Genomic DNA, 54,725 nt, shown 5'->3' with positions numbered 1-54,725 from the left:
AGTGTGGCAGAGGCCGCCGGAGTATTTAACACGGCAACTAATACAATTACATATGCCCAGAATATATATGAGCGGATGTATCCGGCCAGTACAACAAAGATACTGACCGCTTATCTTGCTATCAAATATGGAAATCTCAGTGATGTGGTAACAATCAGTGACAATGCCGTAAATCTGGCGTCTGATTCTTCCAAATGCGGATTGCAGGCGGGAGACCAGATGACTTTACAGGATTTACTTTATGGTCTGATGCTGCGAAGCGGAAATGATGCAGCCATTGCAATTGCAGAACATATTTCCGGTTCCGTAGAAGCTTTTGTGGATTTGATGAATCAGGAAGCACAGCAACTTGGTGCAACCGGTTCTCATTTTATGAATCCAAATGGACTGCCGGATGAGAATCATTATACAACCGTTTATGATTTGTATCTGATTTTCCAAAAGGCATTACAGGACGAGACCTTTTACCAGCTGATTTCTACCAGTTCCTATACCACCAATTATACAGCGGCAGATGGCAGTGCTAAGACCCAGGACTGGAGCAGTACCAATCAGTATAAAACCGGTGAATCCAAATTACCGGATGGATTTACACTGGTGGGCGGTAAGACAGGAACCACCGGGGACGCAGGATTCTGTCTTGTGTTACTTACGGATAATGCCGGTGGACAACCGGTGATATCCATTGTATTAAAGGCAGACTGTAAATCCAATCTGTATCTTATGATGAATGAAATACTTGCCGGATGTGGTAACTAGGCATTGTATAAAGCAGCAACATATTATATAATGAATTTATATAGTTCTTCATTGAAGAAAATAATGTCTGGGAGGAAATGCGATGATTGAAATAATTGCAGGAGAAAAGGGTAAAGGAAAGACAAAAGTATTACTGGATAAGGTAAACGAAGCTGTAAAAACAGTCGGTGGCAGCATTGTATATCTGGATAAGAGCCAGAAACATATGTATGAGCTGGACAATAAAGTCAGACTTGTCAATGTTGCAGATTTTCCAATATCCAATTGTGATGAGTTTTTAGGTTTTATATGTGGTATCGTTTCATCTGATCATGATTTACATGAGATGTATCTGGATAGTTTTCTTACGATTTCCGGTATGAAGGACGAAGAATTTACCCATGCTATTGAAAAACTTGATGTCATCAGTGAGAAGTATAAAGTTAAATTTATTTTAAGTATTTCTATGGATGCTTCAAAACTTCCAGAATGTGCAAAAGCAAAAGTAGTTGTAGCACTTTAAAAATGCCTGAATTGGCAGTAAAAGCGGTGTCTTAAGTCCTTAAAATGCTTAAGACACCTTTTTTACTAAGCCTGTTCGATAGAGCGGATTCGTCCGTAGGCAGAAAGCAGATAAAGACCGCTGATTCCGACAAGTGCATAGATAATGCGGGAAAGCCAGCTCATATTACCAAACAGAAATGCCACCAGGTCAAATCGGAAGAATCCGATGAGTCCCCAGTTGATGGCTCCAATGATTACAAGTGTTAGTAATGTATAATCTAATCCTTTTGAACTCATAGCCAAAGTCCTCCTTTACTATGTAGTATGGTGCAAAGTGGATGACATTATACATCAATTTCTATTTATTCTTTATAAAGGCGGAACGATTGTGGCTGAAACAAAAAAGATTGTAAAATATCGAAAACCATTTCATTTAAATATAGAGATTGTCATTTTTGTTATTATTCTTGTATATATTCTTTTTTATGTATTTTCTTATTTCACTGAAAAACACATTGGAATATATGAAGTGACCCAGGGTACAATTGCCGAGAATAATACTTATACCGGATTGATTGTAAGGTCAGAAAGTGTTTATACTTCCGACTATAGTGGTACCTTTAATTATTACATTGCAGACAATGCCCAGGCTGGCTGGAACAATATTATCTGTTCTGTGGATGAGACAGGCTCTGTCAGTGATCAGTTGGCGGCTGCAGCTGCTTCAGATACCACGGGGCTTGACAGTGATTATTTTAAAAATCTGAAGTCCAATGTATCACAGTTTACCCAGTCCTATGATTCATTGTCTTTTTATCATGTATATGATTTTAAAGAAAATGTAAGCTCTCAGGTCATGGAATCGGTAAATATGAGTGCATTATCCGATTTGACAGCATCCGGGGCAACGGCAAGTGATACTTTCCATATCAGTTATGCCCAGACTCCGGGGCTGATTGCTTATTATACCGATGGCTATGAAAATATCACGACAGATAATTTTACGGCAGATGATATTCAGCCGCTGGATTATAAGAAGACAACCATTAAAAATAACAGTACGATTGCTGCAGGTGACCCGATTTATAAGCAGATTACCAGTGAAAACTGGAATATCATTCTTCCGGTCAAGAAAGCAACCTATGACCGGTTAACAGACAGCAATGTTATTGAAATCAAATTTAAAAAAGACAATACGAGCTGCTGGGTGAATTATGAATTAAAAACCCAGGGGAATGATTATTATGTGATATTATCTCTGCATAATAACATGGTTCGCTTTGCAGGAGACCGTTTTACCGATGTGGAATTACTGCTGACAGAGCGGAGTGGACTTAAGATTCCAAATTCTTCCATTACGGAAAAGGCGTTCTATACTGTTCCGAAGGAATATTTTACCCGTGGAGGCGATTCTAACTCCTTAGGCTTATATGTAAGGGACAATAAGACCAATGCTGTTAATTTCGTTGCAACAGCTATTTTCCAGGAATCCGAAACGGATTATTATATTGACGAAGAAGAAATTACTGCCGGCAGTATCATTCAAAAGCCGGATTCCAACGATACTTTTGAGGTGCAGGCGCAGTCCACACTTCAGGGTGTATACAATGTCAACAAGGGATATGCGGTATTCAAGCAGATTGATATTTTGTATCAGAATGAAGAATATACCATTGTAAAGGCTGGAACAGATTTTGGAATCTCCATTTATGATCACATTGCATTAGAGGGCGATGCTGTTTCCGAGGATGATCTGATTAATTAATATTGTTAAAAAAGTAACATTATCATAAAATGATATCATGAGATTAAGAGGTGTATAAAATGCTGAAAGAAAACTTAAAAGAAGTGCAGGAAAATATTTTAAAGGCATGTGAAAAGTCCGGAAGGAATCCGGAAGATGTAACATTGATTGCTGTCAGCAAGACCAAGCCGGTACCAATGCTGCAGGAAATTTACGATGAAAACATCCGTGACTTTGGGGAAAATAAAGTGCAGGAGCTGGTAGAAAAATATGATGAGCTTCCACAGGATATCAAATGGCATATGATTGGTCATTTACAGAGAAATAAAGTGAAATATATCGTTGATAAGGTCTGCCTGATTCATTCTGTAGATTCTTATCGTCTCGCTGAAGAAATTAATATTCAGGCAAAGAAGAAAAATATCACAGTTCCGATTCTTGTGGAAGTCAATATTGCTGAAGAAAGCAGCAAATTTGGTATTCATGCAGAGGATGCCATTGCACTGGTAGAACAGATTGCACAGCTTGAAAATGTACGGATAAAAGGACTTATGACTATTGCTCCGTTTGTAGAAAATCCAGAAGATAACCGTCAATATTTTCGGAATATCCGTCAATTATCTGTTGACATAGCCGCAAAAAACATTGATAATGTATCTATGAATGTCCTGTCCATGGGTATGACAGGAGATTATATGGTTGCCATTGAGGAAGGTGCTACAATGGTTCGTGTTGGTACCGGAATTTTTGGTGAAAGAAATTATAATAAATAAGTAGTTAGGAGAATGAACAATGGGTCTTTTTGATAAATTTATGGATGTTATGCGTTTGAACTCAGATGATGACGATGATGATTTCTATGATGACGATTATTATGATGATGAGGAAGAAGAAAAGCCAAAGAAAAAGCTTTTCCATAAGCATGAGGAAGAGGATGACGATTTCGATGAGCCTGTTGTAAAGGAGAAACCAAAGGCAGTCAGCAAGATTACTCCAATGCGCAGCAGCCGGAAGCAGAATGGTAATATGGCAGTCTGTGTGATTAAGCCAACCTCTTTTGAGGATGCAAGAGAGATTACTGAGACTCTTCTTATGAACCGTACCGTTGTATTGAATGTAGAGGGTCTGGATGTTGAGATTGCCCAGAGAATTATTGACTTTACCTCTGGTTCCTGTTATGCAATCAATGGAAATTTGCAAAAGATATCCAATTATATCTTTATTATTACACCGGAATCTGTTGATATTTCAGGTGACTTCCAGGAGATTTTAGACAGCTTCTCCGGTTCATCCATTCAGACAGATTTTCGTTAATAGTATTACAATCAAAATATATGATGTGATATAGCTATGATGCAGGATGAACAATTAATAAAAAAACGCTTCCTGGACTTGTTCCAGCAGGCACAACGCAAGGGGATTGTCTGTTTCAGCGATTTTCTTACCCTGAATGAACAGAATATCTTAAATAGCTGCGCCGGATCATTGGGAATTACCTATGAATTATCGGGCGGCTGTTTTTATGCAGAGCGTCAGATAGCAGCTTTTCTTCCTGATGCTCTTTATTATGAATGGAGTTATCCGATTAAATGTATTGAAATTGCACCGGCTTATCCGAAATTTGCAGATACAATTTCCCACCGTGATGTATTGGGAGCATTGATGAATCTTGGCATTGCAAGAGAGAAGCTTGGAGACATTCTGATAAAGGATAATAAGGCTTATCTTTTTGTAAAAAGGGAAATTGCCGATTACATAGCCGAGGAACTTCAACAGGTATGTCATACTATAGTACATTGTGTTTTAGAAGAACCATCAGCTATGGCAGTGGAGCCAGAATTAAAAGAATTCGAAAAAATTGTGGCATCGAATCGCTTAGATAGTGTGATAGCTACCATGAGCGGAAAATCAAGAAGCCAGTCGGTTGTACTGATACAATCCGGTAAAATTTTTATCAATGGTGCAGAATGTTTACATAACACATACTTATGTAAACAAAATGATGTGATTTCCATCCGCGGAACCGGAAAATTTATTTTTGATGGGGAAATTGGCACCACAAAGAAAAGTAAGATGAAAATCCGTTTCCGGCAGTATGTTTGATTAATGATGAAAATCCACTTCCGGCAGTATGTTTCATAAAAAAGACGAAAGGCGATAGATTTATGAATAAGAAAATTATGTATATAATTACTATATTGAGTACAGCAGTATTGCTTTTTCTCGACCAGATAGCAAAATATTTAGCCGTGCTTCATCTCAAAGGACAGGCTACAATTCCAATTATTAAGAACGTTTTTGAATTGCAGTATCTTGAAAATCAGGGGGCAGCCTTTGGTATTATGCAGGGAAAGAAAACTTTTTTTGTGATTGGGACATTGATTTTCCTTGTAATAGTTGTAATTCTTTATCATAATATTCCACTGACGAAAAGATTTACACCAATCCGCATTGTTGCTGTACTGATTGTTGCCGGTGCTATTGGAAATATGATTGACCGTGTTGTACACCAGTATGTCATTGATTTCTTTTATTTTAAGCTAATTAATTTTCCAATTTTTAATGTGGCAGATATTTATGTGGTAGTAGCATGTATTCTCTTTATTCTGCTGATGCTGTTTTATTATAAGGAAGAGGAATTAGGTCAGATTTTCCCATTTATGAAGAGCAAAAAAGCGGAAGAGTAGGGGGAAATTTCTTTTATGCATAATGAAACTTTTGAAGTTACGGATGAATATGAAGAGGAACGTCTGGATAAGTTTCTGGCTGCTATCTACCCGGAACAGTCCAGAAGTTTCTTTCAGAAATTGATAAAGGATGGTTTGGTATCAGTTAATGATGTGCCGCAATCAAAAGCAAATTATCGGATGCATATAGAAGATATGGTTTCTGTGACCATACCAGATGCGGTAAAGACAACCATTTTACCAGAAGCTATTCCATTAGACATCTTGTATGAAGATGATGATGTAATTATCGTTAATAAACCCAAAGATATGGTTGTACATCCATGTCCCGGACATTACAGCGGAACGCTTGTAAATGCAATCATGTACCATTGCAGGGAAAATCTTTCCGGAATCAATGGTGAAATCCGGCCAGGCATCGTTCATCGAATTGATAAGGATACCACCGGTTCACTGATTATATGCAAAAATGACCAGAGCCATCGTCTGATTGCAGAACAGATTAAAGTGCATTCCGTTAACCGGCTGTATCGTGGCATTGTAAAAGGAATTGTAAAAGAAGATTCCGGCACCATTGAAGGCGCAATCGGACGTCATCCAAAAGACCGTAAGAAAATGGCAATTAATGAACGAAATGGGAAAACCGCAATTACCCATTACCGTGTTATAGAGCGTCTAAAAGATGCAACTTATATGGAATTCAAACTGGAAACGGGACGTACCCATCAGATTCGTGTTCACATGGCAAGTATTGGTCATCCCTTACTGGGCGATACCGTATATGGCAGTCTGAAGAATCCATATCATCTGCAAGGACAGACCCTTCATGCTTATATCATTGGATTTGTGCATCCGACAACCGGAGAATATGTTGAGTTTAAAGCACCGATTCCGGAATATTTTGAAGATCTTTTAAATAAATTGAGGAAGAATTAATTCAGGATTCTTCTTCAATTTTTTATGCTTTCTACGGTATTATTTTCAGTAATATTTAGTGATTGACTGTTTTTAATTTTAAAAAATTTTATTTATTTTCAGAAAATACTAGGAATAATGCACTAAATATGTTATAATTCATCTATCAAGTTATATATTTTGCATAAAGAGGTGATTGCTATGGGAAATAATGTTGTTATAACCATCGGACGTGAATTTGGAAGTGGCGGAAGAGAAATTGGCAAGAAAGTTGCAGATCGTCTCGGCATAAAGTTTTATGATAAAGAGCTTTTACAGGAGGCTGCAAAAGAAAGCGGTTTCTGCCGTGAAATTTTTGAAAATCAGGACGAAAAGCCAACGAACAGTTTCTTATATTCTTTAGTTATGGATACATATTCCATAAATGGCTATTCATCCGCACCGTTTTTAGATATGCCGTTAAATCACAAAGTATTTTTAGCACAGTTTGAAACCATTAAGAAAATTGCTGAAAAAGAATCCTGTGTCATTGTTGGTCGCTGCGCCGACTATGCACTGGCAGAAAATCCAAACTGCATCAATGTATTTATTCATGCTGACAAGGAATTCCGGACAAAACGTGTAGCTGCGGAATTACAGGTAAATGAATCCAAAGCAAAGGATGCAATTCAGAAAAAAGACAAACAGCGTGCCAGCTACTACAATTACTATACCAGCAAGAAATGGGGCGACTCAAGAAGCTATCATCTGACCTTAGACAGCAGCGCTCTTGGCATTGATAAATGTGTAGAAATGATTTTACAGTATCGTGCATTATATCTTATGAAATAAGAACCAAAAAGCGCATGAACTTTTAAAGTATTTCAAAAGAAACTTTAGGGTTCATGCACTTTTTATTTTTCATTCATAGTTTTCACTCATTTGCTATAAAGCAGAACTGCCAAAGGGGGGATAAAAAGCTCTGAAACAGCCATAAGGGAATGCCTGTGTAAGTCAAAGGTATTTATGCGTGCGTCGGTGCTAACCGGCTTAAAATGGCAGCATTTATTCGTAAAAGTGAACGGTGTTTTGCGAAAATGCAGGCGTAGCCGGAATGGTAGTTTGTGCCATGCGATATTTTATCTCCCCCCTCTGAGCATGGCGGTTGCAAACTATTTGCAAAATGGAGCTTTTACGATATAAATTATCGTGTGAGATAAAAAATAGATAACTCATAATCAAAAGAAAGGTTATGGGCTATCTATTTTTTTTATCCAATTTGAATAGTTAGTTCCGGGTGGCAGGGTGTTGCCCCTACTTGACTATGGCAACACTTCTTCCCCATTAGGGAAAAAAATGGCTTACAATGTGAAAATCACAGAATATGCTAATGGTCAATTAGAAGTTACAACGTATAAACAAGGTGTTTATACAATGTTGGACGGAGAAAGTTCTTACCGTGCTGATATGATTGATAAAAAAGCTGATGCTTTAGCGTGGCGGTTTGCGTCTTATGTGGTTGATGAAAAGACTGGTAAAGGTCGTTTTATTCCTCGTATTGAAGATAGGGAATATTGCTATAATCCGTTTACTGAAAAGATTCAACGTGTTTATACGGACGCTGACGAATGGGCTATTGAGCGTAAAAAAGAGCATTCTTTGTATAGTTCGCTTAACCGTACACGTTCTGCCTTGTATATGTACGCTCGGCAATGCAACTGGGAATTTTTTATTACATTGACCTATTCACCGGATAAAATAGAAAATCGTTATGATTATTCGTTATGTATGAAAAAGGTCCGTAAATGGATTGACCATTGTAAACAACGTAAGTCAAAAGAATTATTGTATTTGCTTGTGCCGGAACAGCATAATGACGGAGCGTGGCATATTCACGGATTGTTATGTAATACTACTGGACTTACGTTTACTGATTCCGGTAAAAGATATGACGGAAAAATTGTCTATAACTTGGATGATTGGAAATTAGGTTATTCAACAGCTACAAAAGTTACTGATACTTACAAAGTATCAAATTATATTACTAAATATATCACAAAAGACTTGTGCGCTATAACTCCGGGAAAACAACGGTATTTTGTTTCTCAGTCGATACCAAAACCAAAAACATTTACTGCATTAATAGACCTGGATGAAGTAGATAGTTTTATTCAAGAAGTAGCTGATTCCTGCGGTGCTGAATTAGAGTATCAAAAGGATGTTAGCGGTTACTTGGATGTTAACTATAAATATTTTAAAAAATGTCAAGAAGAAAGAGAGGACAAAGAAAATGGCAAACAGTAACAAAAAAACGGAAACACCTACACATTTATTTACTATGGAGATTAAGCCGGTAACATTGCCTCAGGCAATTTATATTGATGCTATCGTCATCCCGGAAATTAATGTAGTATTACAGCGTCATGCTGACAACCTTAAAGAGTTAGGAAAGGAGATTTAAAAAATGATTAAATTAGTAGGATATATTCCAATGAAGAAAAAGAAAGGTAAAGTATTATTTATTGAGCAGGACGGCAGTGATTCTGTTGTCGGAAAGGTGACAGACAAGATATTCTTGTTTGATGATTTATCCGATAAGATTAAGCCGGAACATATCGGGCATGAACTTACTGTATCGTACGGTATGGGGTATAGCGGAAAAGCCTATGTTTCTGACGTATCGATAAAATAGCGGTCAACCTTGGTAGTGTACAATGCCAATTGACATATAACATTTTTAAGGAAAGGAGTAAGCACTATGGGTGGAGTATTAGCGGCAAGTGCAAGTGTAAGTATGACAGATGCAGTGACTAGCCTTATGGGCGTTGTATCTACTGTAATGAAGACTATTACTGGTGATGCAGTATTAATGACATTCTTCTGTGCCGGTATTATTGGTATTGCCATTGCAGTAGTTAAAAAGTTACGCTAATAGGCGTATTTGTAACATGCAAAATAGTGCCGGGGCGGTTTATTTGCTCCGGCATTTATCAATTCAAAGAGGAGGGTTATATGATGCCTACAATATTAAATTCGAAAAAAATACAAAGTAAATTGTTTTATATATTAACGTTCTGCATAGCGGTTGTGTTGGTCAGTCTGATTATGATTCATCCAACCGAAGTAAAAGCGGAAGATTTGTCGGTTGGCTATCCGGTAAATGGTACGCAAAAAACGGATATGCTCGGTTCTACTACAAAAAACACTAGCGACGTTAGTGTATTTAAAGTAACACATTTTAGCATTCATTATAAGACCATTAAGGGTGCCGGCGGATTGGATAGCATGGTACACAATCATACTTTGACATATAAGTTTAGGTCTTTAGGTGGAAATTATGATACTGCTCCTATATACGCTTTTAAGACTGCTTATCCGTCTGGCTATTATGGTGTCTATAAAAAAGTCTATGTTTATTCTGAACAACCTTTCGAGATTATTTGTACTGATGCTGATAGTGACGGTCATATTATTTATAATCGTACTTCTACATATAGTTCAAAGGGTAGCTTGGGTTATGGCTGTGCTGTGTTGGATTTTCCGGGCAACGCACCCAATGAATATTTTCTAAATAGTGGCAGTTGGTGGGATGTACTTGGTTTTGTATATGACCATCTCGGTGGTACTGCATTAGAAACTAAAGACCATAATATTAGGGGTAATGAAATTGAGGGGGTTGTTGAGAGTGGTACTAAAACGGATTTAGGATTTTCTTCGGATAATGCTACACATACTGATAAACTTGGTAGCCTTATGGGTATGACTTCTGACGTGCTTACGGTTACTGGCGGCAATAATCAAACTATTGATTGTGCCTATGTGCTTAAGTGGAAAGGTAAAACGTCTACTGGGTTTGATTTAACTGATACTTCTGTTTATAAAAAAATAGAGGTACAAACTAGAGTACAGTGCAAAGGTTATTATTATTCCGGCATGGGTTCGACTGGTGACTTGGTGGAAATGGTGCATAATATCGGCGGTTGGTTCGATTATAAAAATGTTACTGCATCTGATAAAAAAGTTCGTGTGGCTCAATCTGAAATCAATACCGGATTACCGTCATTTTTTGATGAGTACAAAGATATTAGCAATTTGCATATGAAATATTTTGATGTGTATTTTTATTTGCGTCCAGTCGCATTGTCTGATGACGGTTGGTTATATGGTGACTGGGTTCAGTTTAAATATGATAAAGTTAGCGGTCTTGGCTATATAACTGGTGATGCTGATGGAGAAGTTACCGGCGGTGATTTTGACCCGGATAGTGGGGAGTGGAAACCCAATCCGGATAGTCCGTCTAATGGTAATGAACCTATAGGAACTGGTAACGGTTCGTCATTGGATGATGCGGAGGATGATGCTATTTCTAACGGTGGCGGTGGCGGTTCTTCCGGCGGTCTTACTGACTTGAAAAGTTTCTTTGAAATGGTGGGGCAGATTCCTGCACTTATAAGTGATGTATTGTCATTTCTCCCGGCTTGGTGCCTTGGTTTTATAGCGTTTGGCTTTGCTGTCTTTGTTGCGCTGATGATAGTAAAAGCTGTAAGGGGGTAGTGCATGGATATATTGGCTTTATTTAAAATGGTAGCGGATTTATTTGTCAAGTTTTGGTCGATTAATATGCATATTGGCAAGTATACGATTTCTGTCGGTGCGGTTGTCGTGTTCTGCCTTGCAATAGGTTTGATTATAAAGTTTATGAGAGGTATTAGTGAATGAGTAGTGAGGTTGTTGTATATGATACGGAAACTATGCAGATTTCTACGGAAAACATGGAAGAAAATACGGAGAACGTGGAAACGTCTACGGAAATTACTGATTCCGGCGGTACGCTGGATAACAATACACTTGTTTCCATAGATGATAAATTGTCGGTTATAATGTTTCTCCTGCTTTTTATGTTCTGTTGGTCGTGCATGCGGCATTGGAGAAATAATGTACTTAAGGGGGTGAAATAGTTTTATGGATGCAATCGTAAATTTAATTATTGGAGAGAGCACAACGTTAGACGTTTATGTATTTGTCCGGCTTGTAGTGGTTATGATGTCTCTTGAACTGTTTACTATGGCTTGCGGACTGATTGGGGGAATGAAAAAATGATATTTATTGTAATAATCGGAATAGCTATATTGCTGTGGCTGTCTGTCATTGCTAGGATAGTAGCGTTTCATCCAATAAAAACAATCTGTTATGCTGCAAAAGATACTATCATGTATTTCAGACATAAGCAGTATAACTATTATAACGCCGGGATATTAAATTGTTACTGTGCTCATTTTGGCGGTGGAAAGACTCTGTCTATTGTTCATTATGTAGATGCTATATTCAAACGGTATAATAATAAAATGGTGTGGGATAGAGGACGAAAGAAATTTGTCCGACAAAAGGTACATATCATTAGCAACGTAGAATTGTTATCTGTACCGTTCGAACCGTTGCAATCACTTTCCCAAGTGGTATGTTGCGCTTACCGTAACAAGGCTATTGATGATGAACAGAATACACGAACTGTTGTTATTGTTGTACTGGATGAGGCAAGCGCACAACTAAATAGCCGGAGTTTTAAAACAAATATTGACCCGGCATTTTTGAATACGTTAATTACTTCAAGGCATTATCACATTTCTTTTATGTATTCGTCACAAAAGTTCAAGCTAACGGATGCGCTTATGAGGTCTGTTACTCAAAAGTGTATTAATTGCAATAAAATTTGGCGGTTTATGATACAGAATGAATATGATGCTGATGAAATGGAATATGCTTCTGACCCTACTATGGTAAAACCTCGTAAACGTACTGGATTTTTAATACTTGATTCAGATTACAATTCATATGATACGTTAGCCTGCGTTGATAAATTGAAAAAGTCAGTAGATGAGGGTGATATGATGAGTGAGGAGGAAATACTTACCATGCGTGGAGAAATAAATCCTGATAATGATGCTATAACCAACCGTTCTAAACGGTTAAAAAGAAGAATGAAAAAAAAGTAAACTTAGTGCCTTTGTCCGGACAGCTTGCGCGGACAAAGGCACTTGTGATATAATTGATATATTATATAAGGGGGTGTGATTTGTCTTGAAAAAAAAGGTGTTTAAATTTATTGTTGTTAGCTTTTTGGTGTTGTTTTTTGTGTTCGCTGTTTGTACACTAGCTGATACGTTTCTTAATCATAAAATGGGTGTACCGTCTGTTAGCACTGGTCATTTTGATTCATCCGGTGAATTTGTGGAAGATTCTTATTGAATTGATGCTATTTTGTAGTGGTATGCAATGCCGCCAGTCTATCAAAGTGTTTAGGCATCCGGGCGGAGGATTTGCTCCGGTTTGACCAGTGTTAGCTTGTGCGAAGCACAGCTTGCCTAAGCTGTGCTTGTTCGCCCGTGTATATAAAAGTCTAATTTTGTCAACGGCTATGTTTTTTTAGCCACTGTTTTTGTGGCCTAAAAAAATTAACTGATCGTTCCACGGTTTTTGTGGAACATTCAGTTAACCGTTTACAGAATTTGACTTTTATGTCGGTAGTAGCTTGCATTTAAAAAGGACAATCAATTATCTTTCGTGGTGGTTAATTACTGGTAGTGAGTGGTTTGATAATTATATAATGAGTTTCAACCGTGTGCATCTGCACACGGTTTTATTATGGGAAAATCTCCGGATTTTCCCTACCTTTGCGTATATAAATCAATATGTCAACGCCTTGCTTTTGCTTGCAAAAGTTGCATCCATAGACGTTTTATCTATGGATGTAAGGGTTTACATGTTGTATTTTATACGCTAGAACAGAAAAAAAATGTTGACTTCTGTGCATTAGTATGCTATATATTGATTGTGAGTTATTTATTCGTAAAAGCTGTGTTTTGCGAATAGATAACTCACACCCTATATATACCATACTAACGCACGATAGTCAACTTTTTTTATTAATTGTATAATCTTTTCAAATACAAGCTACTACCAAATATAAAAGCCAATTTTAGTAAACGGTTAACTGGATGTTCCACAAAACCAGTGAAACGATCAGTTAATTTTTTTTAAGCCACAAAAACAGTGGCTAAAAAAAACGTAGCCGTTGACAAAAAATAATCTTTTATATATATAGGTGAACAAGCACAGCTTAGACAAGCTGCGCTTGCGCCAATTCCTACTTGCTACTTCGGGATTACTGGACGCCCCACTATAAGATATGTTACAATACAATTATTCATTCTAATGATATAGGGGGTACATCATGAGCAGAAAAAACAGATTCAAAGAAATAAAAATCAAACCAAAAACATATCGTATATCTGGCAAGGGGAACAAATCCATATTTACCGATATTTGCGGAATTATTGCTACTTTTGTAATTATATTGTTTGTAATGTGGCTACGCAAAAATGGTTATATGATTTTTTAACATATCGCAACGCCTGGCATCATGGTGGGGACCCCAAGCCCCACCCATTCAACCAGGCGTTGTAAATATGTTATAAGTATCATATAAACTATAGTATTTTTTATGAGCTTTAAAGAACTGGCTACCAACCTTTTCTTTCATTGGATACCATATTTTAACCGATACAAATAAATTGCCTATACTAATCATGGATAATATTTTTCCAATCAATCCATAATTAGATACTTTTCTATGCACAAGTTCATATTCTATTAATGAGCGAATCTGTCTATCAATCATCCGGTCAAACTGACTTACTAATACAATGTCATATCCGTATTTCCTATGTTGCGTAAAAAAGGACAACCACTCGTTGCGACCAGTACGCCCCCAATCCCTTGAATTAAATAATATCTGACATTCATCAATAACTAATAATATACTACCCTCTTTTGGCCTTTTGTTTTTAAATAGATTTTGTGAATAATCTATAAGTCTTTGCGGCGTCAATTCCAAGTTATCAATATAGCAAAACGAATCATAGAATCTTTTAGCTTTTATCTTTTTATAGTTTACATGAACATCAAAATTGCATATTGTTGGACGCCCGGAACGGATTCTATAGTATAACTTTTCCGCTAGATGTAATGATTTACCACTACCCGGCGTACCTGAATACAATGTTATCAATATATATTCACCTCTATTCTATTGCCCTAATCCATCTTAAAATAATTTGATACGCATAAAACAAACCAATTGCCACAAGCCACGCCTCACCAATTGCAATAATCTGACTTATAGGCAAGAAGTAATTGAGATAGCCTAAGTATGGCAAATCCTGCATCTTATTTATAAATGTTATAAATGGACTTGTAGGCAAGAACTTTAATATTTTATCGAATATGCCCGATACTGCTGAAAAATCCATAAAAATCCCCCCTATCCTTTTATAATGTTTCGTGTTACTAAAATCAGACCAACAATGAATGTTAGTAATATTCCAGTTCTAAATATTGTTACCAGTGGTCTTACCTTGTCAAAATTCAGATGGAACGTATATTCAAAGTTTAACGAATCAACTTTCAAAGTGTATTCCCATTCCGGAGCTACTGGCTTCGCTTTTAATACTTCGAAGCACCGGACTAAATCAAATGGAATACAAAATGGAAATATAGTTGTCCATCCGTCATATTTTAATTTGTTATTCTTATCATCTGTTGGAGGATCAGGCGTAGTGGAATCATCAATAACATCATCAATAGGAATATCCGTATCAATTACAACATCCCCAACCTTATCAACCGGAGTAACTCCCGGTATAGGTAAGTCAATAACCGCGTCACCCTCTGCCACTCCACCAACCGGAATATCTGACACGGGTACATCAATATCACCGTTTATAACTTTGTTTCCTGCTTCATCCTCTCCGGCAGTTTGACCCGGTACAACAACATCATATGCATCCGGGTAAGTACCGCTATTTATTAAATCTAATATTGAATCCGGCACAGACAGTCCGCCCAATATTTTAGGAAATATAACATCCGGCGCAAGGTCACCACGGACACCATCAACCGCTATAGTTGAGTACAAAATACGCCCCGGGTCGTTCACACAAGCCAAACGCTGACTTATTCCGTTTCGATCAGTAACAAAGCCATCAAAAAGCCAAGTTCCTTGATTCCATCTAATAGCTTTACTTACGCCATAACTAGGCGCATATTCATAAATTGGCACATTATTAGAATCTAATACAACTTGATATACAAATCCATTTTTATTCACGGCATTAATACTTTTCTGAAAAGAACCATCATCATTATAAATGTTATAATAAAGACCACCGCCCGTGCTGCTTTCATCAGTATATACACCCTTTGCAGCCACATTACTAGGAATGTCATAAACAGTAACATAATAATAATATACAGTACAAGGAATATTAGTAGAACCAGCCCAAGGTTTAACATAAGTCGTGCTTAAATCTTTATATTTATAAATAGTCAATGCGTTAAAATCTGTATTATCATACTTAGCTTTGATTTGTTCCATTTGTGTAGTGGTTAAATACGGTAATTGTATAGAAAGCGTATCAGCAATCGAACCCGGCGTTAACGTTGGATAAGCTTCATGCGGTTTACTTCCGACCTTTGACCCATCAGTCCCGGTAAACATATCCGCCGCCCATTCTTTCAACTTATGCCACCCATCCGAGCCGGCATCCATAACAATACGTCCAGTTTCCTGCGCATCTTGTATTACATTATCTAACCATATATCAAATGTTTCATCTATACCATCCATCTCAGAATCAACAGCCGATTTTATAGAATCGAGTATTGATTTTGCATCTTTTTCTATGACGTCTTTATTTTCATATGCTTCAGCAGCAGTCCAAGTTATTCCCAGCATACCTAAAAGCGTTCCCATAACTTCACTTAATGACCATAATGTATACGCCCATTCTGCCGCCTGCGCCTGCTGATAGTCACATACAACAGTTGACACAGATAAATATAACGCCATAAATATTATACATATTCTTTTAGCAATTGTTTTCATTATGTTATCTCCTTTAATTCAAAAACTGGCATGGAAAATTCATTCCATGCCAGTCAGTTGCCAAACGTACCTTACGCCTTACCTGTCAGTTTCTTAAACACTTTGATGCCAAATGTAACAACCATTACAGCACCAACAACGCCTAATGCGATAGGTAATACATTAGCAATTGCAGTATTGCAATTGGTAGCAACAGTTGTAAACGCTTCTGTTAATGCAGTCTGAATACCTTCCATTGTTTTTTCCTCCTTTTCATGCTTTTTTAAAAAACTTTATAATTCCACCGATTGCAAATGATATAACTTCACATGAGCAACCGAATAGAAAACCGCCTATAATACCCATTCCGAAGATTGTAATTGCACCATAAATATCATATGTTTGCATATTAATACCTCACCTTATTGAACAATATTCTTGCGATAACCAATCCACACAATACACCGATTCCGAACAATACACATATAAGCAATACTTCCATATTTCCAGCATGGGTAGCAAATAAATCACTGGACGCAACTTCCGTAACCGTATCTGATATTTCTGTATTTAATACATTTTCCATAACAGACCTACTTTACAACAACATCAGCAACATAAGCCTTGCCATTATAGCCGCAACTATAACTGACAATAACCTCATGTCCAACAGAATCCGGCTTTATTTTTTGTGATAAATCATCAAACAAAAAAATCTTATCAGTTGCTTTACCAACGCAACCATCAACACCATCCTGCTCCACAAAAAGTATCTTTCCAACTTTCTTTTTCATTTCTACATATCCGACTAATTTAACCATCCTTTACTGCTCCTCTCCTAATTCAATAATATCTTTTTTGTACTTTTCCAATACTGCGACAATCTCCGGCATAACGACCGCCTCAATGTAAACCGCCTGCGATTGTGCCTTTGCAGATACTATAATCTTAATATCTGCCATCTTTTCATTTTCTTCACTGTTTGCCATTCTCTTTCTTTTCTCCTTTTTGACTTTTTTTAAAATATTTATAGTTAACATCCAAGTAACCGCTAACATCCTTTTGATATTCTAAATCAGCACCGCAGGAATCAGCTACTTCTTGAATAAAACTAACTACTTCATCCGGGTTTATTAATGCAGTAAATGTTTTCGGTTTTGGAATCGACTTTGATACAAAATACCGTTGTTTTCCCGGAGTAACAGCACACAAATCTTTTGTTATATATTTAGTTATATAGTTAGATACCTTATATGTATCATCAACTTCTGTAGCAGTTGAAAAGCCTAGTTTCCAATCATTCAAGTTATAGACAATTTTTTCATTATATCTTTTTCCAGAATCAGTAAACGTTAAGCCAGTAGTATTACATAACAATCCGTGTATATGCCAAGCACCATCTTTATGTTGTTCAGGCACAAGCAGATATAATAAATCTGCCGCTTTTCGTTTCCTGCAATTATTTATCCATACATGCACCTTTTTCATACACAAAGAATAATCATAACGATTTTCAATCTTATCTGGCGAATAAGTCAATGTGATAAAATACTCCCAGTTGCATTGCCGAGCGTACATATACAAGGTAGAACGTGTACGGTTAAGTGAACTATACAAAGAATGTTCTTTTTTACGTTCAATAGCCCATTCATCAGCATCCGTATAAACACGTTGAATCTTTTCAGTAAACGGATTATAGCAATATTCCCTATCTTCAATGCGAGGAATAAAACGACCTTGTCCGGTCTTTTCGTCAACGACATAAGACGCAAACCGCCACGCTAACGCATCAGCATTTTTATCAATCATATCAGCACGATAAGAACTCTCACCGTCCAACATTGTATAAACGCCCTGCTTATACGTTGTAATTTCCAATTGTCCGTTAGCGAATTCTGTAATTTTCACATTGTAAGCCATTTTTTCCCTAATGACTGAAAAGTGTTGCCATAGTCAAGTAGGGGCAACACCCTGCCACCCAGAACTAGCTATTTAAATTGGGTACAAAAAAAATAGATAGCTCATAACCTTTCTTCTGATTATGAGTTATCTATTTTATTTTTTTATATCGTACATTAATCTATTCAGCAAAACACCCATTTTGCGAATAGTTTATAAGCGCCATGCTCAAAGGGGAGAGTATGAATATCGCATGGCACAAACTACCATTCCGGCGTTGCCTACATTTTCGCAAAACTACGAGCGAGTTTTGCGAATAGATGCTTCACTACCACTATATATACCATATTAACGCACAAAGCAGACTTTACATCAAGTCTTTTGAATCTAATATAATTGTAAATGGACCGTCATTCAGCAAAGTTATCTTCATATCGGCTCCAAAGGAACCAGTTTGTACATCTGGAACTTCGTCACGACATTTTCCAATGATATATTCATATAACTCGTTAGCTTTTTCTGGATTACCTGCATTTACAAAGGACGGTCGATTTCCCTTACGACAATCTGCATATAATGTAAATTGTGAAACTAACAAAAGGGATCCATTTACATCCTTTAGACTTAAATTTGTCTTGCCATTCTCATCTGCAAAAATCCTTAATCCCAATAGCTTTTTAACTAATTTATCTGCAATTTCTTCATTATCATCCTCAGCAATTCCGATTAATACCAGGTAGCCATTCTGAATGGAACCAATAATTTTCTGTTCAACTTCAACTTTGGCATGTGTAACACGCTGTATTACAAATTTCATTCTTCTATAATTCCTTTCATTACATATTCTTATCCTATTATATATGTAAAGACATGGATTTTCCAGTAGTTTTCATGTATAATGTATTCGTAAAACACAAAACTTGGAGGCTATTCATGAAACTTCAAAAATTATATAGTTATACCAGAAAGGCGATGGATGATTTTCAGATGATTAAGGAAAATGATTCTATTGCGGTTGGTATTTCCGGAGGAAAAGACAGTCTTACGCTGCTATATGCCCTGGCTGGTCTACGCAGATTTTATCCGGTGCACTACTCTCTTACTGCCATAACAGTTGATTTGGGATATCCGGATTTTGATTTAACAGAAATCAAAGCATTGTGTCAGAAGCTGGATGTGCCATATCATATTATTCCAACACAGATTGGGGCAATTATAAAAGAGCAGAACAAAAAGAATAGCCCCTGCTCCCTTTGCGCCAAGCTTCGAAAAGGAGCATTAAATCAGGCTATCATAGAACTTGGGTGCAATAAGGTTGCTTATGCTCATCATAAAGATGATATCATAGAAACTATGTTACTTTCGCTTATGTTCGAGGGAAGATTTTATACATTTCCTCCTGTTACACATCTCGACCGTAGCAATCTCGATGTTATCCGGCCACTGATGTATGTTCCGGAAGTCGATGTAATTGGTTTTAAAAATCATTACAATCTTCCTGTTGTTAAAAATCCATGTACATTTGATGGAAAAACAAAGCGTCAGTATGCCAAGGATTTATTACAACAGCTTAATAAAGATCATCCTGGTGTAAGGAACCGTTTATTTACAGCAATTTTAAATGGGAATATTCCAGACTGGAGGCAATTATCCAATGAATGAAAAGGCATATTATGAATCAGTAAATACAAAAAATGAATTAAAGTTACGTGAACTTCAGAAGGAGCTGCCCCCCTTCTGCCGAGAGTTTTTTATCGGAATGAAAGCGTCTGTTTCGTCCCGGACCCTATTGGCTTATGCATATGATTTAGGTATATTTTTTGATTTTATACATCAGAATAATCCCATTTGTGCGAAAAAGCCGGTAAATGAATTCACCATCGATTTGTTAGACCAGATTTCGCCTATGGATATTGAGGAATATCTTGATTATTTAAGGGTTTATGAAAAAGATGGTGTTGCGCATACCAATGATGAAAGAGGCATTTCACGTAAACTGGCAAGCTTACGAAGCTTTTATAATTACTATTTCTGTAAAGAAATGATAACAAAAAATCCTGCACAGCTTGTCCGGATGCCAAAAAAACACGAAAAAACCATAACGAGACTTGATGTAGATGAAGTTGCTATGCTGTTAGATGAAGTTGAATCTGGTGAAAAATTAACCGAACGCCAGCAAAAGTTTCATGAACAGACCAAATGTCGTGACCTTGCTATTATGACTTTACTTTTAGGAACTGGAATTCGTGTTTCCGAATGTGTGGGACTTGATATCACAGATGTAGACTTTCGTAACAACGGAATCAAAGTGCATCGAAAAGGTGGAGCTGAAGTTGTTGTATACTTTGGTGATGAGGTTCGCACAGCCCTTTTAAATTATCTGGAAGAAAGAAATACCATTGAAGCTGTGGAAGGAAGCACCAATGCCCTCTTCCTTTCCCTGCAGAAGAAACGAATCGGTGTCCGGGCAGTAGAAAATCTGGTAAAAAAATACTCAAAATTAATTACTACCATGAAGAATATTACACCGCATAAATTAAGAAGTACCTATGGAACGTCACTATATCGCGAAACAGGCGATATTTACCTGGTGGCTGATGTCTTAGGCCATAAAGATGTAAATACCACGAAAAAGCATTATGCGGCCTTAGAGGATGAACGTCGAAGAACTGCTCCAAAATATATTCATTTGCGGGATGAATAAAAATAAGCATTCTTATCATTATATTATAATTAATATTTTATAAGAAAAACAGTTTCCCTTCCAGTATTATAAAAGTAAAAATATATTTATAATCACCAGAAGGGAAACTGTTTTAATATAAGATAATAAAAGGAATCTTATAAAATACTTGATATCTTATCCTGAATCCGCTGTTTTACTAATTCGGCAATTTCTTTGGATTTCATATCTTTATACTCTTCGTAATAAATCGGCTCCAAATAATGAACCTGTGTAGTAATTGGCCACAGATAAAAACTGTTAAAGACTTTGTAGGAATCAATCAGCGCAATTGGTACAATTGGTACATGTGCTTTTATTGCAGATTTAAAACTACCCGCTTTGAAATCACAGACACGATTACGGTTATTGAATTCGTAACCACCTTCCGGAAAAAGAATGTATTTCTTTCCGTTCTTTACATCTTCTGAAACTTCGGTAATAATTTTCAAAGCCTGACGGACATTATCTTTTATTAAACGCTTACCCTGAAGTAAGTCAACAAATTCACTTACCAGAATGGTATGGGATTTTGCTTCGTCCATAACAAGGGAACATGGTTCCTTATGAGTGCTTATGATACCAAGAGCATCATATTTACCCTGATGATTCGGATACATAACATATCCACCTTCTTTTGGAAGATTTTCTTCGCCATAGGCTACAGTCTTGATTTTACCGGAACGCTTCATTAAATAAATGACATGACGAACCAGTTTATATCGTTCCTCTTCCGAATATTTTTCCGGATGATCTGCCCACTTTCTCATTTTCGGTATAATATATGGGGCTCGAAAAAGATTCATTATAATAACATATATAAAACGTAACATTTTCTAACTCCTTGATATTTTAATCTTGTACTATGCGTAAAATAATACATAGCTATTATACCACATTCCGAAAATTCGACAACTATTCTTTCTTTTCTGATAAATTTTATTTTAAATTTCTTAGCATATTATGCTGCAATCACTTTAAGGACTGCTTCTGCCAGCTTCTGATGTCCCTCTTCATTTAAATGTTCTCTATCAGCACTGCTTGGTGCTGCAATATCAGATGCAGCAAGAAAATCACAGTTGTATTTTAGGGCAATTCTTTGATAAACGGATTTTAATTTTTTAGATACTTCAACAGATTTTTGATTAAATTCAGGATCAAACTCCGGCTCCCAAACTCCTTCTCCCAATTGGATTGGAGAAATTAACAAAACACGGGTATCTGAATCAATTTTCCGAATCTGTTTTAATAATTGTTCTATTCCAAGTCCGATTACTTCTGCTGATGCATTATATAAGCTTTTGCAGTCATTCGTTCCTAACATAAGAACAACCCGGTCAATTGGAGCGTGGCTTTCTAACAGTGTCGGAAGTAAGGCAGCCCCCTTCCGTCCCTCTCTTAGCTCATCTTCAAAGACGGTGGTTCTACCGCATAAACCTTCTTCTATAATACGATAACCTTTTTCATATAAATGTTGTTCTAAAAGACCTGTCCATCTGGTATCACGTCCATATCTCTCTTTTGTGCCAGGAATTAAACCGTAAGTATTTGAATCGCCAAAGCATAATATTTCTTTCATAGTAAACCTCCATTTGTCTAAAATAATGTAATTTGATATATGTAGTTGAAAATAATACTTTTTCTAATTTCCTACTATATTAATATGGTTACTATGAAAAGTCAATATAAAATTAAAAATAATATTTAAAATAACATTAAAACAAAATCTCTTCTTGTATATCTTATTTATCCAGAAAGGTATCTAATTTATCTAAAAGCGGTCTGTGTTCTGTCATATCTGAAATCCTATTTAAATTCACTGGAAGAATAAGAAACAGTAAGGTACTCTCCCGCATGGATGGTATCACTGGTCAACTGGTTCATCTCTTTTACTTCTTCGATATAAGAGGCATAATCGGCATCATCATCTGCATATTGCTCTGCAATCGTCCAGAGAGTATCCCCTTTCTGTACTTCAATGCTGGTATAATATTTATAGGTATTTACCTCATTGGAAGCTTTGCTCTGTGAAGAAGCAAGCAGGTTGCTTCCTAAAATAACACCAAGGATGGTTAAAAGCACTGCCAGAAAAGAAATAATAAGATATCTTTGAATCTGGCACACATATGCTTTGTTTCTTCCTCCGTTTGCACGAATTGCCATCGTACGATTCGATGTATACTGAGTTCCATCCATATCTCTGCGCCTGTTGTCCATTCTATTTCCCCTTCCGTAGTATTCTTTATATTCGTTGTATCCATATACTCTATTATCACGATTCATTGTTTCGTCTCCTTTCGAACGTCTGTTGCGAACATTTGTTTATATATGCATTATATATAGGGAACATTCGTTTGTCAAGAAGAAAAGCGAACAAATTTTCGGAATATGTGTTTGCTTTTTCTGTGAACATATGTTAGACTTAGAATATAAAAAGGAGGTAATGAGATGGCATACGGAAAAATCAGTTCAAAACAAAAGGAAATTCTTGAATATATTAAACAGGAAATTTTAAATAAAGGATACCCACCTGCTGTTCGTGAAATTTGTGAAGCAGTTAATCTGAAATCAACTTCTTCGGTTCATTCTCATCTGGAAACTCTTGAGAAGAATGGATATATCAGACGTGACCCTACGAAGCCAAGAGCAATTGAGATCATTGATGACAGCTTTAATTTAACCAGACGTGAGGTTGTTAATGTTCCTATGGTAGGAAGTGTTGCTGCAGGACAGCCGATTCTTGCAGTAGAAAATATTACCAGCTATTTTCCTATTCCGGCAGAGTTTATGCCAAATGCAGAAAGCTTTATGCTTCGAGTTAAGGGAGAAAGTATGATTAATGCAGGTATTTTCGATGGGGATAATGTTCTTGTAAAGCGTCAGTCTACTGCATCTAATGGTGATATTGTGGTTGCTCTTGTAGATGATTCTGCAACGGTTAAGACCTTTTATAAGGAGGATGGTTATTATCGTCTGCAGCCAGAAAATGATTCCATGGATCCAATTATTGTGAAAGAATGTTCTATTCTTGGAAAGGTATTCGGCGTATTCCGTTTCCTGGCTTAGTAATAATTTCAGGCTTATTAAGTAAGTATATTTTAGAAAGAAGGCTCTACCATACAGACTGTGTTTGTACGATAGTGCCTTCCTGATATGCACATCTTATTATATAACTTTTTATATATACCTTTTCATAATATACTTCTTAACTATATATTTCTTAAAGTTCTTCCGGGTCAATATCTTTTCCATCTCTCCAGATGCGCTCTAAATCGTAGAAGAGACGATCTTCTTTTGAGAAGATATGAACGATAATATCACTGTAGTCCATCAGAATCCAGCTGGAACGCTGATTTCCTTCAATCTGTTTTGCATGATAACCGGCTTTATATAACTGTTCATCTACGCTGTCCTGCATAGCCTGTAACTGGTTGGCATTACTTCCACTGGCGATAATAAAATAATCTGCGATAACAGATATTTCACTGATATCAATAATACGGATATCTTCTGCCTTCTTTTCCGATAATGCCTGATATGCAATCTTCGCCATTTCTTTCGACTGTTTATTCATGAGAACCTCCTGTATAGTAATGATATGTTTCAATTGTCATTGGATCGATATTTTTATCATTTTTACTGCCATTGAGATAATGAATGGTATCACTTAAAATCATTTTCAGTGCTTCATCTAAATCTTCAAAGGCTGTTTTTCTGATTTCTTTTAGGTTTGCTGCTTTATCCCGTTTTGGTTCGATATAATCCGCAATAAATACGATTTTATCCAGTGTATTCATTGCCGGTGCCCCGGTGGTATGAACAGAAATTGCATGAAGAATCTCTTCGTCCTCTACCTCATATAATACTCTGGCAAGAAATGCACCGACTTTAGCATGAAGTAAAAAAGGATTATCCTTTTCCACCTGCGTGACAGGAATGTTATTCTTTGCACATATTTTTAACTTTTTTTCATTTGGAATACATTTGGCACAATCGTGAAGCAGACCTGCAAGCTGAGCCTTTTCCATATCATAACCATTTGCCATGGCAAGACAGGCTGAAGTATACATGACCCCTAAAGTATGCTCGTAACGGTCTTTATCCAATTCCTTTTTTAATGTTTTTTTTATCTTATTTAATCTTTCGTTCATTGGTGTCTGACCTTCATCCTCCTGATATAAACACTGATGGGCAATATATTCTTCCACTTCCGGTGTGACAAGGTAACGTATCGGTTCCCCTTTTGCTACCCGCTCCCGGATATTATGAGAAGAAACGGAAACATTTGGTGTGATAATCGGCCTTATATCTGCCGAATAGAGCCGCTTTAACTCTGCAGCCTTATTCTTTATCCGGTTCATATCCAAATCGTCTCTGATGGCAACTAAAAGCGTTGCAAGACGGCAAATTTCTGCCGGCTCCATCCATTTATCCAGATAATCAAGGGAATCTGCTCCCATAATGAAATAGAGTTCCCAGTCCGGATAGGTCCGATGAAGCTCCTGCAGCGTCAGATACGTATAACTGGTACGGGCTGCATTAATCTCCATGGCCGAAAAATAAAAATCCGGATTATTTTTAATCGACAGGCGAATCATTTCCAGCCGGTGGGCAGACTGTTCAATCTCTTTATCATCCTTATGAGGCGAATGTCCCGTTGGAATAAAAAGAATCTGGTCTAAATGATATTGTGTTACCGCATTCTGTGCAATAATCAGATGCCCGATATGAATCGGATCAAAGGTTCCGCCAATAATTCCAATACGCACTTTCTTCAATCTTCTACCACCCTTCCAAGGTATAAAAGCTTTCGTTTATAACAATTCAATCTTTGGATGTTTCTTTGATTTACGGTAAAGAACGATTTTTTTACCAGTTACCGCAACCACCTGTGCATGCGTACGCTCTGCAATTATTTCGCCTAATTCGCGAGGATCATCTGCACAGTTTTTTAATACAGAAATCTTGATTAATTCACGTTTTTCAATGGCATCATCTACTGCTGAAATAATTTCCGGTGTAAGAGATGCCTTTCCAATCTGAAAAATTGGATTTATCGTACTTGCCATTCCTCTTAAATGGGAACGCTGCTTACTCGTTAATTCCATAATGATTTACTCCTTATAATAATCGAATTCAAGTCCATACATACGGACGGTGTCACCTTCCTGAATACCCTTAGACTCTAATTCCTTTAAGATTCCCTGTTCTTTTAAGAATTTCTGGAAGAAAAGGAAACCTTTCTCCGAATCAATATTGGTGTAACCCAGCATTTTATCAATTTTAGGACCTTCTACAACATAAGCACCATCTTCCGGATCAACCTCAATGGTATAAGGTTCACCCTCTAATGCTCTGGAATCCGGGAAGAATTCCTGTTCATAGATGACCGGAGTATCGTCCATTTCATCTAAAAGACTCTTCACATAAAACATTAACTCACGGACACCCTGACGGCTGACCGCAGAAATTGGAAATACTTTAATGCCGGATGGCTCAAAGGTTTCTTTTAATTTCTCAATAATTTCATTATTGCCTTCATAAATAGCATCAATTTTATTTGCTGCAATGACCTGAGGTTTCTTTAATAATTCCGGATTAAAGGATTCCAGCTCCTGGTTAATGGCATGAATATCTGCAATTGGGTCTCTGCCTTCTGTTCCGGCAGCATCCACGACATGAATGATAACCTTGGTACGCTCTATATGCTTTAAGAATTCATGTCCAAGACCGATTCCTTCGGATGCGCCTTCAATCAGTCCCGGAATATCAGCCATGACAAATCCGGCACCTTCGCCTAAATCAACAACACCAAGAATCGGATTTAAAGTTGTAAAATGATAATTTGCAATCTTTGGTGTTGCATTGGTGGAACTGGATAATAAAGTTGATTTTCCAACATTTGGAAAACCGACTAATCCAACGTCAGCAATTACTTTAAGTTCCAGTCGAACTTCAAGTTCCAGGGCTTCCTGCCCCGGCTGTGCATATTTCGGTGCCTGCATGGAAGAGGTTGCAAAATGCTGATTGCCAAGTCCACCCTTTCCACCGGTTAAAATAATCTGTCTTTTATTCTCACCGGACATATCTGCAATTACCTTATCGGTAGCTGCATCACGGATAATGGTTCCGGCAGGAACATGGATGACAAGGTCTTCACCTTTTTTTCCGTGGCAGTTTCGTTTCTTTCCTTCTTCTCCGTTTTCTGCAGCCCATTTGTGTTTATGGCGGAAATCATTTAAGGTGTTCATGCTGTCATCTACTTCAAAGATGATATCGCCGCCTTTTCCTCCGTCACCACCGTCCGGACCGCCATCCGGAACATATTTTTCACGGCGGAAGCTCACATGACCGTTACCGCCTTTTCCTGATTTTATAATAATTTTTGCACTGTCGGCAAACATAATTTTCTACCTCATTATTGATTGTGAACAAACATCAGTTACTGTAATCGAATGATAACTTTAAGTGCTTCTAAATTACTTCAAGTTAAAATATAGTTTCCTATAAGTGAAAATAGACCCGGCGCTTTCGTGTCGGGTCTATCATGCATCTTATTCGTTTGTTGCTACTGGATAAACAGAAGCCTGTTTCTTATCTCTGCCTTTTCTTTCAAATCTAAGAACACCGTCTGTTAATGCGAATAAAGTATCATCTCCGCCGATACCAACGTTAACGCCTGGATGAATCTTTGTTCCACGCTGTCTGTATAAAATGTTACCAGCCTTAACGAACTGTCCGTCTGCTCTTTTTGCACCTAATCTCTTGGATTCAGAATCTCTACCGTTCTTAGTAGAACCAACTCCCTTTTTATGAGCAAAAAACTGAAGGTTCATATTCAACATGTTCTACACCTCCTTGAAGTTTAAAATGATGTAATCATTTCCATAATTGTTTTGTATTCCCTGTAAGCCTAAAACCATTGTGTCCAAAAGTAACTTTGCATCATGTCCTGCCGGCTGCTCAAAAGATACGGAAATCAATCCGGTCTCTTCGTCCTGATTGGTCTTGAACTGTTCTTTTGTGAACATTCCAAGGGCATTGATTGTATTAATCACAAGAACCGAAATTCCTGCACATACAATATCCTCTCCGGCATCTGCATATTCAGCATGTCCGACACAGGAAAAAGCAAGATACTCTTGTTTCTGGTTTCGAAAAATCGTTATCTTTGTCATAACAATTTCCTATCGATTACGCATTAATTTTTTCGATTTTCACCTGTGTGAACGCCTGTCTATGACCGTTCTTCTTGTGATAGCCGGTTTTTCTCTTATACTTGTAAACGATAACTTTCTTAGCTCTGCCTTCTTTTACTACAGAAGCTTCTACAGTTGCGTTAGCTGCGTCTGCACCAACTTTTAATCCGTTGTCAGATACTGCTAAAACCTGATCGAAAGTTACTTTCTCACCAGCCTCAACACCAAGCTTTTCAATGGTAATGATATCGCCTTCAGATACTTTGTACTGTTTACCACCTGTTGCTATAATTGCGTACATATGGCACCTCCTATTATCATTACTCGCCAGTTGTGGTGCTATCCTTACGATAGACTTATACCTCACTGTGCGGCATACTGTTGTATCATAGCACACGAATTACGATTCGTCAACTATTTAACGCTATAATTTTAATTATTTTTCAGGTACTTTCGGGTATTGTATTCAGATATTTCTTTGCATATCTTGATAGATACCTTGATGTGGCTTTTGCAGCTGCTATCATCTTAGCTGAGCCACCTGCTCCAAAAGCGTCTTACGCTCCTTCTTCCGGGTCAGTTCCACTAAGCCAAGCTTTGTAATATCCACAAGCCGTACCGGAACCGGGTCTTCTTTTAAGGATAACCGGAACTGGTGCATCAGCTCTTTTCTTTGCTCTTCTTTTGCCATATTGATGAAATCCACAATGACAATTCCTGAAATATTACGAAGCCGGAGCTGTCTTGAAATCTCTGCAGCAGCTTCTAAATTAATCTTATAATAATATTCTTCTGCATTTTTTCCGGAAGTATTCTTTCCACTGTTTACATCGATAACTGTCAGAGCTTCCGTTGGCTGAATGATAAGATAAGCACCAGACTTCATCCAGACCCGTTCCGATATTGCACGCTGTATCTGCGTCTCAAAGGAATAAAGGGTTCCTAATGAAATGGCATCATTTTCATAGAACCGTATCTTAGATAAAATATCAGGATTTCCGGCATAAAGCTGTTGAAGCTCTTCATAGATATTCTTATCATCCGTAATAATTTCACCAAGCTCTTCCTGGTAAAGGTGATTGATGGCATTTTCATAAAATTTCTTTGGCGGAAGCAGGATAGTGTAACAGGTACGGAAAAGAAAAGTTGCAGCTAATTCCTGATAGTCAGATAAAAGCTGTTTGTATTCTGTTTCCAATTCTTTCTGAGAAGCACCTGCCGCATTGGTTCTTACGATAAGACTATGCGGCTTCCTTTTTTCTTTCTGCCCGGCATTCTGCGTTGTATCGGCAGCCGTTTCTTTTCTGGAAAGCGGCATCTGTTCGAAAAGCTGTACCTGACTGCTTAGTCTTTCTTTTTCATCAGCACTTAATTTAGCAGAAATGGCAAGAGGACGGTTTTCATTTGTCAGGACAAAATACTTTCCTGCAAGGGAAAGCTTGGTATCCGCAATGGGATACTTGGTCTTGATTGCCTCTTTGGTAATCTGCACCACAAGTTCATCCCCTTCGGTCAGCTTTCCGCTTCTGCACTGCTTCGAAAACCAGGCATCTTTTATATGTGCTGTTTCCAGATAACAGGTTACTCCCTTTGCAATGTCCACAAAAGCGGCATCTAAGTTCGCGGCAATCTTTTTTACCCTGGCAATACAAATTATTCCCGGTACAACCTGATTTTCTTCGGATAACGGATGAAATGCAATTTCCCTAAACTTGTCCTTTTCATCTAACAGTGCCGTAAAATAGGAGTCGCCTACATAATGCTGCCTTGTAATGATAAATTTATTCAAGAATGTCATCTCCCATTTCATCCAATGCAATCAGAGTGCCGTCTTCTTTTCGGGCATATACGTCCACACGATGAATCTGAAACTGCATTTCGTTATAAGGAAGTTCCAGATACCGGTAAAAGGCTTCTAACAAAAGCTCTGGTTTTACATTATCTACGCTTCCTGTAGATACTTTAAGATAAAAGAATGGACAGCCATCTGCTTCCTCAACCTGAAAATCATATACCAGCTGCTTTAAGTCCATGACTTTTTCGCTTTTTTTTGTCTTTTTCGTAACCAGAAGCTCCGGAGCATCTTCATAAAATGCTTTTACTTTACCTTTTAGTTCATCCAAAGTGAATGGACAATTTCCTTTATCCTTATAAAATACGTTATAGTCTGCTGCTGCAACAATGGACATCGCTGTTTTTGCATGCTCTGGCAGCATCCGGTAAGATACGATTTCAACACCTTCCACCATGGTATCATTTAAAGCCTTAACGGATTCAATTGAACTTCTGGTAGAATGTACTTCAATATCAAGATATTCTCCATCACTGGTGATTCCAACTCCCAGCGGTGCCGCAAAAGACATAATCTGATGCGGGGAAAATCCCTCGGAATATGCAATATCAATCTCAGCACGACGCATTGCTTTCTGGAAATAACGCATCATATCAAGGTGTCCAATAAATTTCATTACACCATATTTTCGAAATTTAATTCTTATTTTCAAAGCAGACACCTCCCTTAAACTGAGCAGCTCCACAGCCCTGACACTGCATCCGGCAGTTTGGAGTTACTTCTTCTTTTCTGGCACGTTCCCATTCGCGGATTAAGAACTTTTTCGAAACGCCATCATCAATAAAATCCCATGGAAAAATTTCATCCAGAGGACGTTCCCGCATGGTATAGAAATCGGTATCAATGCCACATTCCGCAAAAGCCTCTACCCAGCGGTTATTATCAAAAAATTCCGTCCAGGCATCAAAGATACCACCTTTTTCATAAACCTTAAGCAAGACAGGGGCAATCCGGCGGTCTCCTCTTGCAAGAATACCCTCTAATACCGTAACATCTGCTTCATGCCAGTTATACTTGATGCTCTTGCGGTTTAACTGTTCTTTTACAGCATCATTTACCACCTTGGCTCTGCCAAGATAGCTGTCCTTATCATACATTCTCGCCCACTGGAATGGAGTAAATGGCTTTGGTACAAAGAAAGAGGTACTGATAGTAATCTGACATTTTCCATTCCGCTCTTCCTTTGGAATCTCATAATAACGGACTGCAATTTTATTGGCAAGTTCTGCTATGGCACGCATATCATCTTCCGTCTCGGTCGGAAGTCCTAGCATGAAATAAAGCTTTACTTTATTCCAGCCGCCTTCAAACGCCATTCCGGCACCATTTAAAATCACCTCTTCCGTCAGTCCTTTATTAATAACATTACGAAGACGCTGGGAACCGGCTTCCGGAGCAAAGGTAAGGCTGCTCTTTCTGATATCCTGCACTTTTCCCATAACGTCTAAGGAAAATGCATCGATACGAAGAGATGGCAGAGAAATATTTACGCCTTTATCCTTAAAGTTATCAATCAGAAAATTAACCAGTTCTTCCAGTTGCGAATAATCACTGGAACTTAAAGAACTTAAAGAAATCTCTTCATGTCCGGTATTCTTTAACATTTCATAAGCATAATGTTTTAAGACTTCTACATCTTTTTCACGGACCGGACGGTAAATCATTCCTGCCTGACAGAAACGGCAGCCGCGGATACAGCCACGCTGAATCTCTAATACCACACGATCCTGGGTTGCTTTAATAAAAGGAACAACCGGTTTCTCCGGGTAAACAGAATGGGACATATCCATCTGAATCTGTTTCTTTACCGTTGCCGGCACATCCTCATATTTTGGTGTAAAGGATGCAATCGTTCCATCTTCTTTATAAGCCACCTCATACATGGAAGGCACATAGATTCCAGGAATAGACGCTGCACGGCGTAAGAATTCCTTTCTGCTGGCCTTTTCTTTCCTGCACTGCTTATACAGCGTAAATAATTCCGTATAAGAAATTTCGCCTTCTCCGATATAGAACAAATCAAAGAAATCTGCAATCGGCTCCGGATTATAGCTGCAAGGACCGCCACCGATTACAATCGGGTCATCTTCTTTTCGCTCAGAAGACAGCATGGCAATCTGGGATAAATCAAGAATCTGTAAAATATTGGTATAGCACATCTCATACTGAATGGTAATACCAAGGAAATCAAAATCCTTAATCGGCTCCTGACTTTCCAGTGCAAATAAAGGAATATTTTTTTCTTTCATAATCTTGTGTAAATCCGGCCACGGAGAATAAACCCGTTCGCAGTATACATCATCCCGTTTATTAAACATATCATATAAAATCTGAATGCCCAGGTGAGACATTCCGATTTCATAGACATCCGGAAAGCACATTGCAAAACGGATGTCAACATCCTTCGGATTCTTCTTTACCATGTTCAGCTCGTTTCCGATATAACGGGCCGGTTTATCAATTGTTAAAAGTATTTCATCACTTAATGCTAAAGTGTTCATCTGGTACCTCAATCATTCTTAAATATCATAATCCGATTTGTGAAAAAAATAACGCTTATATATTTTTTGCAAAATCCGAAATCATCATAACATACTTTTGCAGTTTTGTATAATCATAGTTTTCTTCTAATTGCCGATACATCCATTCGATATCTTTTTCACCGGCAGTCCCCGGAAAAGAAAGCTTCCCTTTATCACATAAAACAAACATCACAAAAATGCAAATACAAAGCAGCCATTTTACTTTCCAAATGGCTGCTTTTCCTGTGTTTATTAACTCCTCGTCCGTGTCTTTCCGTGATTCCGAAAAAGAATTTCTGGCACGAAGAATATATTCCCGTCTGTTTGCAATATAATCCTGTTCCAAATAAATCGCACCTTTCTGCATATCATCGCCTGATTGTTGTTCTGCTGTAATCTATGCAGAAAGTGCAGGAACTATGTATGTTATCTCTGGGCAAGTTCCTGGGTAACATCCTCCCATGTTACGCCTTTTTCTACCATCAATACCATTGCATGATAAAGGAAATCTGAAATTTCATAAATAATCTCTTCCGGTTCCGGATTCTTTGCGGCAATGACAATCTCGGTTGCTTCTTCGCCGACCTTCTTTAAAATCTTATCAATTCCCTTATCGAAAAGGTAGTTGGTATAAGAGCCTTCCTTTGGATGAATCTTACGATCCGCAATAATGGAGTAGACATCCTCAAATACCTGCAGTGGATTTTTCTCAGCATATTCTTTCTTGACAATTTCATTAAAGAAGCAGCTTGGTGCTCCGGTATGACATGCCACGCCAATCTGGGATACCTTTGCAAGAATGGTATCAAAGTCACAGTCTGCCGTTAAAGATTTCACATACTGGATATGACCACTGGTCTCACCCTTCATCCACAACGCCTTACGGCTGCGGCTGTAATAAGTCATCTTTCCGCTGGAAATGGTGGTATTGAACGCTTCTTCATTCATATAAGCTACCATAAGTACTTCATCGGTACGGTAATCCTGTACTACAACAGGTACCATTCCATCCGAATTCAATTTGAAATCACTCCATTTTAATGCCGGAGCAAAATTGTCCATACGGATTCCGCTGGCTGCAAATTCTGTCTTTAATTTCATGATATCCGTCCTTGTATCATTGATAAAAGCGCCACAGATTCCTCTGACATTTTCACGGTTTAATACATCCACCAGTGCATCCTTGTCATAATTATCATACTGAACGACATATGGCAGATTTGTAATATTTTCTACTCCGTCCATCATGGATGGATCAAGAACAATCATTTCATGGAAATATTCATCCAGTTCATCTTTGTGTTTGAATAAGAAATCAATGTTCTTTACAGAAACTATCATACGGTCTTTTCCGAATCGTTTTGCACCTTCCTCCGCCAAAGACATGCTGACAGATTTGGCACCGTTTAAAACAACCTGTTTACATCCGGCATAGATAAATTTCTTAATGTCTTCCAGACGGTTGATATTTCCACCTGCATAAATCGGAATCTCTACAGTACGGAAAATATCTTTTACCGTATGAATATTTTTCTCATGCTCTTCATCATCGGTTGATAAGTCATAGATTAAAATCTTATCAATTCCACTGTCATTATAAAGCTTGGTAAGTTCTTTTAAATCTCCTGCAGAACTAAGGTCACTCGGGCTCTTTACTGCCTCTCCGTTTTTCAGATAAATGGTTGCTACTATATTCTTGTGTTTCATATGCTCACCTATAAACTGCCTTTCGTTGATAATATGTCGGTAATACGCGGGTCGATGATGGTTGCCTCATCCAATGCCTTTGCAAATGCCTTAAACATGGCTTCAATCATATGATGGTTATTTCCGCCTGTAATGACCTTAAGATGTAAATTCATTCCGGCGCTATAGGAAATGGCATAAAAGAATTCTTTTACCATTTCGGTATCCATATAACCTACGCGGTCTGTGGTAAATTCTGCATCAAAGGATAGATACGGTCTTCCGGATAAATCTACCGCACAAAGCACCAGTGTCTCATCCATGGGAAGCATACAGCTTCCAAAACGTTTGATACCCTTTTTGTCACCGACTGCTTTTTTAATGGCATTGCCAAGGACGATTCCGGTATCTTCAATGGTATGATGACAGTCCACCACCAGATCTCCGGTCACTTTGACATTTAAATCAAATAATCCATGTCTTGCAAAGCCATCTAACATATGGTCGAAAAATCCAATTCCGGTATCTACCTTTGCATCCCCTCTGCCGTCCAAATCAAAGGAAAGGTAAATATCGGTTTCTTTTGTTTTTCTTGTATATTCTGCAATACGTCTTTGTTCCATGAAACAAACCTCCGTTTAGTTTTCGTCTTCAAATCTTACTTTAACGGAATTTGCATGTGCCGTCAACTGTTCGCACTCTGCAAACTGGGCAATATCTTTATATACTTCCTCTAATGCTTCCCTGGAATAGGAAATAATGCTGGATTTCTTAATAAAATCATCTACGGATAATGCAGAGAAGAATTTTGCGGTTCCATTGGTTGGAAGAACGTGGTTTGGTCCTGCAAAATAATCTCCAAGCGGTTCACTGCTGTATTCACCGATGAAAATTGCTCCGGCATTTCTTACCTTGGTCATAACTTCAAACGGATTCTTTGTTACAATTTCCATATGTTCGGATGCAATTTCATTTACTGCAGCAATGGCTTCCTCCATATTATCTGCAATTAAAATATATCCATAGTTATCTAAGGATTTCTGGATGATTTCTTTTCTGGAAAGCTGTGCAGTAAATTTTGCTGCTTCCTCAGAAACACGCTCTGCCAGTTCACGGCTTGTGGTAATCAAAATTGCGGAAGCCATTTCATCATGCTCTGCCTGGGATAAAAGGTCGGCTGCAACATATCTTGGATTGGCTGTTTCATCTGCTAATACTAAAATCTCACTTGGTCCGGCGATGGAGTCTATGCTGACATAACCGAATACGGCTTTTTTCGCTAAAGCTACATAAATATTTCCAGGGCCAACAATTTTATCTACTTTTGGAATGCTTTCGGTACCAAAGGCGAGAGCTGCAATTGCCTGTGCGCCACCTACTTTATAGATGCGGTCTGCACCGGCTTCTCTTGCTGCAACCAATGTAGAAGGATTTACCTTACCATCTTTTCCAGGCGGTGTTGTCATAATAATTTCATCAACTCCGGCAACCTTGGCCGGAACAATATTCATCAGTACGGAAGAAGGATAAACGGCTTTTCCACCCGGTACATAAACACCGACACGGGCTAATGCGGTTACTTTCTGACCTAAGATAATACCTTTATCCTGGCTGTCAAACCAGCTGTTCTGACGCTGTTTTTCATGATAGGTACGGATATTTACAAGAGATTTCCGGATGACTTCAAGGAGCTTCGGATCTACTGCATCATAAGCCTCCTTAATCTCTTCTTCTGTTACTAAAATATTATCTTTATGAATCGTTGCGCCATCAAATCTCGCTGTATAGTCAAATAATGCAGCATCTCTGTTGGCACGTACCGTTTCAATGATTTCCTGTACGCTGGCTTCAAATTTGCCGTAGCTGTTGGGGCTTCTCTTTAAAAGATTCTCTAATATATTACCCTTTGTCTCTTCTGTCAACTCTAAAATACGCATGTTTATGCCTCCTTTAATACCGATTTTAAATCTGTAATTAATTTCGTAATCCGCTCATGTTCCATTTTCATACTAACCTGATTTACGACCATCCGGGCAGAAAGCGGACAAACTTCTTCTAATACTTCAAGTCCGTTTTCACGTAAGGTTGAGCCTGTCTCTACAATATCACATATTACCTCAGAAAGTCCAACAATCGGGGCAAGTTCGATGGAACCGTTTAATTTGATAATTTCTACAGTCTGATGTTTCTTATTATAAAAATAGTCTTTTGCAATGCGCGGATATTTGGTTGCCACACGGATCAGTTCGTGATGCTGTAATAATTCTTTGGATTCTTTTGGACCGCAGATACACATTCTGCATTTTCCAAAGCCCAAATCCAATACTTCATAAATATTTCTTGCTTCCTCTAAAATTGTATCCTTTCCCACAATACCGATATCTGCCGCACCATATTCTACATAAGTTGGTACATCCGGTCCCTTGGCAAGGAAGAAACGAAGCTTTAATTCTTCATTGACAAAAATAAGTTTTCTGGTATCCTTGTCTTTCATTTCTTCACAGGTAATGCCGATTTTTTCAAAAGTCTCTAAGGTTTTATTTGCCAGTCTTCCCTTACCTAATGCAAAGGTTAAATATCTCATATCTTCCATTTCTATTCTCCATCCATAAATGTCAGTTCTGCAATCTGATTTCGCAATGCATATGCTTCATAATCTGCTTTTGATTTATCCATTGCCCAGGCAATCAGTTCCACATTGCAGTCCTTTGTCCTCAGTGCAATGGCTTTTTTTACTGCTTCCCTGCGGTATTCCGGTTTGTATACAATCAACTGATTGTCATGTTTTACGGTAATCTCAATCTTCTGTCTTAAAATTGCTGCCATTAACTGGTCTACTACAATCGCAAATCCAATGGATGCTGCATCTTTTCCAAAATAAGTAAGAAGTTTGTCATAACGGCCACCCTTTACAATCGGTTCACCACTTCCATAAGTATAACCGGCAAAAATTACTCCGGTATAATAATGATAGCTGCTTAACATACCAAATTCATAGGTCACATATTTGTCTACGCCATATATTTTAAGCACCGCATCTAAGTCTTCCAATCTGCGTATCGCTTTATAAACCTTTGGATAATCAGCTGCATAGGTCTTTGCGTCTTCAAAGGAAGCTGCATTATCATAAATAGTTCCAAGCATTCCGAATAATTCTTTCAAATTCTGGTTCATGGAGCAGTCGGAAATCTCTTCTTCCACACCAAAAAAATTCTTATTTGCAATCAGTTCCCGGATAACCTCTTCCTGTTCTTCAGAAAGTCCTGCCGCTTCCATTAAGCCACGGAAAAATTCCACATGACCCACACTAATCTGGAAATCCTTTAAACCACTGCTCTTTAATGCGTCAATTGCCATGGCAATCATCTCTGCGTCGGCATCTACGGTATCATCTCCGATTAACTCTGCACCAAGCTGGGTGGATTCCTTTAATCTTCCCTGATAACTATGGTTGTTGATAAAGGTATTTCCCATATAAGAAAGGCGGATTGGCATATCCTCATCCATAAAATATTTCGCGGCAGACCGTGCAATAGATGGTGTAATATCCGGTCTTAATACAAGGGTATTTCCTTCCCGGTCAAAAAATTTATATAATTCGCTGGATGGAATGGTTCCAACTTCTTTTCCAAATATATCGAAAAATTCAAAGGTTGGTGTCTGAATACTGTGGTATCCGTGTCGTTTTAAAGCCTTATGCAGCCGATCCTGCAGCTCTAATTTTTTTTCACACTCTTCATTATAAATATCCCGGACACCCTCTGGTGTATGTAACAATTGATTTTTCATATAAACCTCCAGTTTTTTTCAAAACACTTTAGCGTGCTACCATGCTACCACGGTGAATTGCTTTTCCTAGTATATATTACCTGGAAATAATTGTCAATCCCTTAGCTCCAAATCTTTTTTCAAGCCTTCCAGATAAGGAACCAGGATTCCTGACTTCTTTGGCAGGAAAAATTCCGGATTTAATTCTTCTAACCGGAAGCTCTTCCGTCCGCCATTCTGGGCTCTCTCCCAGAATTCATAAAGCTGTCGGAATGGCATATAGTAAAATTCATCCCGTTGGGTATAAAATATCAGAATAAAGGAAATACCCTGCTGATTTTCAAAATCCTGCATAAACTGAATCTGGTGAGCATGCACATTGGCAAGAGGAAACGTATCGGTGTGACATTCCTTGGCATCAAAGCAGACCGGAATGCCCTGTACTGCCCCGATATAATCTACGGTACTTTTCTGGTCAAAATAGGCAAGGGTAATATGTCTTGTTTCTTTATCAATATTAATTGGTGTAATCGGTGTCGGAATTTTCTGTATCATTGCTAAATTATGCTCTGCATATTTTTCATTGGTCCGGTTGATAAATTCCTCTAACGTAGAACCTCTTAATCCTCTGGAATTCCAAGTTGGCATCAGAGTATACTTCCTTTCTTTTCTTCCGGCAGTGTGTAATAAATTTTATGTTCTTCGAGAATCCTTATTTTCTGATTCTTTACTTCTAATATATTTACACTGCAGTTTGGCTGGTGGCTGTTCCAGAAATCCTTGATTTCAAGTCCTTTTATGTATGCAAGAAATGCCCGGATGATTCCACCATGACAGCAGATGAGCACACGCTTCATTTTTTCTTCCAGTGGAAGGATTTCATGCTTTAAAAAATCTTCCACCCTGCCAAGTAATGCTTCGTAGCTTTCGCCCTGTTCCGTGGCACGATACTGTTCCGGCGCATGAAATAAAGCATCAATATTTTTAAGGGCCGGATTCCAGCTGAGATCAGCAAGCTTCTGTCCTTCCCCTTCTCCGAAGTTCATTTCACGGATACGTTCATCATAGGAAATCGGGGTGTCCGTTCCTCGCAGAATAATCTCTGCCGTCTGTCTGGCACGAATTAACGGACTGCAATAACAGTAGTCAAAAGTCAGTCCTTCGTTTTGGAATCCCTCTTTGGTCTTTTCGGCTAATTCCAGTCCGAATTCATTTAATGGAATGTCAAGCGTTCCCTGTATCAGTCCTTTTTTATTGTAATCGGTTTCTCCATGCCGCATCAGATATACTTTCATCTTACTTATTCATCCTTCCTGTAACATCCGTAGTCTTTTGTTAAAATAATTACTGCTCTATGGCATTCTGATTTGCATAACAAATAGCCTTATTAAAATCATCCGGTGGAGCTGCTTCTACACATCTGCCATCTGCAAATATCATCCGGTAAGCATGTAAAAGCTGATGTTTTACGCCGGTGCGTTCCCGGTAAAAATGATTGATTTTTTCATTACCATATTTACTGTCTCCGATAATCGGATGACCAATGGATGCTAAATGGGCACGGATCTGATGGCTGCGTCCGGTAATCAGATGCACCTGCAGCAGTGTGACATCCTGATATACTTCCAGTGGCTCATACTCGGTTTCGATACAGAGTGCATCCTCTGTTTTTTCCTTTGAAATAAATACCCGATTCTGCCTTTCATCCTTCATAAGATAACCCTTTAAATGCTGCGGTACTGTAATGCATCCAGCTACCAGGCAGAGATAATATTTCTTTACGGTTCTTTTTTTCAATGTCTCGGATAAATCCTGCAATCCCTTTAACGTCTTTCCGGCTGTCAGAAGTCCTGAAGTATTGCGGTCAAGACGGTTGCAGACGGACGGCCGGAAGGTCCGCAAATCCGTTTCCTTAAGAGCTCTGCTTTGAAGAAGATATCCGATAATATATTCGTTGGCAGAAATATCGGATGGCTGTGCCTTCTGTGACAGCATTCCTGCAGGTTTATTGATGATTAAAATATCTTCATCTTCATAAACGATATCCAGTGCTGTGGTTGGAAAACTTTCTTTTACCTCTGCTCCTGCAAACTTATCATAAGTTTCATCTGCTAAAAACAGCTTTACCTCATCTCTGGCATTCAGTTTTTCGGATCCATCTGCCTTTTTTCCATTTAATACAATATTCTTTTTCCGAAGCATTTTATAGACAAAGCTTGACGGTGCTTCTTTTAAAAGCTTTTTTAAATATTTATCAAAACGTTGTCCTGCTTCATTTTCTTTAATGATAAATGTTTTCATAACATATCCTTACTATTTCTTTTTATGAACGGTTCGAATCGTATGCTTCTTCTTCGTATTCTGACTGGAAGTCTTTCCCGAATATTTTTCTGTATTTCTGGAATTTCCAGTTTTATACTTTGTCTGATTTTGATTCAGTGTCCGCTTCGTCTTTTTCTTATCCGAAAATGCTTCTTCTTTGGCAAGCTTTCTTGGACGGATGAGGCAATGGGCATCAAAGCCGATTAAATCCGTCCGGTTCGTCTTAACTAACGCTTCATGCACCAAATCATAATTTTCCGGATTACGATACTGTATCAGTGCACGCTGCATGGCTTTCTCATGCGGATTGGTTGCTACATATACCGGCTCCATGGTCCGCGGATCTAAACCCGTATAGTACATACAGGTCGATATGGTGGATGGGGTCGGATAGAAATCCTGTACCTGCTGAGGCATATAACCTAAATCTCTTAAATACTCAGCCAAATCTACTGCCTCCTGCAGGGTCGAACCAGGATGGGAGGACATCAGATATGGTACCAGATACTGTTTTAATCCTAACCGTTCATTCATATCATGATACTTGCGGACAAATTCATTATAAACGGAAACCGGAGGTTTTCCCATTTTCTGTAATACCGGGTCTGAAATATGCTCCGGTGCCACCTTTAGCTGTCCGCTGACATGATATTTACAAAGTTCTTCCAGAAAATTATTTTTCGTATCACATAACAGATAGTCAAAACGGATACCGGAACGGACAAATACTTTTTTCACGCCTTTGATATTCCGTAATTTACGAAGAAGACTGATATAATCGCTATGGTCAGCAACAAGATTTTTACATGGTGTCGGGAACAGACATTGCCGGTTCTTGCAAACACCCTTTGTGAGCTGCTTCGTACATGCCGGTGCCCTGAAATTAGCAGTCGGACCACCTACATCATGGATATATCCTTTAAAATCCTTATCCTGTGTCATCTTCTTTGCTTCTGCAAGAATGGATTCATGACTTCTGGTCTGAATAATTCTGCCCTGATGAAAAGTTAAAGCACAAAAGCTGCAGCCACCAAAGCAGCCACGGTTACTGACCAGTGAAAATTTTACTTCTTCAATAGCCGGTACACCACCATCCTTTTCATAGATTGGATGATAGGTTCTCATATATGGCAGTGCGTAGATATCATCCATTTCCATCTGGGTTAATGGCTTTGCCGGAGGGTTCTGTACGACAAACATTTTCTCATCATAGGTTTCATAAATTCTTTTTGCCGTAAAAGGGTCTGTATTCTGATACTGCAGGTAAAAGCTCTTGGCATACGCTGTCTTGTCCTCTTTGATTTTATTAAAAGACGGCAATTCCAAGGCATCATAAATATCTTCTTTATTTCTGGTCTTAAAAACAGTTCCATCGATATAAGTAATATCCTTTACCGCAAGACCGGAAGCTAATGCATCTGCAATTTCAACAATGCTGTGCTCGCCCATTCCATAAGAAATCAAATCAGCACCGGAGTCCAGAAGAATGGAACGTTTTACCTTATTAGACCAGTAATCATAATGCCCCAGTCTTCTAAGGCTTGCTTCAATACCGCCGATAATGATTGGATTATGTTTATAGGTCTGACGGATCAGATTGCAGTAACTTACCACTGCATAATCCGGGCGTTTTCCCATAACGCCACCCGGTGAAAATGCATCATGGGCACGTCTCTTTTTCGATACGGAATAATGGTTTACCATGGAATCCATATTACCTCCGGAAACGAAAAAGCCAAGCCGTGGCTCGCCCAATATGGTTACGCTTTCCTTGTCACGGTAATCCGGCTGTGCAATGATACCCACGGTATAACCATGTGCCTGCAATATTCTGCTGATAATAGCATGTCCAAAGGAAGGATGGTCCACATATGCATCTCCGCATACATAAACGAAATCCAGCTGCTTTATCCCTGCTTCTTCCATGTCTTTTCTTGAAATTGGTAAAAAACCGTTCTGCATCTTCTTATCCTTCCTTTAATGCCTGTAATTCTGACTCCGTCAATGGGCGATACGCTCCTGTTGCCAGAGTTTCATCCAGCTTTAAGCTTCCCATGGAAAGCCGTTTTAAATAAATGACCTTTTTTCCTGTTTTTTCAAACATCCGCTTAATCTGATGATATTTTCCTTCGGTAATAGTAACTTCAATTTCTGATTCTGAATCACTTTTTAAAATCACAAGTTCAGCAGGCTTTGTGAGGTTTTTCTCTCCGATATCAAGACCCTTCTGAAAAGCCGCAACATCTTCAGCAGTCACTTTTCCTTCTATTCTGGCATAATAAGTTTTTGCCACATGTTTCTTCGGAGATAAAAGCTCATGAGCCAACGCACCGTCATTGGTGATAAGGAGCAGCCCTTCCGTATCCTTATCCAGTCTGCCTACCGGAAACAAATCTTTTCTTACAGCATCTTCTATGAAAGAAACTACAGTTGGAAAATGCTTATCTTCCGTGGCACTGACACAGCCGGCAGGCTTATTTAGCATATAATATTCCCACTGGGAATAATTAACCTTTTCGCCTTCGAGGTTAACAATATCCTTTTCCGGTGAAATCTTATATTCCGGACGTTTGATGATTTCTCCATTTACGGTAACACGTCCCTTGGAAATATAGGTTTTCACCTGGCTTCTGCTTCCTTTACCCATTTCTGTTAAAAATTTATCTAATCTCAAATCTTTCATTCTGATACGTTCCTTTACTACTCTGATTTGGCAGACACTGCGATAACTCGAGAAGCTCGCAAAGCGTGTTTCTTATAATTCAAATCCTAATTTAAATCTTAATATTGATAATGTAATATTTTCTTCTCCTGATAGAGATATTGCAGGACGGAATAGGAATTTACACTAAACTCCCGTTTATTTTCATCATTTAAATAAATTCCAAAATGAAGATGCACATCAAAATTACCGGCGGTTCCTTCTGTCTTAGAATATCCGGTATCTCCCATAAATGCAATCAGCTCTCCGGCATGAACCTCGTCTCCGATGGAAAATCCTTCTGCATAATCCGACAGATGTGCATAGTAGAAATATGCTCCATGGGGACTCCGGATTCCGATACGGTAACCCCCAAGTTCCAGCCAGCCCATCTGCTCTATGGTTCCATCGCAGACACTGATTACCGGGTAATTTCCCCGCTCATTGATATCTGCCATAATATCACAGCCTTCATGTCCTCTGTCTCCACCATAAGTGCGGCTCTGCATCCAGGTGTCTCCAAAAGTTACTTTTTTCTCTTCGTCCCAGATGGTATCCGGAACCGGGAAATAGACAATGTCAGACCAGATACTGTCTAAATAGGCTTCCTGCTTTTCAATTTCTTCTTTATGAAAATGCAGCAATCTTTTGTATACATCTTTCAGCTCGTTTTTTTCTGTTAAATCTGAAGCATAATATGCCAGAAGATAGCGGGTAAATGTCATATCGTCCTGAGCCTCACCATCTTCAGACTCATATTCCCTGAATTTTAACACCGTTTCCGGAGAGACTTCCTGATTCCGAAGTTTCTGAAAGAACTCCTGTTGTTCAAATGCTATATAAAAGGCTGCCCGCTTTTGAATCTGCTGTAACAGGCTGCAGTCTATGACCAACAGCAAAAAAAAGAGAATAATGACACAAATTTTCTTCTTCATAATAATCCGCATAAAAGTTATTTTATACAATATATTGAACTATGAAAAAAACTATTTCTCTTCTGATTCTTTTTTTGTGCTTAATATTATTATTTGTGCATCCAATGCTTACGGTATCTGCCGCAGCAAATGGCCTAATGCTCTGGTACCAGAGTATTCTGCCTGCATTGCTTCCTTTTGCCATTCTATCCAATATTCTGATTTCATCCGGGGTTTTTTATCATATTTCAGGAATCCTCTATCCATTCATCCATCTCCTGATTCCCTGCAGCAGAAATGCCTGTTTTCCACTTCTGTCAGGATTTCTATTTGGTTTTCCTATGGGAAGCCGTATCTGTGCCCAAATGTTAGAGGAAAATCAATTATCAAAGGAAGAAGCAACCATTCTCTTTGCAATCTGTAACAATATCAGTCCTATGTTTATTGCAAGCTACATTGTTCATGACACGCTTCGGCAGGACAGTCTTTTATTGCCAACATTTGGGATTCTCTATCTGCCGCCACTGATTCTCTGCCGCATTCTTTATGCCTTTCAACGAAAAAGTCTAACGCAAAAAGAAACGGCACCACGATTAAAATTAAACTTTTCAATCATAGATGCCGGTATCATGAACGGTTTTGAAATTCTTTGTAAACTCGGTGGATATATCATGCTCTTTTCTATTCTGTTAGAACAGATTACCTTTTATGTGCCACAAAAGCTCTTACAATTACCACTTTGTATTCCATTGGAAGTTACTAATGGAATCCGGCAGATTTCCGAAGAAGCTCTCTCTCCACAACTTGCTTATGCCTTAATTTTAAGTCTTACCTCTTTTGGCGGATTATGTGGCTTCGCCCAGACCTATTCCATGGTTGCAAGCCAGAAGCTCTCCATGAAATATTATCTGCTGGTCCGAATCAGTCTTGCATTCTGTGCTTTCCTTCTGGGGTACATGATATATCCGGCAGGATAAATATATATTACTCTTCCGGAGTCTCATTTGCCGGAGCTTCCTGTGTGGCAGGCTCTGCTGTTGTTTCCTGTTTTGCCTGTCCGGAAGAAGCATCTTCTTCCTCTGGAAGCAGTTCATTCCGGTTTGCCGTCACAACATCCAGACAACCCTGAAGAGTATGAATCAGATTATCATATCTTGCCTGTGAACCTTCAATGGCATGACTTAAAATTTCTTCAATATTCTTAAGACTGCTGTCCGTATACTGAATTGCACCCATACGGATATTATTGGCATCATTGGTTGCTTTATCAAGAATCTCCTGTGCCTGCTTGGTAGCAATCATAACAACCTCATTTGCCTGGGCATAAGCCTGTTGCATAATCTGGTGTTCACTGACAAGCTCGCTGGTCTGTACCTGTGCCTGAGCAATGATGGCATCTGCTTTTGCCTGGGCATCTGCCAGAATAGCTTCTTTGTTGCTGATAATCTTCTGATAACGCTTGATTTCTTCTGGCGTTTTCATTTTTAATTCCGTCAGGAGTTCTTCTAACTCATCCTTATTAACAACAATTTTCGTACTGGATAATGGCTGATATTTGCAATTATCAATATATTCTTCGATTTCTTCTATGATTTGTTCCATTCTGCTACTCATCGTCCACACTCCTTATTTTTTGATATTATATTTATCATAAATCCGCTCTATAAACTGTGGTGGGACAAAATGCGAAATATCGCCACCATAAGAAGCATATTCCTTTACAATTGTAGAGCTGAGATAGGAATATTTTACATTCGTTGTAAGAAATACCGTATCTATCTTTGGATTTACACGATGGTTCGACTGTGCAATCTGAAGTTCATATTCAAAGTCCGTTACCGCACGCAATCCTCTGACGATAATGGTTGCATCAATTTTTTCCATAAAGTCAACTAAAAGACCATCAAAAGAAGCAACTGTTACATTCGGCATATCTTTTGTTATCTCTTTTAACATACTAACACGTTCATCTAAAGAAAACAACGAGTTTTTTGCACTGTTATTTAAAACTCCCACAACCAGCTCGTCCACTATTTTCGAAGCACGTTCAATCATGTCAACATGACCATTTGTGACCGGGTCAAAGCTGCCCGGATAGATTGCTTTTTTCATCATAGGTTATTCCTTTCTGGATATAAAGGCATGTAAATTTGTCTTATATTTTTTGCATTTATCAAGTGTAAAACCAAGCTCATCAAGATACTCAAAACCAGTCTTTAGGGACGCTTCTACAATAATTACCGTATCTTCATCTACCAGGGTCGATTTCGAAAGCAGCATCAGCACATCCTTTTCCAGCTCCTGATTGTAAGGCGGATCCATGAAAATAATCTGGAATGCCCCTTTCCCTTCCAGACTCCGGATAGCTGCCATGACGTCCATCTGCAGTAAACGGCACTGGTCATTAAATTTGGTAAAGTTAATATTATCCTGTATACATGCTGCTGCTTTTTTTCCACTTTCCACAAAAACAGCTTCTTTCGCTCCACGGCTGACAGCTTCCAATCCAATCTGTCCGCTTCCTGCAAACAAATCTAAGAACCGGCAGTCTGCAATCTCGTATTGCAGCATATTAAAAAGCGTTTCCTTAATACGGTCTGTTGTCGGTCTTGTGTCTATTCCTTCAATTGTTTTCAATGGAAGGCTTCTTCCTTTTCCGGCTATTATTCTCATCAAAATCCCTCTTTTATCAGTAAATCATTCAGTTCCTGCAATGCCGTCTCCACCGCATGCATACGCACTTCACTACGGTCTCCGGAAAATACATAACGTATAACTTTCACAAAATCATTAATTTTATAACCAATGTATACCAGTCCTACCGGAAACTTTTCACTTCCACCGCCGGGACCTGCAATACCGGTTACTGAGATTCCGACATTCGTACCGGCAACTTTTGTTACGCCACGAACCATTTCTTCTGCTACTTCTTTACTTACTGCAGTGTGTTTCTGCAAGGTCTCTTCCGATACACCTAGTACTTTATGCTTTACCGCATCCGAGTATGTGATATAAGATTCTTCCAGCACATCCGAAGCACCCGGCACATTAATCAAAGTTGCGGCTATAAGTCCTCCGGTACAGGATTCTGCAGTAGCAATGGATAAATGATTCTCCGTCAGCCTTTTTACAATTTTATCTTCCAGATTTTCCTGTCTTTTTTCCATGGGAATCCTCTTTATTTCTGTTCTTTTAAAACAGCTCTGTTTTTCCAGAGATAATCAATTAGAGATACAACCGTTAATACCAGTGCAATATAAGTAAGTACGGTTCCTAATAACTGGAAGTAACAGTTATCAAAATTAAGAATCAATACAATGACCATAAGCATCTGGAATGTGGTCTTAAATTTGCCCCAGTAGCTGGCTGCAATTACAACGCCGTTATCAGCTGCTACCAGACGAAAACCACTGATGATAAACTCACGGCTGATAATTACGATTACAATCCAGGCTGCAAGCTGTCCGGTTTCAATCAGGCAGATCATTGCGGCACATACCAGCAGTTTATCCGCAAGCGGGTCCATAAATTTGCCGAAATCTGTCACAAGATTATACTTTCTTGCAATCTTCCCATCCAAAAGGTCTGTAAGACTTGCTACAATAAAGATTGCTACAGCAATATAATTTGCATAACCCGGACAAATCGGTGCCAACATAAACACTACAAAAAACGGAATCAAAATTACTCTGAAAATTGTTAATTTGTTTGGTAAATTCATGCTAATTCTCCTATCAAATCATATTCATAAGCTCCGGTTACTTTTACTTTGGCAAAGTCTCCGGTCATTAAGGTTTCCTCTGTATTTACAAAAATATATCCGTCAATAGATGGCGCATCACGGTAGGTTCTTCCTACATAAGCATTCTCATCTGCAACTTTTCCTTCGATAAAAGCATAAAGTTCACGGTCAACCATATCTTCATTTTTCTCAAAAATAATTTCTTCCTGAAGCTCCATGACTTCCTGTTGCCACAGTTTTTTCGTCTCTTCCGGAATCTGATTTTCCATCTCGGCTGCTTTCGTTCCTTCTTCCGGAGAATAGGTAAATGCGCCCAGACGGTCAAATTTCATTTCCTGTACGAATTCCAACAGCTCTTTATGCTGCTCTTCTGTCTCTCCCGGGAAGCCACAGATTAAAGTGGTCCGGAGCGTAATATCCGGAATTTCTTCCCGCAGATGATGAATAATACGAACAAGGTCATCCTTATTGGTCTTTCTTCCCATTCTCTTTAATACATCTGAATTTGCATGCTGAATCGGAATATCCAGATAATGGCAGACTTTATCATTTCGTTTGATTGCTTCAATCAGTTCATCATCAATTTCTTCCGGATAACAGTAAAGAATACGAATCCAGTACAATCCCGGAATCTTGTTTAATTCATCCAAAAGCCGGTGCAGGGATTTTTTTCCATAGAGGTCAATTCCGTAAAGGGTGGTCTCCTGGGCTACCAGAATCAGTTCCTTTACACCGCCCTCTACCAGTTCTCTGGCTGTTGCTACCAGTTCTTCGATCGGAATACTGCGGTAGTTACCTCTGATATATGGAATGATGCAGTAAGTACAGCGTTTGTTACAACCTTCTGCAATTTTTAAATGGGCATAATGTCCACCGGTGGTAACACATCGTTTGGTATGCAAGGTCGGAAGTCCTTCCAGTGAATTTAAATTGGTATAATGTTTTCCTGCCATAACTTCTTTCACAGCAGAAACAATATTATCATAGGAATTGGTTCCAAGAATTGCATCTACTTCCGGTATTTCTTCCTCAATCTCACTCCGGTAACGCTGGGCAAGGCACCCGGTTACAATCAATGCCTTTGCATGTCCGGTTTTCTTATATTCTGCCATTTCAAGTATTGTGTTAATACTCTCTTCTTTGGCATCATTGATAAAACAACAGGTATTAATTACTATCACATCTGCCTGCGTTTCATCATCAATAATGGTATATCCGGCATCACGGATCATACCAAGCATATATTCTGAATCTACCAGATTCTTATCACAACCCAGTGATACAAAGAAAATATTCATTCATTCCTCCGTAACAGGAAAAAGTCCTGTATATATTTTTCTTTTACATGATGAAAGGGTTACCAAACCATGTTGGCAACCCCGCTATGCTACTCGTTATCTTCTGAAACAGCATCTTCTCCCATGATTTTTACCTTTCCGGTATAAAGCTCTTCTACTGCGATAGAAAGTGGTTTCTTTCCTTTGGCATTTTCAACCAATGGTTCATCTCCACCGATAATCTGTCTTGCTCTCTTTGCAGTAGCAATTACAATAGAATATCTGCTGTTTACGACCGGTTCTTCTCCGATTTCAACGTCGTTATTTACGACCTTCATTAACTCAACATAAGATGGATGTATCATAATTTATTCTCCTTTCGAAAAGCACTTCAGCTCTTCTCTGATTTTATTGATGAAATTTATATTACGTGATGCACAATCATGCTCGTTCTCAATGATGCTATGGATATTCTCCACACATGCAGGAACAGTATCGTTCACCACAATGTAATCATACTGATTCATAAACTCTGCTTCCTGGGATGCTCTGCTTAATCTTGCATTGATGGTTGCCATATCTTCAGTTCCACGATTCACCAGGCGGTTCTTTAATTCATCCGCATCCGGTGGTGTTACAAAGATTAAGATGGTGTCCGGGAAACGTTTCTTTACGTCAAGTGCTCCCTGAATCTCTATCTCAAGAATTACATCTTTTCCAGCCTCTAACTGTTCATCTACATAGGCTTTTGGTGTACCATAATAATTTCCTACATAACAGGCATGCTCAATTAACGCATTGTCTGCTATCATCTGTTCAAATTCTTCTTTGGTACGAAAGAAATAATCAACACCATCCACTTCTCCTGGTCTCGGATTTCTCGTGGTAGCTGAAACAGATAATGCATACGTATCCTTGTACTCCGCCATCAGAGCTTTCATCACAGTGCCTTTGCCGGCACCGGAGAAACCGGATACTACGGTTAATATACCTTTTCTTTTCATTTACTATTCCTCACTCAGTTTATTTCCACTAATCTCGTTAAATCTGCCAGTCAGTGTATCCGGCTGTAATGCAGAAAGAACGATATATCCGGCGTTGGTAATAATCACCGCACGGGTACGTCTTCCCTGGGTTGCATCCACCACGCACTCTTCTTCTTTGGCTTTCTGAATCATGCGCTTGGCAGGTGCAGAATCCGGCTGAATCACAGCAACAATCTTATCTGTATTTACTACATTTCCAAATCCAATATTCATAAGTGCTGCCATTTTTCACCATTCCATTCTTACTACAGGGTTTACGGAAATCATTTATTCAATATTCTGAATCTGTTCGCGGACTTTTTCAATATCCGTTTTCAGATTAATACCGGTATCTGAAATTGCAAGATCACTTGCCTTGGAAAGAATCGTATTTGCTTCCCGGTTCATCTCCTGGGCAATGAAGTCAAGCTTCCTTCCAACGGTTCCACCGCCTGTTAAAGCAGCTTTCATCGCTTCAATATGGCTCTTTAAGCGGACAGTTTCTTCATCCACACATATTTTATCAGCAAATATTGTAACCTCCGTTGCAATTCTTGCATCATCCATCTGCTTATCTTCTAAAATTTCTTTTACCTTGGTTTCTAATCGCTCACGGTATTCTTTCATAACGATTGGAGAACGTTCTTCGATAAAGTCCACATAGCCAATCATTTCATCTAATTTATTCAGAAGGTCAGTTTTTAAATTCTCGCCTTCTTTTTCTCTGGTTTCAACAAATGCCTCACATGCATTACGCAATGCCTTCTCAAGAAGTGCCCAAAGTTCTTCTTCGTCATTATCCTGTTCTTCCATTATAAAAACATCCGGATAACGTGACAATGTGCTGACACGGATATCATTTTCCAGCTGGAAATGCTCTGCCATCTGTTGTAAATATTTTAAATATTCGCCAGCAAGTTCTTCGTTGTATTTCAGTGAGAAGTTGGCTTCGTTAAAATCTTCACAGGTAATGAAGATATCTACTTTTCCACGCTGTATGTATTCTTTGATTAAGTTACGCACGGCACTTTCAAAGAAACTTAATTTTTTAGGAAGCTTAACATTTACATCCAGATAGCGGTGATTTACTGATTTAATCTCTACCGTTATCTTACGGTTGTCTTCCTCTATCTCACACCTGCCGAAGCCGGTCATACTTTTAATCATAGCTGCCTCCTAATGCATAGATATATGTATTATAGTAGAATTTTCTTTATTAGTCAAATTCAAAATGCCGTATTTATTGAAATTTTAGAAAGATTTCTTTATAATAAAATCCTGTAAAAGAATCTATTCTTTCCAAAGGAGGTCATATTATATGGCACTAGACGGAATTACCGTAGCTGCACTTACTGCAGAATTAAATCAGACAATTTTAAATGGACGAATCAGCAAAATAGCCCAGCCTGAGGCGGACGAGCTGCTGCTTACCATAAAGGCACCATCCGGCCAGTACCGGCTTTCTTTAAGTGCCAGTGCTTCCCTGCCTTATATCTATCTTACAGCTCAGAATAAAGTCAGTCCCATGACTGCACCGAATTTCTGCATGGTATTACGAAAACATATTGCCAACGGCCGGATTATTGCCATCAGTCAGCCCGGATTAGAACGAATCATCCGGATTACGGTCGAGCATTTGGATGAAATGGGCGACCTGAAAAAGAAAAACCTGATTATAGAATTAATGGGGAAATACAGCAATATTATTTTCTGTGATGAAAACGAACGCATCATTGACAGCATCAAACGGGTTCCATCCCAGATGAGTTCCGTCCGTGAAGTTCTGCCGGGAAGAGAATATTTTATCCCGGAGACCCAGAACAAGCGGAATCCCCTTGACTGTTCCTATGAACAGTTCTGTGAAAAGGCGTCTTCTCTTCCACTGCCACTTGCCAAAGCACTTACTTCTGCTTTTACCGGAATCAGTGGACAGGTTGCAGCAGAAATCTGTTACCGTGCTTCTTTAGATGCAGATACACCGATTAATACCTTAGAAGAAGACGCACTGCTGCACCTTTATCATAATTTCAGCTGGCTGATGGAGGATGTCGGAAACGCCAACTTCAAGCCATGTATTCTTTATAAAGGAGAAGAACCGGCAGAATATGCTGCCATCTTACCAACCCGCTATGAACATACGGAAGGCTATCACATTGAACCGGTAGATTCTATTTCCGCCGTATTAGAACAATTTTATGCCAGCCGCAGCCTCTACACCCGTATGCGTCAGAAATCTGTGGATTTGCGTAAAATTGTATCCACTCACTTAGAGCGAAGCAGCAAAAAACTGGATTTACAGTTAAAACAGTTAAAAGATACGGAAAAACGTGATAAATTTAAAGTATACGGCGAATTATTAAATACCTACGGCTATCAGGTTACCGAAGGAGCCAAATCAGTAGAGGTGCCAAATTACTATACCGGTGAAATGCTTACCATTCCTCTGGATGAAACACTTTCTCCACTGGACAATGCAAAAAAATATTTTGCCCGGTACAATAAATTAAAGCGTACCTTTGAAGCATTAAATACCCAGACCGAAGAAACCAAGGCAGAAATAGCACACTTACAGACCATTCAGGCTGCGCTTGCCATTGCAGAATCCGAAGACGACCTTGCCCAGATCCGGGACGAGCTGGAAACCTATGGCTATATCCGCAGGAAAATGAGCGGTAAGAAAAAACAGAAATCCAAAAGTAAACCATTCCATTATCGTTCCAGTGATGGCTTTGATATTTATGTTGGAAAAAATAATTTCCAGAATGACGAACTTACTTTCAAGGTTGCCAACGGAAATGACTGGTGGTTCCACGCCAAAGGAATGCCCGGCTCCCATGTTATTGTAAAAACCGAAGGCAGGGAGCTGCCGGATCGGACTTTTGAAGAGGCCGGCAGACTGGCAGGCTACTATTCTTCCGGCCGTGATAACGAAAAAATTGAAATCGATTATTTACAGCGTAAAAATGTAAAGAAACCAAACGGTGCTGTTGCCGGTTATGTCATTTACTATACGAATTATTCCCTGACAATTCACCCGGACATTTCCGGCATCGAAAAAATTTCAGAATAATTTAGTCACACATTTTTACTTCTTCCATATTATGAAGTGTAAGATAAATTTTGGAGGATTTGAAAATGAGTGATTTAGCTGCTACTGGCTGCGGATGTGGATGTAACGAAGGAAATAACTGCTGTTCTTTAATCTGGATTATCCTGTTACTCTCCTGCTGCGGCAACAATGGATTTGGAGGATGTGGCAATGGATGCGGCAACGACAGCTGTATCTGGATTATTTTACTGTTGCTCTTCTGTGGCGGCTGTGGTGACAGCTTCGGATTTAACAACAACGGTTGTGGATGCTAATTCATCTGCAAAGCGGGGGCCTCTCAACGAGGTCCCTTTTTCACTTTACAGGAAATTGCTTTCCTGTAAAGCAAAAAAATGCTCCGCGAGGATGCGCACTGCGGCGTATAAGGTAGATGTCGCAAGCGACCGCCGCAGGCACAAGAATGTGTCAAGACACATTCTTTGTTCTGTCATATCTTTGACCGCCTTTTTCCGGTGCGGTCAGTTTCTTCTTTTCCGTTTCTTTTTTCTTCATACATTCTTCATCTATTTCATATACTTCATTTCCGTCAATGATTAATTTTCCCATGCTGGCATCAAATCCTTTCCTGTTTCTATAAAAAGGTTCTACATTTTATTATATGCGTCAAAGTTATATTTTCCGCTGTTCCATCATAATTTAAAAGAAAAAGGATTATTTTATGGATTCTGAGTATAAACCAACCTTCTTTGACTCGCAGTTACAAAACCACCAGTTACAGATTATGAAAACCATGATTCCATATCTTTCCGCCGGTCAGCAGCGTCCCTTTGCGCTTCTCATCAAATATATGGAACTACAAAAAACAGCCCAGCTTTTTTCCAATGACACGCTTACGATTCAGGAAGTCAGCAGCCATTCTCCCCAGGAGCGGATGTTTCAGATGCTTACCGATATCAGCGAACAGTGTACACCCGGCGAGAAAGAAAATATTGAAAACTTTTTAAATATGTATCAGATGCTGTCTGCTTATGATACCCTGTTTTCCTGATTTCATCACTTTATCATTTGTTATTTTATGGTTCCCTGTCAACTTGTTAAGAACGGAGGATTTTATGAATTTAGACTTTTTGAAAGGCAATCCTGCCTTAAATGATATTTCACCGGAAAAGCTGCAGTTTCTTATGGATTTTGCTTCTAATAATACTGATACAAAGGATGCCAAATCCATGGCTTCCACGGTCATGAACGCCGCCAATAATGCCAAACAAAACGGTATGACATTTTCGAATACTGAAACAACTTTATTAATTGAATTATTAAAGCAGAATATGTCCGAAGCAGAACGTGTAAAAGCAGATAAAATGCTGCAGATGATGCAGATGTTACAGAAAAAGAAAAAATAGTCTCTTATAACGCAAGCGAGGATATGCAAAATGCACATCCTCGTTTTTTGAAATATTTATTTCTGAACAATATTTATATCTACTTGAGAATGTTGGTTTTACGCTGTTTTTCGCTATTTATCTTCTGATTTACTCTATTTTTACTCCAAATTTAA

At 38.6% G+C, this 54,725-nt stretch carries 75 protein-coding genes and 1 pseudogene (2 of these 76 running past the window's edge); 26 read left to right on the top strand and 50 right to left on the bottom strand.

Features of this window, described 5'->3' with window-relative positions:
- Positions 1 to 759, top strand: the 3' portion of a protein-coding gene (locus tag DWX65_RS00890) for a D-alanyl-D-alanine carboxypeptidase family protein (RefSeq protein WP_022243815.1). It extends 234 nt beyond the left edge of the window; only the last 759 of its 993 coding nucleotides appear in the window; its start codon lies beyond the left edge, outside the window; its stop codon occupies positions 757 to 759.
- Positions 760 to 841: 82 nt separating this feature from the next.
- The gene (locus DWX65_RS00885) at positions 842 to 1,261 is read left to right on the top strand and encodes a twitching motility protein PilT (protein ID WP_117698372.1); all 420 of its coding nucleotides are present in this window, start codon (positions 842 to 844) and stop codon (positions 1,259 to 1,261) included.
- 65 nt (positions 1,262 to 1,326) lie between these two features.
- Here DWX65_RS00885 and DWX65_RS00880 read toward each other — a convergent pair whose 3' ends face one another.
- Entirely contained in the window at positions 1,327 to 1,539 is a 213-nt protein-coding gene (locus DWX65_RS00880) for a DUF378 domain-containing protein (RefSeq protein ID WP_022243817.1), read from the bottom strand.
- A gap of 91 nt (positions 1,540 to 1,630) precedes the next feature.
- Here DWX65_RS00880 and DWX65_RS00875 point away from each other — a divergent pair, with 91 nt between their 5' ends.
- From DWX65_RS00875 to DWX65_RS14890, 16 genes are all read left to right on the top strand, one after another.
- Positions 1,631 to 3,007, top strand: coding sequence for an HlyD family efflux transporter periplasmic adaptor subunit (locus DWX65_RS00875; RefSeq protein ID WP_117946953.1), 1,377 nt, complete (start codon positions 1,631 to 1,633; stop codon positions 3,005 to 3,007).
- A 59-nt stretch (positions 3,008 to 3,066) separates the two neighbouring features.
- Positions 3,067 to 3,759 (top strand): YggS family pyridoxal phosphate-dependent enzyme, encoded by a 693-nt coding sequence (locus DWX65_RS00870; RefSeq protein ID WP_117841055.1) that lies wholly within the window; start codon positions 3,067 to 3,069, stop codon positions 3,757 to 3,759.
- 19 nt (positions 3,760 to 3,778) lie between these two features.
- Complete coding sequence (locus DWX65_RS00865) at positions 3,779 to 4,300, top strand: cell division protein SepF (RefSeq protein ID WP_117699220.1); 522 nt, start codon at positions 3,779 to 3,781, stop codon at positions 4,298 to 4,300.
- A gap of 36 nt (positions 4,301 to 4,336) precedes the next feature.
- A complete protein-coding gene (locus DWX65_RS00860) occupies positions 4,337 to 5,089 on the top strand; it encodes a YlmH family RNA-binding protein (protein WP_118172586.1) in 753 nt (250 codons plus the stop codon).
- Between the two features lie 62 nt (positions 5,090 to 5,151).
- Positions 5,152 to 5,673: a signal peptidase II gene (gene lspA, locus DWX65_RS00855; protein ID WP_118172585.1), complete on the top strand. Its 522-nt coding sequence runs from the start codon at positions 5,152 to 5,154 to the stop codon at positions 5,671 to 5,673.
- A 15-nt stretch (positions 5,674 to 5,688) separates the two neighbouring features.
- Positions 5,689 to 6,609 (top strand): RluA family pseudouridine synthase, encoded by a 921-nt coding sequence (locus DWX65_RS00850; protein ID WP_118172584.1) that lies wholly within the window; start codon positions 5,689 to 5,691, stop codon positions 6,607 to 6,609.
- 180 nt (positions 6,610 to 6,789) lie between these two features.
- Complete coding sequence (locus DWX65_RS00845; protein ID WP_022243824.1) at positions 6,790 to 7,419, top strand: cytidylate kinase-like family protein; 630 nt, start codon at positions 6,790 to 6,792, stop codon at positions 7,417 to 7,419.
- A gap of 516 nt (positions 7,420 to 7,935) precedes the next feature.
- Positions 7,936 to 8,871, top strand: a complete 936-nt coding sequence (locus DWX65_RS00840) for a rolling circle replication-associated protein (protein WP_158564681.1) — start codon at positions 7,936 to 7,938, stop codon at positions 8,869 to 8,871.
- Positions 8,858 to 9,028 carry a hypothetical protein gene (locus DWX65_RS14905; protein ID WP_158564680.1) on the top strand — a complete coding sequence of 57 codons (171 nt, stop codon included), beginning with the start codon at positions 8,858 to 8,860 and terminating at the stop codon, positions 9,026 to 9,028. Before DWX65_RS00840 ends, DWX65_RS14905 begins: the two co-directional genes overlap by 14 nt.
- A 3-nt stretch (positions 9,029 to 9,031) precedes the next feature.
- Positions 9,032 to 9,259, top strand: coding sequence for a hypothetical protein (locus DWX65_RS00835; protein ID WP_118172582.1), 228 nt, complete (start codon positions 9,032 to 9,034; stop codon positions 9,257 to 9,259).
- 66 nt (positions 9,260 to 9,325) lie between these two features.
- Positions 9,326 to 9,499, top strand: coding sequence for a hypothetical protein (locus DWX65_RS14900; protein ID WP_158564679.1), 174 nt, complete (start codon positions 9,326 to 9,328; stop codon positions 9,497 to 9,499).
- A gap of 80 nt (positions 9,500 to 9,579) precedes the next feature.
- Entirely contained in the window at positions 9,580 to 11,121 is a 1,542-nt protein-coding gene (locus tag DWX65_RS00830) for a hypothetical protein (protein WP_147339113.1), read from the top strand.
- A 161-nt stretch (positions 11,122 to 11,282) separates the two neighbouring features.
- Positions 11,283 to 11,525 (top strand): hypothetical protein, encoded by a 243-nt coding sequence (locus tag DWX65_RS00825; protein WP_118172580.1) that lies wholly within the window; start codon positions 11,283 to 11,285, stop codon positions 11,523 to 11,525.
- Positions 11,526 to 11,529: 4 nt separating this feature from the next.
- Positions 11,530 to 11,667 (top strand): hypothetical protein, encoded by a 138-nt coding sequence (locus DWX65_RS14895; RefSeq protein WP_158564678.1) that lies wholly within the window; start codon positions 11,530 to 11,532, stop codon positions 11,665 to 11,667.
- Complete coding sequence (locus DWX65_RS00820) at positions 11,664 to 12,560, top strand: hypothetical protein (RefSeq protein ID WP_118172579.1); 897 nt, start codon at positions 11,664 to 11,666, stop codon at positions 12,558 to 12,560. The genes DWX65_RS14895 and DWX65_RS00820 overlap by 4 nt, the downstream gene beginning before the upstream one ends.
- A 1,238-nt stretch (positions 12,561 to 13,798) precedes the next feature.
- On the top strand, positions 13,799 to 13,966 hold the full coding sequence (locus DWX65_RS14890) for a hypothetical protein (protein WP_158564677.1): 168 nt from the start codon (positions 13,799 to 13,801) through the stop codon (positions 13,964 to 13,966).
- A gap of 48 nt (positions 13,967 to 14,014) precedes the next feature.
- Here the strand turns inward: DWX65_RS14890 and DWX65_RS00815 are convergent, their stop codons facing one another.
- From DWX65_RS00815 to dtd, 10 genes are all read right to left on the bottom strand, one after another.
- Positions 14,015 to 14,635, bottom strand: a complete 621-nt coding sequence (locus tag DWX65_RS00815; protein ID WP_118172578.1) for a zonular occludens toxin domain-containing protein — start codon at positions 14,633 to 14,635, stop codon at positions 14,015 to 14,017.
- Between the two features lie 13 nt (positions 14,636 to 14,648).
- The gene (locus DWX65_RS00810) at positions 14,649 to 14,876 is read right to left on the bottom strand and encodes a hypothetical protein (RefSeq protein WP_118172577.1); all 228 of its coding nucleotides are present in this window, start codon (positions 14,874 to 14,876) and stop codon (positions 14,649 to 14,651) included.
- Between the two features lie 11 nt (positions 14,877 to 14,887).
- Positions 14,888 to 16,510 (bottom strand): hypothetical protein, encoded by a 1,623-nt coding sequence (locus DWX65_RS00805; protein ID WP_118172576.1) that lies wholly within the window; start codon positions 16,508 to 16,510, stop codon positions 14,888 to 14,890.
- A gap of 71 nt (positions 16,511 to 16,581) precedes the next feature.
- A complete protein-coding gene (locus DWX65_RS14885; protein ID WP_158564676.1) occupies positions 16,582 to 16,746 on the bottom strand; it encodes a hypothetical protein in 165 nt (54 codons plus the stop codon).
- A gap of 16 nt (positions 16,747 to 16,762) precedes the next feature.
- Positions 16,763 to 16,897: a hypothetical protein gene (locus DWX65_RS15460; RefSeq protein WP_278336290.1), complete on the bottom strand. Its 135-nt coding sequence runs from the start codon at positions 16,895 to 16,897 to the stop codon at positions 16,763 to 16,765.
- Between the two features lies 1 nt (position 16,898).
- Positions 16,899 to 17,075, bottom strand: a complete 177-nt coding sequence (locus tag DWX65_RS14880; RefSeq protein WP_158564675.1) for a hypothetical protein — start codon at positions 17,073 to 17,075, stop codon at positions 16,899 to 16,901.
- Positions 17,076 to 17,082: 7 nt separating this feature from the next.
- Positions 17,083 to 17,310: a hypothetical protein gene (locus DWX65_RS00800; protein WP_118172575.1), complete on the bottom strand. Its 228-nt coding sequence runs from the start codon at positions 17,308 to 17,310 to the stop codon at positions 17,083 to 17,085.
- A 3-nt stretch (positions 17,311 to 17,313) separates the two neighbouring features.
- Positions 17,314 to 17,478: a hypothetical protein gene (locus DWX65_RS14875; RefSeq protein ID WP_158564674.1), complete on the bottom strand. Its 165-nt coding sequence runs from the start codon at positions 17,476 to 17,478 to the stop codon at positions 17,314 to 17,316.
- Positions 17,465 to 18,397: a rolling circle replication-associated protein gene (locus DWX65_RS00795; RefSeq protein WP_147339111.1), complete on the bottom strand. Its 933-nt coding sequence runs from the start codon at positions 18,395 to 18,397 to the stop codon at positions 17,465 to 17,467. Before DWX65_RS00795 ends, DWX65_RS14875 begins: the two co-directional genes overlap by 14 nt.
- A 358-nt stretch (positions 18,398 to 18,755) precedes the next feature.
- Positions 18,756 to 19,205: a D-aminoacyl-tRNA deacylase gene (gene dtd / locus DWX65_RS00790; RefSeq protein WP_117699216.1), complete on the bottom strand. Its 450-nt coding sequence runs from the start codon at positions 19,203 to 19,205 to the stop codon at positions 18,756 to 18,758.
- A gap of 116 nt (positions 19,206 to 19,321) precedes the next feature.
- On the opposite strand from dtd, the gene DWX65_RS00785 reads away from it, so the two are divergent.
- Together DWX65_RS00785 and DWX65_RS00780 are read left to right on the top strand one after the other, a co-directional pair.
- Positions 19,322 to 20,050 carry a tRNA lysidine(34) synthetase gene (locus tag DWX65_RS00785; protein WP_118172573.1) on the top strand — a complete coding sequence of 243 codons (729 nt, stop codon included), beginning with the start codon at positions 19,322 to 19,324 and terminating at the stop codon, positions 20,048 to 20,050.
- A complete protein-coding gene (locus DWX65_RS00780) occupies positions 20,043 to 21,092 on the top strand; it encodes a tyrosine-type recombinase/integrase (RefSeq protein WP_118057465.1) in 1,050 nt (349 codons plus the stop codon). Before DWX65_RS00785 ends, DWX65_RS00780 begins: the two co-directional genes overlap by 8 nt.
- 137 nt (positions 21,093 to 21,229) lie before the next feature.
- On the opposite strand, the gene DWX65_RS00775 is transcribed toward DWX65_RS00780, so the two are convergent.
- The 3 genes from DWX65_RS00775 to yneA all read right to left on the bottom strand — a co-directional run bounded on the left by DWX65_RS00775 (position 21,230) and on the right by yneA (position 23,393).
- On the bottom strand, positions 21,230 to 21,880 hold the full coding sequence (locus DWX65_RS00775; RefSeq protein WP_330414716.1) for a lysophospholipid acyltransferase family protein: 651 nt from the start codon (positions 21,878 to 21,880) through the stop codon (positions 21,230 to 21,232).
- A 191-nt stretch (positions 21,881 to 22,071) separates the two neighbouring features.
- Complete coding sequence (locus DWX65_RS00770; RefSeq protein ID WP_118057467.1) at positions 22,072 to 22,689, bottom strand: SGNH/GDSL hydrolase family protein; 618 nt, start codon at positions 22,687 to 22,689, stop codon at positions 22,072 to 22,074.
- Between the two features lie 227 nt (positions 22,690 to 22,916).
- Positions 22,917 to 23,393, bottom strand: a complete 477-nt coding sequence (gene yneA, locus DWX65_RS00765; RefSeq protein WP_118172572.1) for a cell division suppressor protein YneA — start codon at positions 23,391 to 23,393, stop codon at positions 22,917 to 22,919.
- A 165-nt stretch (positions 23,394 to 23,558) separates the two neighbouring features.
- Here yneA and lexA point away from each other — a divergent pair, with 165 nt between their 5' ends.
- The gene (lexA, locus tag DWX65_RS00760) at positions 23,559 to 24,176 is read left to right on the top strand and encodes a transcriptional repressor LexA (RefSeq protein ID WP_022243831.1); all 618 of its coding nucleotides are present in this window, start codon (positions 23,559 to 23,561) and stop codon (positions 24,174 to 24,176) included.
- A 154-nt stretch (positions 24,177 to 24,330) separates the two neighbouring features.
- Here lexA and rsfS read toward each other — a convergent pair whose 3' ends face one another.
- The 24 genes and pseudogenes from rsfS to DWX65_RS14870 all read right to left on the bottom strand — a co-directional run bounded on the left by rsfS (position 24,331) and on the right by DWX65_RS14870 (position 44,341).
- A complete protein-coding gene (rsfS, locus tag DWX65_RS00755; RefSeq protein WP_118172571.1) occupies positions 24,331 to 24,684 on the bottom strand; it encodes a ribosome silencing factor in 354 nt (117 codons plus the stop codon).
- Positions 24,677 to 25,261 (bottom strand): bis(5'-nucleosyl)-tetraphosphatase (symmetrical) YqeK, encoded by a 585-nt coding sequence (gene yqeK, locus DWX65_RS15655; protein WP_242997800.1) that lies wholly within the window; start codon positions 25,259 to 25,261, stop codon positions 24,677 to 24,679. Before yqeK ends, rsfS begins: the two co-directional genes overlap by 8 nt.
- A gap of 30 nt (positions 25,262 to 25,291) precedes the next feature.
- Positions 25,292 to 25,879: pseudogene (nadD, locus tag DWX65_RS15650) on the bottom strand (nicotinate-nucleotide adenylyltransferase); the annotation flags it as partial.
- Between the two features lie 45 nt (positions 25,880 to 25,924).
- Entirely contained in the window at positions 25,925 to 26,218 is a 294-nt protein-coding gene (yhbY, locus tag DWX65_RS00745) for a ribosome assembly RNA-binding protein YhbY (RefSeq protein WP_117698619.1), read from the bottom strand.
- A 6-nt stretch (positions 26,219 to 26,224) separates the two neighbouring features.
- Positions 26,225 to 27,514: a GTPase ObgE gene (obgE, locus tag DWX65_RS00740; RefSeq protein ID WP_118172569.1), complete on the bottom strand. Its 1,290-nt coding sequence runs from the start codon at positions 27,512 to 27,514 to the stop codon at positions 26,225 to 26,227.
- A gap of 150 nt (positions 27,515 to 27,664) precedes the next feature.
- The gene (rpmA, locus tag DWX65_RS00735; RefSeq protein ID WP_022243836.1) at positions 27,665 to 27,955 is read right to left on the bottom strand and encodes a 50S ribosomal protein L27; all 291 of its coding nucleotides are present in this window, start codon (positions 27,953 to 27,955) and stop codon (positions 27,665 to 27,667) included.
- 3 nt (positions 27,956 to 27,958) lie between these two features.
- Positions 27,959 to 28,288, bottom strand: a complete 330-nt coding sequence (locus DWX65_RS00730) for a ribosomal-processing cysteine protease Prp (protein WP_022243837.1) — start codon at positions 28,286 to 28,288, stop codon at positions 27,959 to 27,961.
- A 16-nt stretch (positions 28,289 to 28,304) separates the two neighbouring features.
- Positions 28,305 to 28,610: a 50S ribosomal protein L21 gene (rplU, locus tag DWX65_RS00725; protein ID WP_022243838.1), complete on the bottom strand. Its 306-nt coding sequence runs from the start codon at positions 28,608 to 28,610 to the stop codon at positions 28,305 to 28,307.
- Positions 28,611 to 28,832: 222 nt separating this feature from the next.
- Positions 28,833 to 30,098, bottom strand: a complete 1,266-nt coding sequence (locus tag DWX65_RS00720; RefSeq protein ID WP_158561495.1) for a ribonuclease E/G — start codon at positions 30,096 to 30,098, stop codon at positions 28,833 to 28,835.
- A complete protein-coding gene (locus DWX65_RS00715) occupies positions 30,091 to 30,813 on the bottom strand; it encodes a TIGR03936 family radical SAM-associated protein (protein ID WP_118172568.1) in 723 nt (240 codons plus the stop codon). The genes DWX65_RS00720 and DWX65_RS00715 overlap by 8 nt, the downstream gene beginning before the upstream one ends.
- Positions 30,797 to 32,662 (bottom strand): TIGR03960 family B12-binding radical SAM protein, encoded by a 1,866-nt coding sequence (locus tag DWX65_RS00710; protein WP_118172567.1) that lies wholly within the window; start codon positions 32,660 to 32,662, stop codon positions 30,797 to 30,799. Before DWX65_RS00710 ends, DWX65_RS00715 begins: the two co-directional genes overlap by 17 nt.
- A 55-nt stretch (positions 32,663 to 32,717) precedes the next feature.
- Positions 32,718 to 33,050, bottom strand: coding sequence for a hypothetical protein (locus tag DWX65_RS00705; RefSeq protein WP_117946964.1), 333 nt, complete (start codon positions 33,048 to 33,050; stop codon positions 32,718 to 32,720).
- 59 nt (positions 33,051 to 33,109) lie between these two features.
- Positions 33,110 to 34,390 (bottom strand): bifunctional phosphoribosyl-AMP cyclohydrolase/phosphoribosyl-ATP diphosphatase HisIE, encoded by a 1,281-nt coding sequence (gene hisIE, locus DWX65_RS00700; protein ID WP_118172566.1) that lies wholly within the window; start codon positions 34,388 to 34,390, stop codon positions 33,110 to 33,112.
- Positions 34,391 to 34,398: 8 nt separating this feature from the next.
- A complete protein-coding gene (gene hisB / locus DWX65_RS00695; protein ID WP_022243844.1) occupies positions 34,399 to 34,992 on the bottom strand; it encodes an imidazoleglycerol-phosphate dehydratase HisB in 594 nt (197 codons plus the stop codon).
- Positions 34,993 to 35,007: 15 nt separating this feature from the next.
- The gene (hisD, locus tag DWX65_RS00690; RefSeq protein ID WP_117841071.1) at positions 35,008 to 36,306 is read right to left on the bottom strand and encodes a histidinol dehydrogenase; all 1,299 of its coding nucleotides are present in this window, start codon (positions 36,304 to 36,306) and stop codon (positions 35,008 to 35,010) included.
- A 2-nt stretch (positions 36,307 to 36,308) separates the two neighbouring features.
- The gene (gene hisG, locus DWX65_RS00685; protein ID WP_118172565.1) at positions 36,309 to 36,962 is read right to left on the bottom strand and encodes an ATP phosphoribosyltransferase; all 654 of its coding nucleotides are present in this window, start codon (positions 36,960 to 36,962) and stop codon (positions 36,309 to 36,311) included.
- 2 nt (positions 36,963 to 36,964) lie between these two features.
- Positions 36,965 to 38,158 (bottom strand): ATP phosphoribosyltransferase regulatory subunit, encoded by a 1,194-nt coding sequence (hisZ, locus tag DWX65_RS00680; RefSeq protein WP_118172564.1) that lies wholly within the window; start codon positions 38,156 to 38,158, stop codon positions 36,965 to 36,967.
- A gap of 93 nt (positions 38,159 to 38,251) precedes the next feature.
- Entirely contained in the window at positions 38,252 to 38,785 is a 534-nt protein-coding gene (locus DWX65_RS00675) for a Holliday junction resolvase RecU (protein WP_117698628.1), read from the bottom strand.
- Positions 38,785 to 39,432: a histidine phosphatase family protein gene (locus tag DWX65_RS00670; protein WP_118087457.1), complete on the bottom strand. Its 648-nt coding sequence runs from the start codon at positions 39,430 to 39,432 to the stop codon at positions 38,785 to 38,787. The genes DWX65_RS00675 and DWX65_RS00670 overlap by 1 nt, the downstream gene beginning before the upstream one ends.
- Positions 39,433 to 39,481: 49 nt before the next feature.
- Entirely contained in the window at positions 39,482 to 40,438 is a 957-nt protein-coding gene (locus tag DWX65_RS00665) for an RluA family pseudouridine synthase (RefSeq protein WP_118172563.1), read from the bottom strand.
- Positions 40,439 to 40,450: 12 nt separating this feature from the next.
- A complete protein-coding gene (locus DWX65_RS00660) occupies positions 40,451 to 42,421 on the bottom strand; it encodes a YgiQ family radical SAM protein (protein ID WP_118172562.1) in 1,971 nt (656 codons plus the stop codon).
- 4 nt (positions 42,422 to 42,425) lie between these two features.
- The gene (locus tag DWX65_RS00655; protein ID WP_118172561.1) at positions 42,426 to 43,142 is read right to left on the bottom strand and encodes a pseudouridine synthase; all 717 of its coding nucleotides are present in this window, start codon (positions 43,140 to 43,142) and stop codon (positions 42,426 to 42,428) included.
- A 98-nt stretch (positions 43,143 to 43,240) separates the two neighbouring features.
- Entirely contained in the window at positions 43,241 to 44,095 is an 855-nt protein-coding gene (locus DWX65_RS00650; protein ID WP_158564673.1) for a M23 family metallopeptidase, read from the bottom strand.
- Positions 44,096 to 44,203: 108 nt separating this feature from the next.
- The gene (locus tag DWX65_RS14870; protein WP_158561496.1) at positions 44,204 to 44,341 is read right to left on the bottom strand and encodes a hypothetical protein; all 138 of its coding nucleotides are present in this window, start codon (positions 44,339 to 44,341) and stop codon (positions 44,204 to 44,206) included.
- On the opposite strand from DWX65_RS14870, the gene DWX65_RS00645 reads away from it, so the two are divergent.
- Positions 44,278 to 45,051: a hypothetical protein gene (locus tag DWX65_RS00645; protein WP_330414751.1), complete on the top strand. Its 774-nt coding sequence runs from the start codon at positions 44,278 to 44,280 to the stop codon at positions 45,049 to 45,051. The genes DWX65_RS14870 and DWX65_RS00645 overlap by 64 nt on opposite strands.
- A 7-nt stretch (positions 45,052 to 45,058) precedes the next feature.
- Here DWX65_RS00645 and DWX65_RS00640 read toward each other — a convergent pair whose 3' ends face one another.
- The 10 genes from DWX65_RS00640 to DWX65_RS00595 form a co-directional block, all read right to left on the bottom strand.
- Entirely contained in the window at positions 45,059 to 45,688 is a 630-nt protein-coding gene (locus DWX65_RS00640) for an ATPase (RefSeq protein WP_117946972.1), read from the bottom strand.
- Positions 45,689 to 45,700: 12 nt separating this feature from the next.
- Positions 45,701 to 46,186: a pantetheine-phosphate adenylyltransferase gene (gene coaD, locus DWX65_RS00635; protein WP_022243856.1), complete on the bottom strand. Its 486-nt coding sequence runs from the start codon at positions 46,184 to 46,186 to the stop codon at positions 45,701 to 45,703.
- Between the two features lie 6 nt (positions 46,187 to 46,192).
- The gene (gene rsmD / locus DWX65_RS00630; protein WP_118172558.1) at positions 46,193 to 46,747 is read right to left on the bottom strand and encodes a 16S rRNA (guanine(966)-N(2))-methyltransferase RsmD; all 555 of its coding nucleotides are present in this window, start codon (positions 46,745 to 46,747) and stop codon (positions 46,193 to 46,195) included.
- Positions 46,747 to 47,241, bottom strand: a complete 495-nt coding sequence (locus DWX65_RS00625; RefSeq protein ID WP_118172557.1) for a CinA family protein — start codon at positions 47,239 to 47,241, stop codon at positions 46,747 to 46,749. The genes rsmD and DWX65_RS00625 overlap by 1 nt, the downstream gene beginning before the upstream one ends.
- A gap of 11 nt (positions 47,242 to 47,252) precedes the next feature.
- Entirely contained in the window at positions 47,253 to 47,795 is a 543-nt protein-coding gene (gene pgsA / locus DWX65_RS00620; RefSeq protein WP_022243859.1) for a CDP-diacylglycerol--glycerol-3-phosphate 3-phosphatidyltransferase, read from the bottom strand.
- Positions 47,792 to 49,114 (bottom strand): 30S ribosomal protein S12 methylthiotransferase RimO, encoded by a 1,323-nt coding sequence (gene rimO / locus DWX65_RS00615; protein ID WP_118172556.1) that lies wholly within the window; start codon positions 49,112 to 49,114, stop codon positions 47,792 to 47,794. The genes pgsA and rimO overlap by 4 nt, the downstream gene beginning before the upstream one ends.
- A gap of 89 nt (positions 49,115 to 49,203) precedes the next feature.
- Positions 49,204 to 49,458, bottom strand: a complete 255-nt coding sequence (rpoZ, locus tag DWX65_RS00610; RefSeq protein ID WP_022243861.1) for a DNA-directed RNA polymerase subunit omega — start codon at positions 49,456 to 49,458, stop codon at positions 49,204 to 49,206.
- A gap of 3 nt (positions 49,459 to 49,461) precedes the next feature.
- Complete coding sequence (gmk, locus tag DWX65_RS00605; protein WP_117698638.1) at positions 49,462 to 50,097, bottom strand: guanylate kinase; 636 nt, start codon at positions 50,095 to 50,097, stop codon at positions 49,462 to 49,464.
- Between the two features lie 3 nt (positions 50,098 to 50,100).
- Positions 50,101 to 50,364 (bottom strand): DUF370 domain-containing protein, encoded by a 264-nt coding sequence (locus DWX65_RS00600; protein WP_117698639.1) that lies wholly within the window; start codon positions 50,362 to 50,364, stop codon positions 50,101 to 50,103.
- Between the two features lie 42 nt (positions 50,365 to 50,406).
- Positions 50,407 to 51,285 (bottom strand): YicC/YloC family endoribonuclease, encoded by an 879-nt coding sequence (locus DWX65_RS00595; RefSeq protein WP_118172555.1) that lies wholly within the window; start codon positions 51,283 to 51,285, stop codon positions 50,407 to 50,409.
- Between the two features lie 151 nt (positions 51,286 to 51,436).
- Here DWX65_RS00595 and DWX65_RS00590 point away from each other — a divergent pair, with 151 nt between their 5' ends.
- Together DWX65_RS00590 and DWX65_RS00585 are read left to right on the top strand one after the other, a co-directional pair.
- On the top strand, positions 51,437 to 53,188 hold the full coding sequence (locus DWX65_RS00590) for an Rqc2 family fibronectin-binding protein (protein ID WP_118172554.1): 1,752 nt from the start codon (positions 51,437 to 51,439) through the stop codon (positions 53,186 to 53,188).
- Positions 53,189 to 53,253: 65 nt separating this feature from the next.
- Positions 53,254 to 53,481, top strand: a complete 228-nt coding sequence (locus tag DWX65_RS00585; protein ID WP_022243866.1) for a hypothetical protein — start codon at positions 53,254 to 53,256, stop codon at positions 53,479 to 53,481.
- 151 nt (positions 53,482 to 53,632) lie between these two features.
- Here DWX65_RS00585 and DWX65_RS15090 read toward each other — a convergent pair whose 3' ends face one another.
- Positions 53,633 to 53,773, bottom strand: a complete 141-nt coding sequence (locus DWX65_RS15090) for a hypothetical protein (protein WP_197420807.1) — start codon at positions 53,771 to 53,773, stop codon at positions 53,633 to 53,635.
- Between the two features lie 112 nt (positions 53,774 to 53,885).
- Between DWX65_RS15090 and DWX65_RS00580 the strand changes: the two genes are divergently transcribed.
- Positions 53,886 to 54,215, top strand: a complete 330-nt coding sequence (locus DWX65_RS00580) for a hypothetical protein (RefSeq protein WP_117841084.1) — start codon at positions 53,886 to 53,888, stop codon at positions 54,213 to 54,215.
- A gap of 64 nt (positions 54,216 to 54,279) precedes the next feature.
- Positions 54,280 to 54,570, top strand: a complete 291-nt coding sequence (locus DWX65_RS00575) for a hypothetical protein (protein ID WP_117698642.1) — start codon at positions 54,280 to 54,282, stop codon at positions 54,568 to 54,570.
- A gap of 151 nt (positions 54,571 to 54,721) precedes the next feature.
- Here DWX65_RS00575 and DWX65_RS00570 read toward each other — a convergent pair whose 3' ends face one another.
- Positions 54,722 to 54,725, bottom strand: the 3' portion of a protein-coding gene (locus tag DWX65_RS00570) for a tyrosine-type recombinase/integrase (RefSeq protein ID WP_242997779.1). The gene runs 275 nt beyond the window's last position; 4 of the gene's 279 nt are visible here — the last part of the coding sequence; its start codon lies off the right edge, out of view; it ends in the stop codon at positions 54,722 to 54,724.

The organism is Roseburia sp. AF20-18LB (assembly GCF_003461185.1).
Lineage (GTDB): Bacteria > Bacillota > Clostridia > Lachnospirales > Lachnospiraceae > Roseburia_C > Roseburia_C amylophila.
The sequence above is the reverse complement of the archived record's forward strand: the minus strand, read 5'-3'. Positions and strand labels throughout refer to the sequence as shown.

Bases quoted from the DNA above. Each gene is read 5' to 3' on its own strand.
- DWX65_RS00655 (WP_118172561.1), bottom strand. From the start codon at position 43,142: ATGAAAGATTTGAGATTAGATAAATTTTTAACAGAAATGGGTAAAGGA.
- yhbY (WP_117698619.1), bottom strand. From the start codon at position 26,218: ATGGAATTAACGAGTAAGCAGCGTTCCCATTTAAGAGGAATGGCAAGT.
- DWX65_RS00885 (WP_117698372.1), top strand. From the start codon at position 842: ATGATTGAAATAATTGCAGGAGAAAAGGGTAAAGGAAAGACAAAAGTA.
- DWX65_RS00710 (WP_118172567.1), bottom strand. From the start codon at position 32,662: ATGAACACTTTAGCATTAAGTGATGAAATACTTTTAACAATTGATAAA.
- DWX65_RS00785 (WP_118172573.1), top strand. From the start codon at position 19,322: ATGAAACTTCAAAAATTATATAGTTATACCAGAAAGGCGATGGATGAT.
- DWX65_RS00650 (WP_158564673.1), bottom strand. From the start codon at position 44,095: ATGAAGAAGAAAATTTGTGTCATTATTCTCTTTTTTTTGCTGTTGGTC.
- rpoZ (WP_022243861.1), bottom strand. From the start codon at position 49,458: ATGATACATCCATCTTATGTTGAGTTAATGAAGGTCGTAAATAACGAC.
- DWX65_RS00845 (WP_022243824.1), top strand. From the start codon at position 6,790: ATGGGAAATAATGTTGTTATAACCATCGGACGTGAATTTGGAAGTGGC.
- DWX65_RS14905 (WP_158564680.1), top strand. From the start codon at position 8,858: ATGGCAAACAGTAACAAAAAAACGGAAACACCTACACATTTATTTACT.
- DWX65_RS00830 (WP_147339113.1), top strand. From the start codon at position 9,580: ATGATGCCTACAATATTAAATTCGAAAAAAATACAAAGTAAATTGTTT.
- hisZ (WP_118172564.1), bottom strand. From the start codon at position 38,158: ATGAAAAATCAATTGTTACATACACCAGAGGGTGTCCGGGATATTTAT.
- DWX65_RS14880 (WP_158564675.1), bottom strand. From the start codon at position 17,075: ATGGAAAATGTATTAAATACAGAAATATCAGATACGGTTACGGAAGTT.
- DWX65_RS00870 (WP_117841055.1), top strand. From the start codon at position 3,067: ATGCTGAAAGAAAACTTAAAAGAAGTGCAGGAAAATATTTTAAAGGCA.
- lexA (WP_022243831.1), top strand. From the start codon at position 23,559: ATGGCATACGGAAAAATCAGTTCAAAACAAAAGGAAATTCTTGAATAT.
- DWX65_RS00860 (WP_118172586.1), top strand. From the start codon at position 4,337: ATGATGCAGGATGAACAATTAATAAAAAAACGCTTCCTGGACTTGTTC.
- hisD (WP_117841071.1), bottom strand. From the start codon at position 36,306: ATGCGTATTTTAGAGTTGACAGAAGAGACAAAGGGTAATATATTAGAG.
- rimO (WP_118172556.1), bottom strand. From the start codon at position 49,114: ATGAATATTTTCTTTGTATCACTGGGTTGTGATAAGAATCTGGTAGAT.
- lspA (WP_118172585.1), top strand. From the start codon at position 5,152: ATGAATAAGAAAATTATGTATATAATTACTATATTGAGTACAGCAGTA.
- DWX65_RS14870 (WP_158561496.1), bottom strand. From the start codon at position 44,341: ATGGATAGAGGATTCCTGAAATATGATAAAAAACCCCGGATGAAATCA.
- DWX65_RS00590 (WP_118172554.1), top strand. From the start codon at position 51,437: ATGGCACTAGACGGAATTACCGTAGCTGCACTTACTGCAGAATTAAAT.
- dtd (WP_117699216.1), bottom strand. From the start codon at position 19,205: ATGAAATTTGTAATACAGCGTGTTACACATGCCAAAGTTGAAGTTGAA.
- DWX65_RS00665 (WP_118172563.1), bottom strand. From the start codon at position 40,438: ATGAAAACATTTATCATTAAAGAAAATGAAGCAGGACAACGTTTTGAT.
- rsmD (WP_118172558.1), bottom strand. From the start codon at position 46,747: ATGAGAATAATAGCCGGAAAAGGAAGAAGCCTTCCATTGAAAACAATT.
- hisIE (WP_118172566.1), bottom strand. From the start codon at position 34,390: ATGAAACACAAGAATATAGTAGCAACCATTTATCTGAAAAACGGAGAG.
- DWX65_RS00675 (WP_117698628.1), bottom strand. From the start codon at position 38,785: ATGCCAACTTGGAATTCCAGAGGATTAAGAGGTTCTACGTTAGAGGAA.
- rsfS (WP_118172571.1), bottom strand. From the start codon at position 24,684: ATGAATAAACAGTCGAAAGAAATGGCGAAGATTGCATATCAGGCATTA.
- coaD (WP_022243856.1), bottom strand. From the start codon at position 46,186: ATGAAAAAAGCAATCTATCCGGGCAGCTTTGACCCGGTCACAAATGGT.
- hisB (WP_022243844.1), bottom strand. From the start codon at position 34,992: ATGGAACAAAGACGTATTGCAGAATATACAAGAAAAACAAAAGAAACC.
- DWX65_RS00805 (WP_118172576.1), bottom strand. From the start codon at position 16,510: ATGAAAACAATTGCTAAAAGAATATGTATAATATTTATGGCGTTATAT.
- DWX65_RS00580 (WP_117841084.1), top strand. From the start codon at position 53,886: ATGGATTCTGAGTATAAACCAACCTTCTTTGACTCGCAGTTACAAAAC.
- DWX65_RS15460 (WP_278336290.1), bottom strand. From the start codon at position 16,897: ATGCAAACATATGATATTTATGGTGCAATTACAATCTTCGGAATGGGT.
- DWX65_RS00825 (WP_118172580.1), top strand. From the start codon at position 11,283: ATGAGTAGTGAGGTTGTTGTATATGATACGGAAACTATGCAGATTTCT.
- DWX65_RS14885 (WP_158564676.1), bottom strand. From the start codon at position 16,746: ATGGAAGGTATTCAGACTGCATTAACAGAAGCGTTTACAACTGTTGCT.
- DWX65_RS00670 (WP_118087457.1), bottom strand. From the start codon at position 39,432: ATGAAAGTATATCTGATGCGGCATGGAGAAACCGATTACAATAAAAAA.
- hisG (WP_118172565.1), bottom strand. From the start codon at position 36,962: ATGGAAGATATGAGATATTTAACCTTTGCATTAGGTAAGGGAAGACTG.
- DWX65_RS00775 (WP_330414716.1), bottom strand. From the start codon at position 21,880: ATGAGAAAGTGGGCAGATCATCCGGAAAAATATTCGGAAGAGGAACGA.
- DWX65_RS00770 (WP_118057467.1), bottom strand. From the start codon at position 22,689: ATGAAAGAAATATTATGCTTTGGCGATTCAAATACTTACGGTTTAATT.
- DWX65_RS00800 (WP_118172575.1), bottom strand. From the start codon at position 17,310: ATGGTTAAATTAGTCGGATATGTAGAAATGAAAAAGAAAGTTGGAAAG.
- rpmA (WP_022243836.1), bottom strand. From the start codon at position 27,955: ATGTTGAATATGAACCTTCAGTTTTTTGCTCATAAAAAGGGAGTTGGT.
- DWX65_RS00585 (WP_022243866.1), top strand. From the start codon at position 53,254: ATGAGTGATTTAGCTGCTACTGGCTGCGGATGTGGATGTAACGAAGGA.
- DWX65_RS00810 (WP_118172577.1), bottom strand. From the start codon at position 14,876: ATGGATTTTTCAGCAGTATCGGGCATATTCGATAAAATATTAAAGTTC.
- DWX65_RS00835 (WP_118172582.1), top strand. From the start codon at position 9,032: ATGATTAAATTAGTAGGATATATTCCAATGAAGAAAAAGAAAGGTAAA.
- pgsA (WP_022243859.1), bottom strand. From the start codon at position 47,795: ATGAATTTACCAAACAAATTAACAATTTTCAGAGTAATTTTGATTCCG.
- DWX65_RS15090 (WP_197420807.1), bottom strand. From the start codon at position 53,773: ATGGGAAAATTAATCATTGACGGAAATGAAGTATATGAAATAGATGAA.
- rplU (WP_022243838.1), bottom strand. From the start codon at position 28,610: ATGTACGCAATTATAGCAACAGGTGGTAAACAGTACAAAGTATCTGAA.
- DWX65_RS00730 (WP_022243837.1), bottom strand. From the start codon at position 28,288: ATGACAAAGATAACGATTTTTCGAAACCAGAAACAAGAGTATCTTGCT.
- obgE (WP_118172569.1), bottom strand. From the start codon at position 27,514: ATGTTTGCCGACAGTGCAAAAATTATTATAAAATCAGGAAAAGGCGGT.
- yqeK (WP_242997800.1), bottom strand. From the start codon at position 25,261: ATGAACGAAAGATTAAATAAGATAAAAAAAACATTAAAAAAGGAATTG.
- yneA (WP_118172572.1), bottom strand. From the start codon at position 23,393: ATGAATCGTGATAATAGAGTATATGGATACAACGAATATAAAGAATAC.
- DWX65_RS14900 (WP_158564679.1), top strand. From the start codon at position 9,326: ATGGGTGGAGTATTAGCGGCAAGTGCAAGTGTAAGTATGACAGATGCA.
- DWX65_RS00600 (WP_117698639.1), bottom strand. From the start codon at position 50,364: ATGGCAGCACTTATGAATATTGGATTTGGAAATGTAGTAAATACAGAT.
- gmk (WP_117698638.1), bottom strand. From the start codon at position 50,097: ATGAAAAGAAAAGGTATATTAACCGTAGTATCCGGTTTCTCCGGTGCC.
- DWX65_RS14875 (WP_158564674.1), bottom strand. From the start codon at position 17,478: ATGGCAAACAGTGAAGAAAATGAAAAGATGGCAGATATTAAGATTATA.
- DWX65_RS00820 (WP_118172579.1), top strand. From the start codon at position 11,664: ATGATATTTATTGTAATAATCGGAATAGCTATATTGCTGTGGCTGTCT.
- DWX65_RS00880 (WP_022243817.1), bottom strand. From the start codon at position 1,539: ATGAGTTCAAAAGGATTAGATTATACATTACTAACACTTGTAATCATT.
- DWX65_RS00575 (WP_117698642.1), top strand. From the start codon at position 54,280: ATGAATTTAGACTTTTTGAAAGGCAATCCTGCCTTAAATGATATTTCA.
- DWX65_RS00640 (WP_117946972.1), bottom strand. From the start codon at position 45,688: ATGAGTAGCAGAATGGAACAAATCATAGAAGAAATCGAAGAATATATT.
- DWX65_RS00625 (WP_118172557.1), bottom strand. From the start codon at position 47,241: ATGGAAAAAAGACAGGAAAATCTGGAAGATAAAATTGTAAAAAGGCTG.
- DWX65_RS00865 (WP_117699220.1), top strand. From the start codon at position 3,779: ATGGGTCTTTTTGATAAATTTATGGATGTTATGCGTTTGAACTCAGAT.
- DWX65_RS14890 (WP_158564677.1), top strand. From the start codon at position 13,799: ATGAGCAGAAAAAACAGATTCAAAGAAATAAAAATCAAACCAAAAACA.
- DWX65_RS00705 (WP_117946964.1), bottom strand. From the start codon at position 33,050: ATGCAGAAAGGTGCGATTTATTTGGAACAGGATTATATTGCAAACAGA.
- DWX65_RS14895 (WP_158564678.1), top strand. From the start codon at position 11,530: ATGGATGCAATCGTAAATTTAATTATTGGAGAGAGCACAACGTTAGAC.
- DWX65_RS00595 (WP_118172555.1), bottom strand. From the start codon at position 51,285: ATGATTAAAAGTATGACCGGCTTCGGCAGGTGTGAGATAGAGGAAGAC.
- DWX65_RS00850 (WP_118172584.1), top strand. From the start codon at position 5,689: ATGCATAATGAAACTTTTGAAGTTACGGATGAATATGAAGAGGAACGT.
- DWX65_RS00660 (WP_118172562.1), bottom strand. From the start codon at position 42,421: ATGCAGAACGGTTTTTTACCAATTTCAAGAAAAGACATGGAAGAAGCA.
- DWX65_RS00780 (WP_118057465.1), top strand. From the start codon at position 20,043: ATGAATGAAAAGGCATATTATGAATCAGTAAATACAAAAAATGAATTA.